Below are 57,671 nucleotides of genomic sequence, written 5' to 3' on the forward strand. Positions count from 1 at the left end.
CTGCGAGGCCGCGTAGGAGACGATGCGGTCGACCTCCGCCTGAACCAGGAAGCTCAGGAGATAGACGCCCCGCGTTGCCACCGTCGCGTCGGTGGAAAACGCGATGACGGGCTTGCCGGATTGCCGCGCCACCTGTCCGGCAGAACGCACTGAGCCGGCAAAGAGCGGCCCGATGATCAGGTCGGCGCCCTCGCCGACAGCCTCGCTGGCAGCGATCCGCGCACCGTCGGGCGTGCCCCGGTCGTCTTTCACCAGAACGGTGATCTCGGGATTGGAGATTTCGCTCAAGGCCAGTTCGGCGGCATTGCGCATGCTCTGCGCCGCAACGGCACCCTGTCCCTGCCCGCTCAAGGGCAGGATGAGGGCGACACGCACCGGTCCGGTGCCGATCGTCTCGCCGCTTGCGGGCTGCAAGCCGGGAGCAGGCTGCGGCAGCGGCTCGACTGGGGCCTGTCCGACCCGACCCGGCGGCATCATGCTTCCCGAACCGACGCAGCCTGCGAGAAGCAGCGTCATGCCGAGCGCGAGCCTCGGCCCGGTGGCTTTCAACAGCCGCGAAACGGGGAAAAATCGCATCATATCGAGCCCTTGGCGGAAGCCGTCATCTCCAGCAGGCCCTCATGCTAGAAAGAAAAGGTAAACATTGTTTCCAAACCGCGATCCGGCTTCCGCATCGCCCCGTCCGCATGCGAAACTGCCGTCGATGACACAGAGAATCGACAACCGAACCCGTCGCCGCGATCCGTCCGCCCGCAACACCACCTTCACGGCCTTCGGCCTCGCGGCGGAGACGCAGCCCCTTCCCCCGGGCCTCTACGTGGTGGCGACGCCCATCGGCAACCTCAAAGACGTGTCCTTTCGCGGCCTCAGCACGCTCGCGGCGGCCGATGCGGTGCTGGCCGAAGACACGCGGGTGACCAAGACGCTGCTGGCGCATTACGGCATCACGACACCGTTGGTCGCCTATCATGAGCATTCGAACGACGCCGTTCGCGACCGCATGGTGCAGCGCATCCGCGAGGGGCAGGCGCTGGCCCTCGTCTCTGATGCCGGCACCCCGCTCGTCTCCGACCCCGGCTACAAGCTCGTGCAGGCGGCGATCCAGGAAGGCCTCCCGGTCACCCCGATTCCCGGACCCTCGGCGATCCTGACCGCGCTGGTGGTGTCCGGTCTTCCGACCGATCGTTTCTTTTTCGAGGGGTTCCTGCCGCCCAAGAGCGCCGCGCGGCGGGCGCGGCTTGCGGAGATCGGCTCGATCCCCGGGACCCTCATGCTGTTCGAGGGACCGCACCGGTTGCCCGAGATGCTCGCGGACGCGGCGGCGGTCCTCGGGGACCGTCAGGCCGTGGTGGCGCGCGAATTGACCAAGATGTTCGAAACCATCCGCCGCGGAACCCTGCCCGAACTCGCCGCCACCTTCGCCGAGGAGGGACCGCCGAAAGGCGAGATCGTCGTGCTGATCGGCGAGGCGACGAAAGCCATGCAGGCCGTCGAAGTCGATGCCGCTCTCGACAGCAAGCTCGAGGCGGCGCTGAAGAACCACTCGATCAAGGATGCGGCCGCCATCGTCGCCGACGAACTCGACATGCCGAAACGCGAGATCTACGCGCGGGCGCTCGCCCTCGCCAGGAAGGATGCATGAAGAGCGCGATCGAGCGCCGGCGCGTCACATTCCTGCGCGGGCATCGCGCGGAATGGATCGCGCTGCTCTTCCTGATCTGCAAAGGCTACCGCCCGCTCGCGCGGCGTTACGCGGCGGCGGGTGGCGAGATCGATCTCATCGTCGCGCGTGGCGACACGATCGCGTTCATCGAGGTGAAGGCGCGCGGCCTCATGGACGATGCGCTCACTGCCATCACGCCAATGAAACGACGCCGGTTCTCCCGCGCCGCGCGAGCCTGGCTCTCCCGCAATGCCTGGGCTTCGGCGAAAACCTGGCGGGCGGATGCGGTGTTCGTGGCGCGGCGGCGCTGGCCCCGCCATCTCGTGGCGGCCTTCGAGATGGACATCCACTGAAGGTCCACCGGGGGGTTACGCCGCCATCCGATGACGTTCGACGATCGAGTCGCGGATATAGCGCGCCAGTTCGCGGGCAATCTCGGTGCCGCCATCCCTCGGCAAATAGAGATTGACCGTAAATGGCGGCAATTTCGGCAGGCCGCTTTCGGGGCCGAGAATCTCCAGCGAACTCGGCACGGTGGCGGCCATGAAGGCCGTGACCGCGATATCGGCCGCCGTGGTCGCGACCTGCGCATCCGCGTTGGTGATTTCAGACACGGATCTCCATTCGATGCCGGCCGCCTGCAGGACCTCCCGGATGGGGGCGCGGAACGCGCAATCGCTGCAGCCGATGGAGACCGGGAGCGGGCGTTGGAAAGCCGCCTCTCCACCGCGCGCCCCGACCCAAACCAACCGGTCGATGGCCAGCGTCTCCCCGCCAGGGCCCGTTTTCTCCTCGGTGGTGACGATGAGATCGAGCTTTCCACCGCCGAGCAGGTCGAGCAATTCGGCGCTCGACGAACACAGCAGGGTGACCTGAACCTTGGGATAGGTTTGCGCGAAGTTCTTCAGGAAGGCCGGCAAGTAGGTGTTGACGATATCCGCCGGAATGCCGAGGCGGATCTCGCCCTCGTACAGCGGCGTGGTCATCTCCGTCCAGATTTCGTCGTTGAGCACCAGAAGACGCTTGGCGCGGCCAAACAGACGCTCACCCGCGGAGGTCAGCCGCATCGCCTTGCGCTCACGYGTCACCAGCACGGCGCCCAGCATCTCCTCGAGCCGTTTGAGCTGCTGGCTGATCGCGGCTTGCGTCAGGTTGAGGCGGGCCCCGGCGGCGGTCATCCCGCCCGCGTCGACGACCGCCACGAAAGCCCTCAGGAGGGAAACGTCGAGATTGCGGGACATGCCATCCTCAATAACAGATCATTATTCTCGACATAATGAACATTCGTTTCACTTATGCAAGGCCTGACGCCATTCTCCTTTCATCGACACAAGGAGATCGTCATGTCATTCCATTCCCTGTCCTCCACCTGGGCTCCAGCCGTCCCTGCGCGACGCGATTCGCTGGCCCTTCGTCTGTTCAGGGCGCTTGGTCAGGAAATTCGCATCCGGCGCGCAATCCGGGAGGTCAATTTGCTGGATGAGCGGACCCTCATCGATATCGGCATGATGCCGGGCAGCACCGAGCATGCGGTTCGTCGCGGGCGGTGCCGCTGATGATGGCAGGGGTCGGGTCCGCAACAATGCGTCCGGTTCAACTCGCCGGAGTTGAGCCGGCCGGATCCGGCGAAAACACGATCACTGCGCCGCGTCGCATGGAAAATCGGGCCGGTGTCGTGGTGACGATTTCGCCGTCGGCATTGACGGGACGCGGGCGTCGCGTCCGGATTTCGAACTCGGTTGCGCGGATCGCCCGCACTTCGTCCCAGGCCCCATGCTCGCCATAGCGAAACGACCGCGCCATCAGGGCGAGCTTCCAGGCCCGCTGCAGTTCGAGGCTGTAGAGGTCGAGATGGCCGTCATCGATGGCGGCATTCTTTTCCACCGCATTGCCGCCGCCATAATAGCGCCCATTGCCGACGGCGATCTGCAGCGTGCGGACGCGCACGGCCTCGTCCTCGCTCAGGATCGTGGCGCGGAACGGACGTGCGTGCGACAGGACGTTCATGGCGGCGAACGCATAGGCGAGACGCCCGAAGCGCCGCTTGACCTCGCTCGTGAGCCGGCGCGCGAGATCCGCCGAGAGGCCGATGCTCGCCACGTTGAAAAAAGGCTCGCCATTCACCAGACCCAGATCGATCCTGCGGGTGCGGCCCGCCGCGATGATGCGGGATGCGGCGGCGATGTCCGGCGGGATGCCGAGAGTCCGCGCCAGGTCGTTCGCCGTTCCCATGGGCAGCACGCCGAGCGGCAGCCCGGCCTCGATGACCCCCAGAGCGGCCGCGTTGATCGTCCCGTCTCCGCCCCCGACCGCCACCAGGTCGACCTTGTCGGCCCAGGACACGATGAGCGGAGACACATCCTCCCGTTTCTCGCATTCCACGTGGATCGGCGTGATCCCGTTTGCCAGCAGGCTGTCCTTGGCGGTTTCACAACCCTCGGCGCCGATTCGGCTGTTGGTATTGACGATCAGAAGGGCGCGGCGGGTCATGCGGTTCAAATGGATGGGCTCCAGCTTGCCCGCAAGAGGCGCGGCAAGGGACAACACCTGACCATGGCGGGGGTTCAGACCGGTTGCTATTCTGCGGTTTCGGCTCGATAACCCGCGCCACATTGGAGAGACGATTCATGACCCTCACCGTTGCGGTTCAGATGGACCCGATCCAGCGCATCAAGATTACGGGCGATTCGACCTTCGCGATGCTGCTGGAGGCGCAACGGCGCGGATATCAGCTTCTCCACTACACACCCGACCGGCTGTCGATGCGCGACAGCACCGTGACCGCATGGGCGGAACCGATCGAGGTGCGGGACGTCGAGGGAGCCCATGTGACCATGGGCGAGGCGCAAAAGGTCGATCTCTCGGAGGTCGACGTGGTGCTGCTGCGGCAGGACCCGCCCTTCGACATGGCCTATATCACCACCACCCACATGCTCGACCGCATCCACCCGAAAACACTCGTGGTGAACGACCCGACCCATGTGAGAAACGCGCCCGAAAAGCTCTTCGTGCTGGAATATCCGCACCTGATGCCGCCGACCCTGATTTCGCGCGACAAAGGCGAGATCGAGGAATTCCGGCGCGAGCACGGCGACGTGGTGATGAAGCCGCTCTATGGCAATGGCGGCGCGGCGGTGTTCAAGGTCTCCCGCGAGGACCCGAATTTCGGCTCGCTCTTCGACCTCTTCGCCGTGACCTTTCGCGAGCCGTGGGTGATCCAGCGCTTCCTGCCGAAGATCACCGAGGGCGACAAGCGCATCATCCTCATCGACGGCGTTGCCGCGGGCGCGATCAACCGCGTTCCGGCCGTCAACGACATCCGGTCCAACATGGTCCGTGGCGGCGCCGCGAAACCCACCGATCTGACGCCCCGCGAGATGGAAATCTGCGAGACCATCGGGCCTAAGCTCAAGGAAATGGGCCAGATCTTCGTCGGCATCGACGTGATCGACGGCAACCTCACGGAGATCAACGTGACGTCGCCGACGGGCCTGCGGGTGATCAAGCGCCTCGGCGGACCGGACATCACCGTGACGCTGTGGGACGCGATCGAGTCGAAGTTGAGCCGCTAGGCGGCAAGTTCCGCGATCACCGAATTCAGCACCGGGAAACCCTCGCGGGTGACCGTCAGGCGCGAATCGGCGCGGCGAACGATGAGGCCATGCTCTTCAAGCGTCCTGATCCGCTGCTCGTTGAGCGTGCGGCCGGTGAATTTCGTGTAGCGGCGCGGGTCGATGCCCTCCTTGAGGCGCAGGCCCATGAGCAGGAACTCGTCGCCTTCCGCCTCCGAGGTGAGCACCTCCTCGTCGATGATTCCGTGACCGTCGCGCTCGACCCGCTCCAGCCAGGTCTCGGGATGCTTCTCGGTCGCAGTTGCCAGGCGTGCATTGCCGGTGACGAGGCGCCCGTGGGCGCCTGGCCCGATGCCCGCATATTCGCCGTAGCGCCAATAGACCAGATTGTGCCGCGATTCCGCGCCAGGCCGGGCATGGTTGGACACTTCATAGGCAGGCAAGCCCCGGGCCTCGCAGATTTCCTGCGTCAGGTCGAACAGCACCCGCGACGCGTCGTCATCCGGAACTGTGAGCTTGCCCGCCCGATGCAGCTTCTCGAACCACGTGCCGGGCTCGATGGTGAGCTGGTAGAGGGACAGGTGTTCGACCGCGTGGCTGATCGCGTATTCGAGTTCCTGTCGCCAGGCATCCGGAGTCTGGTCGGGGCGGGAATAGATCAGGTCGAACGAATAGCGTTCGAAGATGGTGGCGGCGATTTTGACCGCCGCCAGAGCCTCCTCGACGGAATGCATCCGCCCGAGCCGGCGCAGATCGGGATCATTGAGCGCCTGGACGCCCAGCGACACCCGATTGATTCCGGCCGTGCAATAGCCCCTGAAGCGCTCAGCCTCGACGCTGGTCGGATTGGCCTCGAGGGTGATTTCCGCGCCGGGATCGACGCTCCAGGCTCCCCCGATGGCATCGAGGATCGCACCGACGGTTTCGGGCTTCATCAACGAGGGCGTACCGCCCCCGAAGAAGATGCTGGTGACCGAGCGGCCCGGGATCCGCCCCGCGCTATGTGCGATCTCCCGGCGAAAGGCCGCGAGGTAACGCTCCTGGTCCACCGGCTGATGGCGGACATGGCTGTTGAAGTCGCAATAGGGGCATTTGGAGGCGCAGAACGGCCAGTGCACGTACACACCAAAACCGGCATCGCGCGTCGGATGTTCGATCATGCGGGGCTTATGGCAGGTTCGGAGCGACCCGTCACGCGGTGCGCCGACCCACGATTGCCGCACGGCCAACCGACGGGAGATGAACCTATGGCCGGTCGGGATGTTCATCTTAAAGCCCCGGACAGCCTAGGCGCGGCGGCAACCAGGGCCTAGGGTCAGGGCTTCGGAAGAAAGCAGGAAGACATCATGCGTCACTGGCGCGCCCCGTTCGACAGACAGGGTTATCACCACGGCAATCTGAAGGAAGCGCTCATCGAGGCGGCGCAACGCTTCATCGCCGAGCGGGGTCTCGGCGGCTTCACGCTGGCGGACGCCGCCAAGCTGGTGGGCGTCACTCCGGCCGCCCTCTACCGTCATTTTCGCGGGCGCGACGCGCTCGTGGCCGAGGTCGCCTTCCGGGGGTTCACGCAGCTCGCGGAACGGCTGGGCCGGGCCCTGGAGAGCGACGGCACGCCGCTGGAGCGTTTTACCCGCATGGGCGAGGTCTATCTCGCCTTCGCCGAGCAGGAGCCGGGATTCTACGCCGCGATGTTTGCGCCCCAGAACGCCGAGGCGAGTGTGCCGCCGGGAGGTGAAAAGCCGCCATCGCAGGGCAACGCCTTCGACTTTCTCGTGAAGGCGCTGTCCGACACCTTCCCRGAGGGGTTCACCAGCGTCGACGTCCGCTTCATCGCCATCGAGGTCTGGGCTCTTTCGCACGGCATCGCCATGCTGGCTGCGGCGGGGCAGCTTCCCAAGGGCCCTCGCCTGCCCGACAAGTATGAGCTTCTTCGGGCGGGAGTTCTGGCGCTCGTCGAAGGCGCGCGCCGACAGGGCGCCTCGCCCGCCTTCCCCCAAAATCCCCCGGGGTGATGCGACGGCGGGACGGTCCCCGACCTCGCGGGCCCGGTCTCAATCCAAAATAAATCGCGCCGCTCTTGAAAGCGCCAGAATCGAACCGCATGTAAATGTTGTTATCATTAACATGCGGGAGCCGAGATGTCTGATTCTGCCTCTACTGCCTGGAATACGGGCGCTCACTCACGGTGCGGGAAACCGCCCCGCCGTGCCTTGGAAATCGCCGGCGTCGTGCTGGCCTTCATCTGGTTCTGGCCGCTTGCGCTGGCCTACCTGGTCTGGAAAGTCATGGGATATCCAAAATTCGACGAGGCCAAGGCCTTCATGCAGAACAATTTCGGCCGCAACGTGAATGACTTCTTCGCGTCGCGCTGCGCGCCGACTGGCGGTTTCACCTCCGGCACCGGCAATGCAGCCTTCGAGGAATATCGCCGCAACGAGCTGGCGCGCCTCGAGGAAGAGCGCCGGAAACTCGATGAGGAAGCCCGTGCGTTCCGCGGCTTCGTCGAGGAGCYGAAGCGCGCCAAGGACCGCGAGGAATTCGACGCCTTCATGGCAAAGCGTCGCAACGACCAATCCGGCCCGACCGACATCTAGGCCGGATCGTCGCAAACCTGACGAACGGGGCGCTCAGGCGCCCCGTTTCGCGTTCAGGCGCCGCGCAGGCAACCGGCGGCGAGCCTCAGGAATGCCCGCGCACGATGCGACAGCGCCTCGGGCAGGCGTTTCGACCAGTCGATCCCATGCTTCTCGTCGGCGCTTAGTTCGCCGAACGTTCGTTCGAAACCATCGGGCTGGAAGATCGGGTCGTAGCCGAAGCCCTTATCTCCACGGGGCGGCCAGACCACATTTCCGAAAACCCGCCCTTCGAACAGCTCCTCGTGCCCATCGGGCCAGGCGACGATCAGGGCGGACACGAAATGTGCGCGGCGATTGCCATCCGTCTCTCCGTCGCGTTTCTGCAATTCCCGCTCCACCCGCGCCATGGCAGCCGGAAAATCCTTCGACGGGCCCGCCCAATCCGCCGTGAACAGGCCCGGCGCACCGTCGAGCGCATCGACGCAGAGGCCGGAATCGTCCGAGATCGCCGGAAGTCCGGTGGCGCGCGCGGCCGCGCGGGCCTTGATGGCAGCGTTTTCCGCGAACATGTGCCCGGTCTCGTCCGGCACGGGCAAGTCGAGTTCGCCCGCCGACACCGCCTCGACGCCGAAGGGCGCCAGAAGCTCGCGCATCTCGCGCAGCTTGCCCGCATTGTGGGTTGCGATGACGACCTTGCCGGTAAGGGGGCGATGCATCGTGAACTCCTTCAGGCCGCGACCGTCTTCTTCTGGAGGTCGACCAGTTGGGAGACGCCGTCCTTGGCGAGGCGAAGCAGGCTCAGGAACTCATCCTCGGAAAAGGGCTTGCCCTCGGCGGTGCCTTGCACCTCGACGATGCCGCCGGAACCCGTGATGACGAAGTTCGCATCGGTCTCGGCCGTCGAATCCTCGGCATAATCCAGGTCGAGCACCGGCTTGCCCTGATAGATCCCGCACGAGACCGCCGCCACCGGCTCCCGCAGGGGGTTGATCGAGATGATCGACCGGCTTTGCATCCAGGTGAAGCATTCGTGCAGCGCGACCCACGCGCCGGTGATGGAAGCGGTCCTCGTCCCGCCATCGGCCTGGATCACGTCGCAATCGAGCACGATCTGGCGCTCGCCGATCGCCGGAAGATTGACCACGGCGCGCAGCGACCGGCCGATGAGGCGCTGGATTTCCTGCGTGCGTCCGGACGGCTTGCCCGACGTCACCTCACGGCGCGTGCGCTCATGGGTGGCCCGGGGCAGCATCGAATATTCGGCCGTGACCCAGCCCTTGCCGGTGCCGCGCAGCCAGGGCGGGCCTTTTTCCTCGAGCGACGCGGTGCAGAGCACCCGCGTGTTGCCGAAGGACACGAGGCACGATCCTTCCGCGTAGCGCGCGACGCCGCGTTCGAGCGTGATCGGGCGCAGCTCATTGAGGGCGCGGTTGGACGGGCGCATCGGCAATCTCCTAAAGGTCGGATCAGTGCAGCGTCTTAGAAGGTAGGGTGTGGGGCTGCAAGCGCGGGCTTGCGTTATGGGCGCGGCACCAGCACATATAACTGAGTTTCCTCGATGGCCTCGCAAGGGTTGAATGACGATCGAATGCACAGACCGGGTCATTTCTCCAGCCAATCCGACATCCGCGCCATCGCGGAACTGAACGACCGTTCCCGCGAGATCTTCCGTCAGATCGTTGAGAGCTACCTGGTGACGGGCGAGCCGGTCGGCTCCCGCAATCTCGCTCGCATCCTGCCGATGGCCCTGTCGCCGGCTTCGATCCGCAACGTCATGTCGGATCTCGAGACCGCGGGCCTGATCTTCGCGCCGCATACCAGCGCCGGCCGCCTGCCGACGGAATCCGGCCTGCGGTTCTTCGTCGACGCCATGATGGAAATCGGCGATGTGGGCCGGGAGGAAGGGGCGCGCATCGAGGCGCAGATGAAGGCTGCCGCCTCGGGCCACACGCTGGAGACTGCCCTGGCGGAAGCCTCGTCCCTGCTGTCGGGGGTGTCGCGGGGCGCCGGCGTCGTCGTGACGTCCAAATCCAATCCCAGCCTCAAGCATATCGAGTTCGTCCGGCTCGACCCCAGCCGCGCGCTGGTCGTGCTCGTCGGAGAGGACGGATCGGTGGAAAACCGTGTCCTCGACCTTCCCCCCGGTCTTCCCGCCGGCGCGCTCGTGGAGGCGGGCAATTTTCTGAACGCCCATATTCGCGGCAAGACACTCGCCGACCTCAAGCGTGAAGTCGCCAAGGGCCGCGAAAACATGGAGCAGCAGCTCGATGCGCTGACCGCGAGGCTCGTGGAAGCGGGCCTTGCCACCACCGTGGGACCGGCGGATTCGCGCCAATTGATCATCAGGGGTCAGGCCAATCTTCTGGAAGACCTGAAGGCGGCCGAGGATCTCGATCGCGTCAGGCTGTTATTCGCGGATCTCGAGACCCAGACGGATGTCATCGACCTGCTCACCCGCGCCGAGGGCGGCGAGGGCGTCCGGATCTTCATCGGGTCGGAGAACAAGCTGTTCTCCCTTTCGGGCTCGTCCATGATTGCCGCGCCCTTCCGCGACGCCACCCAGAAGATCGTCGGCGTGCTGGGCGTCATCGGGCCGACGCGCCTGAACTACGCCCGCATCGTCCCCATGGTCGATTACACCGCCAAGGTGATCTCGCGCATTCTCGATCAGGGCCGCTAGTCGAGGCAGGACGCCGCGCGCCGGCCTGGAGCCTCAGTGACCGCTGCGGTCCGCGCCGCGGCTGGCCTCGAACAGGAACCATGTCCGCCGTTCGGTCTCGTCGATCCAGTTCTCGATGAGGCTGGCTGTCGCGATATCGTCGTGCTTGTCGCAGAGGTCATGGGCCTCGCGAAGGTTCGCGGCGAAAGTCTTGTTGTCGCCCATCAGCTCCCGAAGCATCTCGACAGGCGGCACGAAATCCGCATCGTTATCCTCGACGCGCTGGAGAGCCGCGATCTGGCCGATGGACCGCAGGGTAGTGCCGCCGATCTTTCGCACGCGTTCGGCGATATCGTCCGTCGACGCATAGATCTGGGCGGCCTGCTCGTCGAGCAGCAGGTGATAATCGCGGAAATGCGGGCCGCTGACATGCCAGTGAAAATTCTTGGTCTTGAGATACAGCGCAAAGGTATCGGCCAGAAGCGCGTTGAGGGCCTTCGTGATGGCTTCGACGCCTTCGGGCTTGAGGTCCGTGGGGGTATCGAGAGGGATGATCTTCTTGCGCGGCTGGAGGGCGCGGACCTTGGCCATAATGCATCTCCTGTGGGACTTCGCTGCCGCCTTTCCGTCAGAGACCCTTACCGCTCGGAGAGGCAACTTTCCCAACAACGCGGGCGGCCGGGAAGCGTTGCCTTGGGCGGCGGGGTGTTTTCGGCGGCTCCGGGCGCGCCGTGCCGGCTCGCGCGACACCGCCTTCCCTTGGCATTGGCGGGCGAGACTGCTATTGCCGCCACAACAGGGTTTCACACCCGTCCGAGTGTTTGAATGACCGCGCGCACCTTTGACAACATCCGCAATTTTTCCATCGTGGCCCATATCGACCACGGGAAATCGACGCTGGCCGACCGCCTGATCCAGACCACCGGAACCCTCTCGGCGCGCGAGATGACCGAGCAGGTCCTCGACAGCATGGATATCGAGCGCGAGCGCGGGATCACCATCAAGGCGCAGACGGTGCGGCTCGAATACCTTGCCGAGGACGGCAAGACCTACATCCTGAACCTCATGGACACCCCCGGCCACGTGGACTTCGCCTACGAGGTCTCGCGGTCGCTTGCGGCCTGTGAAGGATCGCTGCTCGTGGTCGACGCCTCGCAGGGCGTCGAGGCGCAGACGCTCGCCAACGTCTATCAGGCCATCGACGCGAACCACGAGATCGTCCCGGTCCTCAACAAGATCGACCTCCCGGCTGCCGATCCAGACCGGATCAAGGAGCAGATCGAGGAGGTGATCGGCATCGATGCCTCGGATGCGGTGCCGATCTCGGCCAAGACGGGCCTGAATATCGAGGCGGTGCTCGAAGCGATCGTCAAGAAACTGCCCCCGCCGAAGGGCGACGAGACCGCGCCGCTGAAGGCGCTGCTGGTCGATTCCTGGTACGACGCGTATCTCGGCGTGGTCGTGCTGGTGCGGGTGATCGATGGCGTCCTGAAAAAGGGCATGACCATCAAGATGATGGGCACCAACGCCTCTCATGGCGTCGACAAGGTGGGCGTGTTCACGCCCAAGATGCGCGATATCGGCTCGCTCGGACCGGGCGAGGTCGGGTTCTTCACCGGCTCGATCAAGGAAGTGGCCGATACACGCGTCGGCGATACCATCACGGATGACCGCAAGCCCACGGCGAACGCGCTTCCGGGCTTCAAGCCGGTGCAGCCGGTGGTGTTCTGCGGCCTGTTTCCGGTCGACGCGGCGGAGTTCGAAAACCTTCGCGCCGCCATGGGCCGGCTTCGGCTGAACGACGCGAGCTTCTCCTACGAGATGGAGACGTCCGCGGCCCTCGGTTTCGGCTTCCGTTGCGGCTTCCTCGGTCTGCTCCACCTCGAGATCATTCAGGAGCGGCTGGAGCGCGAGTTCAATCTCGACCTGATTTCGACCGCGCCGAGCGTCGTCTATCACCTCAAGATGACCGACGGCACGATCAAGGAATTGCATAATCCGGCGGACATGCCGGACGTCATGAAGATCGAAGCCATCGATGAGCCGTGGATCCGCGCCACCATCCTCACGCCCGACGAGTATCTCGGCGCGGTTCTCAAGCTGTGCCAGGATCGGCGCGGCGTGCAGATCGACCTGAACTATGTCGGCAAGCGCGCCATGGTGGTCTACGACCTGCCGCTGAATGAGGTGGTGTTCGATTTCTACGACCGGCTGAAATCGATCTCGAAGGGCTATGCCTCGTTCGACTACCACATCTCCGATTACCGCGAGGGCGATCTCGTGAAGATGTCGGTCCTGGTGAATGCCGAGCCTGTCGATGCGCTGTCGATGCTGGTCCATCGCGGCCGGGCCGAAAGCCGTGGTCGCGCCATGTGCGAGAAGCTGAAGGATCTGATCCCCCCGCACATGTTCCAGATACCCGTCCAGGCGGCGATCGGCGGCAAGATTATTGCGCGCGAAACCATCCGCGCTCTGCGCAAGGACGTGACCGCCAAGTGCTACGGCGGCGACGCCTCGCGCAAGCGCAAGCTCCTCGACAAGCAGAAAGAGGGCAAGAAGCGGATGCGCCAGTTCGGCAAGGTCGACATCCCGCAGGAAGCCTTCATCGCCGCCCTCAAGATGGATTCCTGATCACGGGAGCGGGACACGAGTCCGGTTCGGGCGTTCGCGCCAGTTCCAGGTGATCATACGAGCAGCGATTGCCCGCCATCGATCCAAACCGGGGTTCCGGTGATGTGGCGCGAACGATCCGAGGCGAGAAACAGCACCAGGTCCGCGACCTCGTCGCTGGTCCCGGCCTTTCCGCCCGTGAGCGGAATGTCGCCATCCGGATAATCGGCGCGCACGCCGGATTCCTCTCTGCGCCGGATCTCCGTGCTGTCCGGAATATTGGTTTCGATCATTCCGGGGCAGATCGCGTTGACGCGGATTCGGTGTTTGGCAAGCTCCAGGGCCAGCATCTGGGTCATGGCCAGTTGCGCGGCCTTCGTGCACGAATAGGCCGTCGCGCCCGGGCTGGTGAAGGTTCGGGTGCCGTTGATCGACGAGGTGATGATGATAGAGCCGCCCTTGGCTTTCTTGAGGTGCGGCACGGCGTAATGCAGGGTGAGGTAGGTGCCCCGCAGGTTCACGTCCATCGTGCGATCCCACTCGTGAGGCTCGATCTCGTCGATCGGCGCCCAGACGCCGTTGATCCCCGCATTGGCGAACACGATGTCCAACCGGCCATAGGCCTCGACGAGGCTTTCAACGGCCGTTCTCGTCTGCGCCGCATCGGAGATATCGGCCATCAGCGGAACCGCCTTGCCGCCTGCTCTGACGATCTCGGCGACGGTGAGGTCGATCTCACTCTGCGTCCGGCTGAGGATTCCGACGCTCGCCCCTTCCTGAGCGAGCCTGAGCGCCGCCGCTTTGCCGAGGCCCGAGCCAGCGCCGGTGACAAGCGCCACCATTCCATCAAGCTGCATCGATTTCCTCACATCTATTGGGTCGGTTGTACCGGATCAGCTCGTCCGGGCGCAGGGCGCGGAACCGAGAGTCCGGATATTAGACAGGACTTGCGCCACCAACTTGTCATAAGCGCCGCGGTTGTCGATATCTGTCACGGACACTTCCAACAGCCATTCGCGCGATGCGGGCACGATGAAGGTCTCGACCGTGATGCTGTGGGACGGCGCCGGAAGGCTGGCGTCGATCCAGGTCGCGGTCCAGCGGGTTGCGCCCTCCATCGTCTCGACCGCGCTCGCCTGCGCCTTGCGTCCGAGGATTTCCTCGTGATCGTGCTGGAGCAACGCGGCATCGCGGGCCGAGACATTCCCTTGAGGCAGATCGTTGAGTTCGCGAATGGAGCGCGAGGCGATTTCGATCTCGCCCTCCCCCGTCGAAGAAACCAGGCGCAACCCTCCGGCCGCCGCATCGTCTCGCCGCCACTCGTCAGGCACCGAGAACGCCACGCAGAGCCCCGGATTCAGTCGGGCCATGATCTGGGTTTCGCCGAAAGCCGGCCGGTAGATGATTGCGGGAACGTCGTTGGCGGCGGAATCAGGCAGAGCACTGGCAGCAAGGCCCGTGGGAAGGCAGAGCAAGCCCAAGAGGAGGATGGCTTTCTTCGCCATCCTGGAGCCGCCCGCGCCCATTGCCATCACGCCCATCGCCTCTCCAATCGTCAACAAACTCTTAACGAAACGCTTATGAAGTCATGAAGTTGCCCAATGATAGGCTTGAGTTGTGGCGCCACGGCCCTACCTCGGCTGTAGGTTAATTTGGCTGGGAGATATTTCATGTCCGGACGTTTGCGCATTTTATCGATTCTGACGGGTCTTCTGGTCGCGTCGCAGGCGCAGGCACTCACCTGTCGCGACCCCGCAGGCTTCGAGAAGTGGCTCGGAGACGTCCGTCAGGAAGCGATCGCACAAGGGATCGCTCCCCAGGCGGTCGATGCGGGCCTCGCGGGCGTGACGTTCGACCCGGGAATTCTGAAGCGCGACCGCGGACAGGGCGTGTTCAAACAGAGCTTCGAGCAATTCGCAGGCCGCATGGTGTCGGCCGGGAGATTGAGGATAGGCGCTTCGCAGCTCAAGAAACACGCGGGAGCGCTCGCGCGTATCGAACAGCAATACGGCGTTCCGGGTCCGGTTCTGGTGGCGATCTGGGGTCTTGAAACGGATTTCGGAGCCGTGAGAGGCAATCTGCCCGTCATTCGCTCCGTCGCGACCCTAGCCTATGATTGCCGCCGGACCGAGATGTTCCAGGCTCATCTCTTCGATGCCCTCCGGATCGTCCAGCACGGGGATCTTTCGCCCGGCGAGATGCGCGGCGCCTGGGCCGGTGAAATGGGCCAGACCCAGTTCATGCCCTCATCCTACGTGAAATACGCCGTCGATTTCGATGGTGACGGGCGCGCGGATCTTCTGCGCAGCCCCACGGACGTCCTCGCCTCGACGGCGAACTATCTCAAGGGGCACGGCTGGGTCCGCGGCGGCGATTGGGAGCCCGGGAGCGCCAATTTCGAAGCATTGCGCCAGTGGAACAAGTCGCAAGTTTATTCTCGCACCGTCGGCTTCTTCGCGACGAAACTGGCCAACGGAGAGACGGCCGCGAACGTGAGCAACTAGGATCAAGCGGCGGCATCCGCATCTTGCCTGCGCGCCGCCGCTCCGGACGTTCTGAATGCGTTGCCTGCTGGGGAAGCGCCCCTCCCCGAGGTATCAGAAGACGAGTTCGCCGGCGCCCCAGGCCAACAGGATGAGGAGGATGAACAGGGCGAGAAACAGCCCGAACAGGATCTTCGAAATGGATTTCGCACCCGACGCGACGCCGGTGAAGCCAAGCGCGCCCGCGACGAGGGAGACGACGAGGAAGATGAGGGCCCATTTGAGCATAGTCGAAACCTTTCGGGCGAATGTTCACTGACTAGCATAAAGATTGTGAACGGCTAAGGTTCCGCGTTTGCGCTCAGCTCGGGCCAAGTGCCGTCTCGATGGTGTCGAGAACGGCCGCGACACGGAACGGTTTTCTGAGAAATATTTGATAGCCCGAGCAGCGCTCCCGGATGGTTTCCTCGGGCAACGAGCTCATGATGACCACCGGGATGTCGGCGGTTTTCGCGTCCTCCCTGACAGCTTCCAGCGTCGCCTTTCCGTCCATGACCGGCATCATGAAATCTAGCATGATGAGATCGGGCGGCCATTCCGCCAGACGTTCGAGGGCCTGTTTTCCGTTATTGGCGATGATGACCCGATAGCCCTCGTCGCTGAGCAGCGACTCGAGCACTTCGGCGATCGCCCATTCATCATCCACCACGAGAATGGTTCTCACGTAGCGTCTCCGTCAGCCGAGGCGAGGCCGAACGGCGCGGGAATGAGTCCTGTCTGGCGAATGAGTTCGGACAGCACGACCTCTGCCTGCACCGCGTCAGGCTCGATGTCGAGGCCGCGAGGGCCGATGTCGTAGCGGCGGAACTGAAGCGCGAAGGCGCTGTCGCGAGCCTTCAGGACGACGATGAGGCGATGAACTTCCGCACCGAGCGCCGCGAGGCGCATCAGGATGATATTTTCTGCAATGGGCGAAAATCCGATGATGGGAAGGCCCGCGAGGGGCTGGCCGGGCACCACTCCGTTGAAGTCGAGTTCGAGGGTCGCGAGGGTGGTGGCCCCGAGAGCCCGGAATTCGTTGGTGAGGGCCGTCAACGCCTGGGACATGCGACTTTCTTCGCCCGTGGTTCGGACGAAATCGGGAAACCCGTCGATGAAGACACGCTGAATCTTACCCTCGCGCACACGCTTGAGAATTGCGGCGCATGCCTCGTCGAACACGCCCTCTGTCGCGGGGCGCCACATGACCTCGACGGTCCCCTCCTCGAGCAATCGCGCCACAGGGAGCTGCAATGTCTTCGCCTTGAGACGGATCGCCGATTCCGACTCATTGAAGCTGACATAGATGCCGCGCTCGTCGCCGCCCGCGCCAAGGAAATGGAGACCGGCCGTGCTCTTGCCGCTGCCGGCAGGGCCCATGATGATCGAGCTCGAACGCCGCATCGGTCCGCCGCCGAGGATCTCGTCCAGCCTCTTCACACCGGTGGAAATCTTCGGCCCATCGACCTTGATCGGGCGGCTCGGTTCGCTCAGCAGGGCCTCGATCCGCGGCTGCACGACGATCCCGTTATCACCGACCTGGAACGAGTGGGTTCCGCGGAGAAAACCGCTGCCGCGCATCTTGTGCACGACCAGGTTCCGCTCCGACCGACGTCCGCGCGCCCGCACCTGCAACTCGATGAGCCCGTCTACCATCGTGTGCTCGGCGGATGCGAAAATCGGGTCCGCCGGCGTGCTGGTGAGCAGCATCATGGTGCAATCGGCCAGATCGGCCTGGATTTGCAATTCGTGGATGAATTTCTTGAATTCCCGCGGCGTTCCCGCCGACTCCTCGGCCGAGACGAGACCGTCGAGGACCAGGAAATCGACCTTGCGCGCGCGGATCTCGCGCCGCAGCGCATCTGTCAGCCCTTTCAGGCCTTCGGTTTCAAGAATTCGAAAGGCGCTGAGATAGGACACGCCGTCCGGAACGAGCGTCTCGTCGAAAAAGCCGAGCGGGCCGATATGTCCGAGCATCCGACCATGCGTCTCCGCCAGGAGGGTCACGTAGAGCGCCCGGCCACCCCGTGCGGCATGGTTGAAGCAGAGCTGGTTGCCAAGGATGGTCTTGCCCGCTCCCGGCGTGCCCATGATGATGTAGATCCCGCCTCGCAGCACACCACCCTGCAGAATGGTATCGAAGCCGGCAATGCCGGTGGGAAACTTGTTGATGCGCCTGTCTTCGCTCACCGAGCCAATCCCGCCATATGTGTCATGTCTGTTCCGTCCTGTATCGGAAGGCGAAGCGTGAAGGTTGTTCCTTCGCCCACCTTGCTGTCGATGGAAATCTCGGCCGACATGGCCTCGACCAGTTGGCCCACCACCCACAGGCCCACGCCGAATCCGCCAATGGCCGAGCCTTGCGCGACTGCGCGCTCGAAGCGCTGGAAAATCCGCGCCTGATCTGCCGGAGAAATGCCGCTCCCGCGATCCTTGACGCTGATCGTCGCGAGCGAGTCGGTGACTGTCAGCGTCAAAGAGATCGGATATCCGCCGCCATATTTGACGGCGTTGGAGATGAGATTATCGAGAATCTGCTCGACCGCCAGACGGTCCAGAAACACCTCGACGCGATCCGGCGCCTCGACCGCGAGCGTCGAGCCCACATAGCGCGCGGCGGGCAGAAGCGCCTCGGCGGTTTCGCGCAGTTGCTCTGCAAGGTCGAAATGCTCGGGGTGGAGGCTAAACTTCCCGGTGGTCATGCGGGACACTTCCAGCAACGAGGTCGCACGCCGGACATAATGCTCCACGAGCTTCTCAAGCCGCTTCAGCCCCCGGGCGATCTCGGTGTCGCCCGCGGTCGCGGCAATCCGGCTCAATCGCTGGACATGGGCAAGGATCGGCGTCATCGGATTGCGCAGCTCATGGGCCGCCACCGCCAGGAAAGCATCTCGCGCGGCGACCGCCTCGGTCAACTCGTTGATCCGTTCCTCCAGTGCGCCAGGGCGAGAGACAGCGGAATCGTCGCGACCGCTATTGTCGAGGTCATCTTCCAACGCGACACCTCCGCCGGCGGGCGTACATCCGGGATCTGTAAACATGATGCCTAGGGATAGGGCGCTGCGCCCGGGACTTCAACTCGGAAACGTCCCAGCGGCCATTATGTTCGCTTTCCGCCCCTAGAGGACAACCGTGACCTTTTCGGCCGCGCGGGTCAGCGCCGTATAGAGCCAGCGGCTCCGGTGCTCACGGAACGCATAGGATTCGTCGAACAGCACCAGATCGTCCCATTGCGACCCCTGCGCCTTGTGAACCGTAAGCGCGTAGCCGTATGTGAACTCGTCGGATTCCCGCCTGATCGCGAAAGGCACGTCCTCCTCGGCGCCTTCGAAGAACGCCTTATGCACCGACACCTCAACGGACTTGCCGCGCACTTCGCCGTCCGGCAGCACATCCATCCGGATGAAATCGTTGCGGATGCCGTGAAGCGTCTGGATGCTCCAGGTTCCGCCGTTCAGCAGCCCCTTGGTCTTGTCGTTGCGCAGGCAGACGAGTTTCTCGCCGGCAGCCGGCATCGGATCGCGGTAACCCTGCAATTCCCGCAAACGGGTATTGTAGAGGCGGCGTGACTTGTTGAGACCGACCAGAACCTGATCCGCCGCCATTACGATCGCGGAGTTGATCTCGCTCCTGCGGATGACCCTGCTGTCGCCATAGGTGCCGTGGTCGAGCCGCCCTCCCTCGCGAACCGTCAGCGACATCTGGATGATGGGATTGTCCCTGGCCTGGCGATGGACCTCGGTCAGCATGACATCCGGTTCCGCCTCGGTGAAGAACCCGCCGCCCTTCACCGGCGGCAATTGGGCGGGATCGCCGAGCACCAGAACGGGTTGGCCGAACGACAGCAGATCGCGGCCGAGTTCCTCGTCCACCATCGARCACTCGTCGATGATGATCAGGTCGGCCTTTGCCGCTGCGCTTTGGCGGTTGAGCACGAATTGCGGGCCCCCCTCATCCGATTCCCGGGAGCGGTAGATCATCGAGTGGATGGTGGACGCGTCGGCGCAACCCTTCGAGCGAAGCACGAGAGCAGCCTTGCCCGTGTAAGCGCCGAATGCGACGTCGCCATCGACGCCTTCGGCGATATGGCGCGCCAGCGTCGTCTTTCCCGTGCCGGCATATCCGAACAGCCGGAAGAGTGGCGTCTCGCCCCGGCGAAGCCAATCGGCGACGGCCTTCAAGGCAGCGTCCTGTTGTGGTGACCAGGTCATGGATTCCTTGCCTCCCGACGCAGACTGTAGATGAGCCCGGCGACGATGCAGGCGCTTCCCACGAACACGTAAGGATCGAGCGCCTCGCCGTAAAGCCTCCAACCGACGATGGCGATCAGCGGGATACGCAGAAAATCGAGCGGCACCACCATGCTGGCGTCCCCGTGGCGGTAGGCGTTTGTCAGGCAGTAATGAGACAGCAGCCCACCGAGGCTGACCCCGGCGATTGCGAGTGCGTGCGACCCGTCGATCCTGTTCCAGAATGCCCCGCTGACGCCGAGGAGATTGAGGGGAAGCTGGATGACATTCATCATCAGGACGATCGAGAACGTGCTCTCGGTCATGGTCAGCCGCTTGGTGACGATCGCCACCAGCGCAAACGCGAAGGCCACCGCCAGAACCAGAAAGCTGGCGGGCTGAAAAGCGTCCATGCCCGGGCGAAGAATGATCAGGACGCCGGCGAAACCTGCGACGATCGCCACGAGACGACCGCGCGTCAGCGCTTCCTTGAGGAACGGAACGGCGAGAAGCGCCACCCAGGCGGGCGATGTGAACTCGAGGGCAAAAACCGTCGCGAGCGGCAGGATGGTGAGGGCGTAGGCCCAACCGTCGGTGCCGGCGAAATGCAGAACGTTGCGCAGGAGGTGCAGCTTGATCCGTCGCGGCCTCAGGTTGGCGCGCAGTTTGGGTTTTACGAGCGCAAGCGCGAGAAGGATCGCAAGCCCCACCGCATTGCGGATGGACAGGATCTCGAACACCGAAAAGGCGGGCGACAGGCCGCGCACCGCGACGGCGGTCGCGGAGAACGACACGAGCGCTCCGGTCATCCAGAAAACGACCGTCAGGATTTTGGAGAGTGGCACGCTTGGGACCGGCGAGTTTGAGGCCAACACCGCTTAGCGCGCCGCGGCCGCCGCGTGAAGCGTTCCAACATGCATGAAGCCTCTTACCGTCCCGATCGGTTCGGAGCCGCGCCCCTGTCGATACGGCAGGCGCAAGTTGCAAGTGATTCTCTCGCCGGCTTTGCGCCCAAAACCACTCGCGGGAGGTTCCGCACACAGTTTTTTTCACATTCCGCCGAAAGTTTTTTTGAGCGCTGACGAAAGTCTGATTTGCTGGCGCGCGGCTTGACGAAAGTGTCGCCCAAACGGTGCCGGCGAGCCTTGCGAAAATCCGCCCTCAAAGAAAAACGCGACCGATGCCCGGGGCCTAAATCCCTGCGATTGCAACGGTTTCAGGGTGTCGTCTTTGGCTTGACCTGCGAGTTCTTCGAACGCATCGCAGAGTCCCAAGCAACCATTGTGGGACTCGCTCGGAGCGGCCAACATCTCCCCTCTGGCGCGCAAGTTCATGGCCATGTGTGGCCGAAGTATCCACAGAAATCGTCCACGATCTACTTTCTACACTTTCCGTTAATCGGAACCCGCTTGGTATAACGACGTTGCCTTGCAAGCGTGACGGTTGCACGCGAAGGCCCTTGAAGGAGGCGGCTATGCCGATAGACGAGAAGTCAAACCCGCTGACGATGCTGTTCACGGGTGACACCGGTGCGACCAGCACCAGGAAATCCACCGCCAAGAAGAGCAGCGCTCGCCGCGGCTCGACCGGCGCCAAGAAGAAGACCGGCGCCGCAAAGAGCGGAGCCAAGAAGACCACTGCCAAGAAGGCGACCGCGAAGAAAACGGCCGCCAAGAAGTCTGCTGCGAAGTCGACCGCGCGGTCGGCGACGAAGAAGTCCGCCGTGAAGGCGGGCGCCAAGAAGACCGCTACGAAGAAGACCGCTACGAAGAAGACCGCCGCCAAGAAGACGGCTGCGAAGAAGACCGCAACGAAGAAGACCACGGCCAGAAAGTCGGCCGCGAAGAAGACCGTTGCGCGCAAGGCCCCTGCCAAGAAGACAGCAGCCAAGAAGTCCGCCGCTCGCAAGACGACGGCTCGCAAGGCTCCTGCCAAACGGGCAACGACCGCCAAGCGGACATCCGCCAAGACAGCCACGCGTTCGGCGACCAAGAAGGCCACGGCCGGTCGCAAGACCGTCGCTCGCAAGACCTCCGCACGCGGAACCAAGGCGGCTTCGAAGTCGTCCGCACGTTCCGCCACGCGCGGTGGTGCAAAGACCGCGGCCAAATCCCGTGGAGCCGCCAAGACGAAGCGCGCCGCAGCTGCGACCAGCCGCACCTCCGCTACCAAGCGGTCGAAGGCTGTCGGAGCAAAGCGCACGACCTCGGCCCGCAAGGGCGCGCGGAAGACGAAGCGCTAAACGTCTGCCGGTTGGTGCACAGGCCGCTCCGGCGGCTTCGTGCATGGACAAAAAAATCGCCCGGCTTCGACCGGGCGATTTTCTTTTGCCTCCTCAAAAAGACCGACTATCGCCGTATCTGATCGCTCTCACCCCAATAAGGCGTTGCGTTGTAGTACCGGTGGACATGCTCCTCCCACTCCCGATCGAATGAGGCGTCGTGCCCCTCCGCCGTGCGGCGCGGAGCCCCCCGCAACTGGTCCTCGTTGAGATTGAGCTCATAGGCATCGAGTTCGGGGCTGAACGACAGGACACCCCAGGGGAGCGTGTAATACTCCTCGCCGAGGCCCATGAAGCCGCCGAAGCTCATGACCGCATAGGCGACCTTCCCCGACCGCTTGTCGATCATCACCCGCTCGATCGTGCCGACCTTGTCGCCGCTGGTGCGGCGCACGGGTGTGCCTTCAACCTTGTCGCTTGCAATCAGGCTGTGGGTCTCACGGACGTCGCCGCTCTGAACCGTCTGCATGGCGTCTCTCCATCCTATGCCGCGATGTCCAGTGAACGCCGCAGGCGAAACAGCGGTTCCGGCGCACCCCGGGGCCGGGGATTCGGCGGGACGGAATGGCGGCGGCGCTGCGGCGATCGGAACCGGTTCACCTTGCGCGCCCATCACGCTAGCCTGACGGCATGAACCCGATTCGAACACTCGCCGCCTTTTGTCTGATGGCGCTTGCCGCTCCCGCTTTGGCGCAAGACAAGGGGACGGTAAGCCCCAAACAACTCCCCCCTCTCTCAAACCCGGATGACCCTGCGCTGCCCGCGAAGGAGTTGTTCGGACGCAGCACCGAACCAGCGTCCTTGCGCGCGCGATCCATCGGCAGCTATGCGCGCGGATGCGTCGCCGGCGCCGCCGCGGTCCCGATCGATGGAGCCACATGGCAGGTCATGCGGCTGTCGCGCAACCGCAACTGGGGGCATCCCGATCTCGTCCAGTTGCTGCAACGGCTTGCAGGCCGCGTGCCGCAACTCAACGGCTGGCCCGGCCTGCTCGTCGGGGACATTTCCCAACCGCGCGGCGGTCCGATGATCACCGGCCACGCTTCACATCAGGTCGGCCTCGATGCGGATGTGTGGTTGACTCCGATGCCGGATCGTCGGCTCAGCCGTCTTGAGCGGGAGGAACTGTCGGCCACCGACATGGTCCGGTCCGACCTTCTCGATGTCGACCCGTCAGTATGGACGCCCCAGCATACGGCTCTTGTCAAAGCGGCCGCGAAAGAGCCTGCCGTCGCCCGGATCTTCGTCAATGCGGCCATCAAGAAAGCCTTGTGCCGCGAAGCCGGGGCGGACCGGAACTGGCTGTCGAAGGTGAGACCGATGTTCGGCCACAACTACCATTTCCATATCCGCATCGCCTGTCCGTCGGGCGATGGCGCCTGCGACGACCAGGCCCCGCCCCCCGGCGGCGACGGTTGCGGATCCGAACTCGCGGCGTGGTTCACGCCTCAGATGCTCCACCCGAAGCCTGGCAAGCCGCGGCCGCCTCTGACCATGGCGCAATTGCCCGCCGAGTGCAGGCAGGTCCTGCGGGCGCCCTGAAGCAGCTCCCGCAGGACATCGCCGATCAATGGGCGGCGACGCCCGTGCCGATCTGACAGGCCACGCCCGTTCCGCCGAGGCCGCAATAGCCGCCCGGGTTCTTGGCGAGATATTGCTGGTGGTAGTCCTCGGCGTAGAAGAACGGACCCGCGTCACGAATTTCGGTCGTGATCGCCGGCAGCCCCTTGGCCGCGAGAGCATCGCCATAGACGCGCTTCGAGCTTTCGGCCGCGCGGCGCTGGTTTTCGTCGAACACATAGATGCCCGACCGGTACTGCGTGCCGATGTCGTTACCCTGGCGCATGCCCTGGGTCGGGTTGTGGTTTTCCCAGAATGCTTTCAGCAAAGCTTCGTAGGAAATTTTCTGCGGGTCGAACACCACGAGGACCACTTCCGTATGCCCGGTTCGTCCGCTGCAGACTTCCTCATAGGTGGGGTTGGGCGTCGAGCCGCCGGCATAGCCCACAGCGGTCGTCCAGATGCCCTCGCCCATCTCCCAGAATTTGCGCTCGGCTCCCCAGAAGCAGCCAAGGCCGAACAGCGCCGTTTCCAGCCCGGCCGGGAACGGCGGGTGAAGGGGACGGCCGTTGACGAAGTGATGGGTCGCGGTGGGAATCGCCGCCGGGCGCCCCGGCAGAGCTTCCGCGGGCGTGGGAATATCGATCGGCTTGCTGACATTGAACATCGGATTTCTCTCGGTTGGCTCGCCCTATGTAATGGCTATCGGGCGAAACGGGAGGGTGGGGGAGCGCCCGATGCGCGCAATCGCGGTCCCCGATCTACCGCCCTGCGAGGTATCCGATGGGCTCAAGGGGCTTCTGGCCAAGCCAGAGCAGGAAGGACCCGAGCAGAAAGGCCGTGACGGAGGCGGGCAGGTGCATCAGGGAAAGCAATACGGGATCCCACAGAACAGCCGGCGCGTGCGCCGTGACGCGCTCCTGCAAGCCCGTGACGCCCCCGGTGAGGAACATGTTGATGATCCCCTCGACGGAGACGAACGACAGGGCATTGTTGACGATCGACCGCGTCCCATCGATCACCAGACCGACAAACCCGGCCGCGACCAGAATGAGGCCGAAGAAGCGCGCCAAAAATTTCAAGAAAGACCCCTGCCTGAACGGAGGGTTGAATATTAATCGGTTTCACCCCGCAAGCCAAGCGTTCCTGCGGTTTTTGCGTTCCGGGAAGTTCGACCTTGCCTTGGAGCGGCATTTGGCGATACACGACCCTCCTCCGCACACCGTGCGGACGGAACGCCAGCCGATCTCCCCGTGGGATCCGCCGGCCCCGGAGCTAAAAGCTCGAAAACGGAGGGGTGGCCGAGTGGTTGAAGGCGCACGCCTGGAAAGTGTGTATACGGGAAACCGTATCGAGGGTTCGAATCCCTCTCCCTCCGCCACCGTCTAACTCTCTGTTATCATTGCATAATTTTTGACACCATGCTTCCCGCAAGGCTCGGAACTTGCGGGGTCTTTCGCACTATCCCGTTCTCTGTGGCGGTCGGTAGCGTCGCAAAGAGTATGGATTTTCAGTCGCTTCCTTGGCCGTTTCTCTGAGGTCATTTGCGGCAGGCCGGTTGATTCAATTGCTGCGGATCGGAAGCGTTGCATGCGAGCGCTGGCGAGCGGTGAGTCGCCTGCGAACTAATCTCCGCATTTCACGACGGAGATTGCTGAGACGAAATATGGGCGTGTTCTCAAAGACTTAGGTCCGCATCAGTTTGTCAACCGTATCGGCAGTTCGAATTCCTCCCGCTCCGCCACCGTCTAAGTCTCTGTTATTGCTGCGGTTTTTTTGAGGCACGCTCGCCCCCAAGCCTCGGAACTCTCGGTGAATTCCCCGAAGAAATATTCTCTAAGGCAGTCTGGAAAGACGTAAGACCAAGCCATTCCGAGCCGCGTCTTCCCCCCAATTCTCCGCTCCCTATCAGGCCAGTCCGGTTGCCTGGAACGCTGCGAATGTTTGCACCGGTGGTTCGAGCCGCCGGTTGGCTGCGAGTCGCCTGCCAATTGTTACCTTCCGCTGGAACGGCCTAGAGAGCATCCGTCGATTTCCTCCAGGCCTCCCGGTTGTGGACAAGATGATCGGATGGCGGCTCGTCTCCGAAAATGGAGCGGCCGCCGTAAGAATTAGATTTTGTCCTCTCCTGTCCGAGCAGTTCGTCAAAGGATGCATCTGCGGCGCGTCGCTCAAGCAGGCGAGCCTGGTCATCAAGGCGCCTCAAGGCGAAGAGTTCGTCCTGCTGTCCCAGCTTCGCCTTGTGCACGGCGGATTTCAAAACCCTGATCGTCTCGTCGTAGACCTTGAGAGGCACTGGAAACGGGTGCCGGTCTTTTCCGCCGTGGGCGTAGGAAAAGCGAGCAGGATCAGTGAACCGGCACGGCGTCCCGTGAAGCACTTCCGCAACCTGGGCGAGAGCCCTGACGGTTCGGGCGCCGATTCCAGGCACCAGAAGAAGCTCGGGAAAATCGACCGGACCTCGATCGGCTGCCGCGGCGAGGGCTCCCTGAAGTCGGCGCATGACGACATTTTCCGCGCGAACCTCGTGGTGATCCGGCATGATCAAGTGCGGCAGAAACATCTGGCGTGCTTCTTCGACTGGGGCAGCCTTGTTTTCAATAGCGGCGAGCTCGCGCGTAATGCCGTCGGGCCCGAGATTTGCAAGGAGCTCGAGCTGCGCGCGGCGCGAAGCCTCGGCGCGTCGGTCGGTCAGATTGATGATCTGCCCCTGCCCTATCCCGTCGATGCCGGAATGCGGCTCGTCGACGAAACTTTTGAGGTCTTCCGATTGCCAATGATACCGCCGAGCCTTTTTAAGGTCGCCGTTCATCCCCTGCTGTACCACGACCCATTGCCCATCATCGGTGACGATGAAACCGTGGAGGTAGAGGTCGAAGCCATCCTGGATCGCAGCCGTGTCGACCTTGGCAACGAGCCGGCTGGCATCTGCGAGTGCAAGGCCATCAAAGCCGACCCGATTTCCAATGGAGACAAGCTCGTGCGGTGTTTGTTTCGAATGTTTACCTCGGCCACCGCATACGTGGATCCCGAGCTCGTTAGACAGCGGCGTGAGTCCACGCTTGAGGGCTCCAATGACACTGGTGGTGATCCCGGAGGAATGCCAGTCTATGCCCATGACGGCGCCGAAGGATTGAAACCAGAAGGGATGCGCCAGCCGACGGAGAAGCTCCTCGCGGCCGTAATGGTGCACGATCGCTTCGCTCATGACAGCTCCCAGACGGGTCATCCGCTCGGCGAGCCATTTCGGGACGTGGCCGCTGTGCAACGGTAGATCGGCTCTTCCAGCTCGGCGTGCCATGATGCGAGGTCCGTCAGGTTAGGGGTTAGGCTAATTGGTTCGAACGCCTTGAGCGAGTTGCATATATGAACTCAGGAATGACGCCGCAATCAGCATCGGTCCGGCGGAATCCATCGCACGGTGGTCCCCACTATTTTTTGAGACTTCAGTCCCGATTAGATCTCCAGCCGTTTCAGCAATTCGGATTCCTTCGCTCCGCCGGGTAGGATACCTCTGCCGGAATAATCGAAAAATATGCGCCACATCCCCTCCACCTCTATCAGCGAACCAGCGTGGAAATGGCCGGATTTGGGCCGGAAGCTGTCAGTCCGCTATCGGGCTGGGTTTAGCAGATAGCTGCCGTTCAGTTGCCGACTTCATCCCGGTTGTCCGCAACGGGTGAACGAACGCCAAGAGCCGTCGTGGGGCTTTCCCAGTCACAGCCATTCCAAAGAGTATGGGCGCCCAATAGCGGATGACCCAAAATGCGGATGCCGAAGTTAAAGGTTGTTGAACTAGCCTCGTATCGAACTTCTCTAGGTCTACTCGCCCTGCTCGGAGGACAGTGCCTTCGGGCCGAAGAACAATCCAGAGACAGTTCTCAAGGGTGTCGTCCTCCGTGACCGGCTACGCCGCATTATCATCGTTCGCGGAAACGGCAGTCCCAATGAAGCGCCTGACGTTCTCAATGATTGCGCCAGCCATGAAAGGTCGCGCTTCCGCTTGGAAATCCAGATCTGCGTAGCGAGGCCGGACAAGCCCCTCGAACATAACGAGCGCCCAGATAGCAGCCACGAACCCGGGCGCGCCTACCAAGCGGTGGCGCCGTTGAAGATCAAAGATGCGGAAAACAAACTCCGCAACGAAGAACTCTCCGACTGTTCGTTCATGGTAGTATCTCACAAGGTCCGCCACCTCGCTGGCCAAGGAGGATTGATTCAACCTCGGAGGCACAGACGTAGCCGAATTGACAATAGCTCGGTAGCAGGCCTTGGCATCGTTCGTTGCGAGTCCAAGGAAGAAGTCGCGAAACGACCGCCTATCCTCTTCTCGCAGGATAGCGACCAGCCCTGCGTCCAGAAGGGCCGCAGTTCCGTCTCGAAGGACGAGAACATTTCCCGGATGCATGTCGCAATGAACGAAGCCCACCTGGAACATCATCTTGTAGAGAGCCCGGAGAACGCGGAGCGCCGTGTCCCGGAAGACTGCCTCGGGCACCTCGGGTGAGATCAAAGGAACGGCATCTGCGATGTAGTCCATGACAAGGATTTCGCGGGTGGTCAGCTCAAAGTAGGGTGCAGGTACGATCAGTTTAGGCTGGCTCGCTAGGACCTCTCGGAGCTTCTGTAGGTTGCCCGCTTCCTTGATCATATCAGTCTGGGCAGCCACCATCTCTGCAATCAGATCGTACGTCTGCATAAGGGGTATGCCTCGCATTCTAGGTCGGCCAGCCAGGATGCGGACAATCCAGTGAAGGCACTCTAGATCTATAGCTATCCAGCGCGACACGCCTGCCCGCACCACCTTCACCGCGACCGCGGCGCCATCGAGAGTAGTTGCTTGATGGACCGTTGCGATGCTACCCGCTGCAATCTCAGTCTCCTGAAAGCTTTGAATCGACGCGCCCAGGGCGGATCTCAACGACGCTCTGATGACAGATAGCGATCGTTCTTGCGTCGTGACCCGAACATGATTCTGAAGACGTGAGAGTGGTTGAAGAAATTCTCGCGGCAGCAGATCGAGTCTATAACTGAAGATCTGCGCAACCTTGACGTACACTGGACCGAGCGCCTCGGCGGCCTCAGCACAACTCTCGCCTAAGGACAGGAGAAGGCGCCGTCGATCGCGAACCGCCGCGGCAGCGATGACAGTAGGCAGGTTCCGGCCAGCGACGCCAACTAATATTACGAGGCAGCGAGCCAATCTCCTGATAAGTTTTACGCGCCTTCCGAAGTCAAGTTCGCGAAAAGCGAGCACGCTTGCAATCGACATAACTGGCTCGGTCAGTACGTTCTGCTTGGATCGTAATCTTCAAAGATGGGCCCACCTCCGCCGGCGCCCATAAGTTGCATCCCTCCGGGAGCAAGAGGAACAGTCCGCCAGTAGCGAGCGAAATTGGAACCGTCGCGAAACTCTTGTTCAGTGATTTGTTCCATCCCAGTACAACTACCTGCGGCGAATTCTAGGTAGTTATTCAGAACAAGCCCAGCTTGCGGTTTTTCGAACGCAACTTTCACGTCACGCGGAGGGATCTGATCGACACCAACCGCGATGGCGATTCCTGACTGATCATCGACGAAGCGCTCATTGTTGACAAAAATATCGTAGTTGGCCGCATAGGTGATCCTCGCCGGAAAATCTGCAGAGTCGATCGGATAACCCGGCTCCGGCGCCTGATCCGCAGTTCCCAAGCTCTTTGGCGGATCAACGATGTGAATCCATCCAGTAATCTTGTCCCGCGTGGAACCTGATATCTTCCGACTGACAAGGTCGTTGACATCCCCGGGGGCCTTGAAGGCCGGATTGAGAGCAAACCGAATTTCGAGAGGCTGCCGCGCCCGATAAAACGAGGAAAGAATTGAATTGCCTGGCAACTGGACGAGGTTGCTGGTAAACCCACGGACCGGTAGCGTCGCCGTAGCTATGAGTCGATCGTCACCGCGCTGCTTCAAAGTTCCGCTGGTACGTAGCGTGGAGACAGCGAGAAGATAGCGCGCGCGATCCTGCGCGCTTGCAAGGTCAAAGTCGTCACTCTCGCCCGGTATCCCCGGGGCCTTCTTGTGGAAGACAATCAGAGGTTCTTCTTTTGCCACCGCGGATCCGCTCATTAATTCCATCGCCTGCGACAGGAAGGCGAGATTCATTTTCTCGCGCGTCTGCGGAGGGATCACCTGCCAATAGATCTTATTGTTGCGGTAGCTGTAGAAGTTGGGGGATTGCTCGCGTTGCGGAACTGATGTCCAAACACGGAGATGGTGGCTCGTAAGATTTCGTATCTCGATGTCCCTAGGGTTGCTGAAGATCTCTAGCGGGTCAATTCCCTGTCCCGGGTCTGCTTCGATGTGGTAATTTTGTGAGACCCTAAAGCTAACAGCAGGCGGGACGTAGTCTGCGAAACCGGTTGCCATGTCTTCTACAAAGAGACCTCGCGGATCGTTGTAGAAGAGCTGGGTCAGCATTTCACTCTTACCGTAGAGCTCCCAGTCCCGGATGATGAACTGGAATTCCCTCGTCCCAAGTTCGTTCACGTACGGAGGAAACACCTCGAGACGCATGAAGGCCTTGAGCTGCACTGCCTCTTCGATCCAAGGATCACTTGGGGTGCGCCTTCCTTTCATTGGGATCGTGATGGTAGATCCCTCAAACTCAATGAAGGTCTGCCCGGGACTTAGTGCTCGAAATGTTCGATAAGGCCCGGAGACGATTGGCTTCACCATGACAAGCTCCTTCTGCTAAACCCGATTCTCGGGCACCTCTAACACGGTCTCACTCGCATAAGAGTGAGAAGATTGGCACGGACTGTTGCCGCGAAAACCCTTGAGGGCGTTGAGGAGACCTTCGGGTAATGCGTATGGCACAAGTCCCTCGGACGTTGCTCGCATACAGCCAATCTCTTGAAAGCCGCGGGCAACTTCAGCGCGTCCTCGATGGGCTGGACGAGCGTATTCAAAATCGAGGCCGATCCGATGAGCGTGCAAGTGAGCCAAGCGCATACTGATATCGATCTCGTCGAAGGCGTGGAGTTCCTCGAAGTAAGCACAGGACAATCTTAGGGTGACTAGCCGGAGATCTCTTGCGATTTGGTCAATAACTTCCGGCGCATGCTCCTTTAGAAACATCTCCCGGCACCGCCCCTGCCAGGCCACATGACGCACATAGTAAACGTTGCCGACTACATTGGTTTCTTCAAAGGAAACGACGTGCCGGTATATGAAGGCGGGTTGGTCCATATGTTCCGTCCAGCGTAGAATCACCTGCTGGTTCATAGCGTTCCTCCATTGGCAAGGCCGCTGAGAGCGACGGTCAGCATACCGGAGCTGTCCGGCAGATCGAGGGTGAGCAAAGTGATGCCGTCGATGTGCACCGCCCTGCCGCAGGGAAGGTCGCCGGTTGCGTCGAAAACCACACGTCGCCCGAGCTTCCGGCATGCCTCGAGCGCCCCGAGGCGGCGACCAAAAGCACCCCCGTCCGATGCCACGATATCGCAGCCAATGCGGCCCTTCGCAGCTACCGCTAGCGTAATTCCCTCACAATGAGAGATCGAAATCGACCCAGTACCGTCGCCTTTGACCGGAGCTCCGTCGACGCGCCGATCGACACTACTTTCGAGATCCAGTAGCGCCAATGCAGTGCGGCGCCGCGTTTCACGCGCACTCTGTCGGTCCCTGACGAGCGCAACAGCGATGCTGTCATCATTAAACGCCTCCCGCGCCGCTCTCTCCAGATATGGCACTGCGAGCGCCGGCTCACAGGAAAGCGCTGCCATGGCGTCGACATCGCCAACAGCCCGAAATGTCGCGCGATGCCAGCGCTGGACGCACCGGCCCTCGGCATCGTCGACAGTAATGTCGAAGACGTAGTTGCCGTCCCGTGCTTCACGCTCGACAGCGCGGACATGGGCTGGTTTTCCGCCCGCGACAACCTCAATTCGTGTGACTGAGACGGGTAACACCCGTCGATGCGGCACCGTGACCTGCAATGCGTGCAGGCAGGCATCTGTGGCCCCGGGGTCCCACAGCAGGAGCTTCGATGGCTCATACGAGCCGAACCATCGTGAATTGGTCCTTGAAGAAAGACTAGCGATAACCTGACGCGAAGTCGCGACCGCAAAATGGTCGAGGCGGCTGAAACTGCCAGCGTTGAAGAGCAACGGTCCGTAGAGGCGGTCCGCTTGGAAGCTGGAAACCTGGGCCTGTAAGGGCTGGTGCAACTCCGATGCGATCTCGACGCGATTGGATGGTGCGAACCGAGCGCGAATGGCCGGCACGGCAAATCCGTCGTCGCAGGCAAAGATTGCCGCGTCAACTCCAGATTCTGATAGCAGACAGGCGATGCGGAGTTGCGTTACACCTGTAGTATCGAGACTGACGACCCGCTCGAAGACTACGTCCTCCAATACCGTGACAGCGCCGAAAACGGAAAGGCAGGAGACCGCCTGTGCCATGGCTTCGAGTGCCATAACGCCCGGAAAGATGCGACTCCCGTTGACGATATGATCGTCCAAATAGCGATCACGGCCGCGGGAAAGAGTGGTCTCTAGGACGATCTCCTTGTTCGGAAAATGGACTAGCGGCCGATCAAGAAAACGGAGCGAGGGAAGCTCGGGCTTTCCAAGATCGAGGTCGGGCGGAGGCCCGAATCGGCTTGTAACCGTGACGGTGCCGCATGCACAACACTGAACGAGTCGGTCGAATGCATCGAGGGCATCGTCTACTGAAATCGCATCAACACCGGATGAGGCAAGGCGTTCTATGGTTCCCAATCGCTCACCCATGCCGAGACCGCCCCATACCGACCACTCAAGCGCAAGCGCTGAGCGTCCCGATTTGGCGCGGGCCCATGCCTCGGTCGCCGCGCTCTGTGCGGCGTTCGCAAGCGCGTAATGCGCCTCGCCTTCAAGCCCGATGCGACCGATAAGCGAACCAAAAGTAATGATTCTGCGTAGCGCCGGCCCACAGGATGCGATAGCGTTCGCAAAGGCGTCCATCTTTGGCACGAGGCTGCGGAGTGCTGTATGTGAATCAACTGCCGATATGAGCATCGGCTCATTCACCGCCGCGGCATGGACGAGCAGCGTCGGCGGGCCAAAGACATCTATCGAGGGAGCTAGCGCCGCAGTCAGCCGTGGTCCATCGGAAGCATCGACACATACATACATGCATCGTGTGCCGGCCTTTGATGCCCGCGCCAAAGTCTCAGCTACCGCAGGCGTGTCGGGCGGGCTGCGTCCGACAAGGATCAATGTTGCCCCGCTCCGCCCAAGCCGCAAGGCGCATTCTGCGACAATTCCTCGCCCACCGCCGACTACGACCGCGACATCGTCGGCCGTGATTGCCGCAATTGGATCATGAGCCGGATGCGTGGGCGCGAATACCGGAGTTTCCAGAGCACCGCCGAGACCGAGGCGACTTTCCGAGTAACGACCCACGTTCCGATCTAGCACCAGCGCGAGGTCGGTAAGAGCCGTACTCTCACGAACGCCTCCCACTACACGAACAGTGCGGAACGAGCCTTCGCGCGCTAACGAACGCGCAAACCCCGAAACTGGTGCATCGTTATGTACGATCATGAAATGGGGGACGCCGTTACGCGCAGCTTCGGCGGCAATCGTGATTAGCGCTTCAGCAACGGGACGGGTGAATGGCGCCGAAAGCCGGATGAGCCGTCCGGACTGTCCTGTACACGAAGCAACTTCCTCCCCTGGGCCTCCAATAGTCACGGTTGACCATTCGATCGGGTCGATCTGCGCCGGCCAGGGCGCAGCGGGGATCCAGCGCACCGCGTAGGTTGCAACCCACGGCCTGACCCCGGCGACGCGGGCTGAATGGGACCCTTCGTCATCAAGTTCTCCGAGTTCTTGCAGCGCGTCCAACAGAATGCGAGGCGTGGCGTTCGCGAATTCGGTTGGCGCTGATGGTCCGCGGACCCCCAGCGATCGGGCGGCGACAGCCACGATCCTTGTGACGGAGAGCGAGTTCAGATGCAGAGTATCGAGGAAGCGATCGTCCGGCCCGAAACTTCCCTCCGGCAGTCCGGTCTGAGCGGCAACGACGGCCAGTATGGTGGCGAGACGATCGTCAGTCGGCACCACAATCGGTTCGTGCGCTTTGTGGGGGGGCGGCAGTGCGACCTCCACAACAGCGGGAGACGGGGAGCGCCGCCCGCACGGGCTCTCAATAAATGCCGGCTTTGAAAGTTCAAATGGACGGACTGGCCTATCGGCGAAAAGATCTTCAATCTGCAGGTCGCAGCCACGAACGTGCAGCTCACCCAGCGTCGAGAGCAGCGGTGCAAGCGAGGATCCGAATGCGTCGATAGAAAGCGCCGCAGCACCGCGTCCTCGAACGAGCCGCGTCAATCCGTGACCGGGACCTACTTCTACAAAAAGGTCTGCGCGCCGCATCGCCTCTTCCATTGCTGCATCAAAGAGGACCCGCACAGTGATCTGTCTTGCGAGCAGTTCAGACAGGGCGTTTTGCCCCTCGATGACCGAGCCAGTTACGGTTGACACGATCGTCCCTGTGCATGGTCTCCAGGCAATATCGGACAGGAGAGTTCGCAGCGCCGGAACTGCAGCAGCCATATCGGGGCTGTGGAAAGCGTGGGACACGGACATCCGCGTCGTCTCGATCCGCCGGCTCTCCAACAGCGCTGCTATGCCCTCAATGGCTGCGCGCCGCCCTGCGAACACCGTCTCGGTAGGACCATTCTCGCATGCGATCACTGCGCCGGCGGCGCTGGCGATCGGCTCTGCCTCAACGGCAGACAGGGCGACTCGTAGCATCGCGCCACCGGCTCGAGCCTCACGTGCCATGATCTCTCCGCGCATCCGCGCGAACTCAAGCGCGTCGTCCGCGGTCAGTGCACCACCCCAGGCGAGTGCTGCGATCTCGCCGAGGCTGTGACCCACGCCAACCACAGCTCGAACACCGAGTTGCCCCAAAACCGTTAGGCCTGTGAGACTCGCAGCCATGATGGCGGGCTGCGCAATCTCGGTCGCGACGCTATCAGTATCTGCATAGAACGGGAGCGACCGAGTCAACTCGGTGGCCTTCGAGAAGCAGCGGGACCACAACCCTCCGCCGGGCCTTGACGGCGCAGCCTGGCCAGGAAACACGAACCCGATGCGGGGAACTCTTGTGGCCTGTCCAACAAAAATCCCGGCCTCCATAGCGCTGACGTGCTCGCCTGCTGATACGGCCGACTTCGCGCGTGCAAGGCAATCGATGAGCTTACCTCCGTGCGGCGCGACAACAGCGACCCGAATCGGACCGCGCCCCGATTTCCGGGCCACGTCAGCGGCCGCATCTGTGAGCTCCGACATCGACAGAGAGAGCGCACGATGCTCAAGTGTCTCAACCTGGCGTAGCACCTCGTCTGCGGTAGCGCCCGCAAAGAGGAAAAGTTCAGCATCGTGAGCCTTCGGGGTACGAGACGTTACTCTGAGCGGCGTTCTCGCTCCCGCCCGCTCAAGCACGATGTGAGCGTTGACGCCGCCGAATCCGAAGCTAGACACACCAGCGAGGGGTGTTTTGCTTTTCAAACGCTCTGGGACCACGGGTGGGCGGAGACGGTGGTCCACCTCTGCAAACACCTGATGGGGCATGCTACAGCCAACGTGAGGGGGAACAATCCCGCGTCTCAATGACTCGACCGCCTTGATGAGCCCGGCAAAACCAGCTGCTGCCTTCGTGTGGCCGATGTTGGCCTTTATTGAGCCTACTGGGAGTGAACACTTAGCACCATCGCGCAAAGTCGCGAGAGCGCGAATCTCGATTGGATCCCCCACGGCTGTTCCAGTACCATGGGCTTCAACAAACGCCAGGTCGGTTGGATCGACCCGCGCTCCTTCATAGGCCCGTCGATAGGCAGTGAGCTGGCCCGTGCTCGACGGCCTCGTCAGCCCGCCTGCGCCGTCGGTCGACAACCCCCAACCGCGGACGATAGCAACCCGCGGTAGTTCGGCGCGCCGGGCATCATCGTCCCGCATCAGCACTGCGAAGGCGCCGCCCTCGCCCGGCCAGAATCCGTTTGAGCGAGCGTCAAACACTCGCATCTCGTCCGTGGCCAAAGCGCCATTGCGGGAGAACCCAACAAGTTCGAACGGATCGATACTAAGGTCGACCGCTCCCACAACCACGGCGTCGACTTGGTCAGTAGCGAGCAGGGTGGCCGCATCGGCTACAGCAACGAGCGAAGAGGCACAGGCAGCATCAACAGTGTAGGCACCGCCGTTCAGGTCGAAATGGTTGGCGATTCGTCCGGCGATGGTGTTGGCGAGGCCGCCCGCCAGACTATCCTCGTTCGGATCTGGGAAGTGGCGTCGCAGCTCCAAAGTGAAGCTGCGACGTAGACACTTACTTGCATCCGGCGTGAGCCCCTCGCTCTCGGCTGCTCGCGCCAGCAGGTCGTCGAGAAAGGGCGCACGAAGGCGAAGCAGGGACGCGCGGCTGAACTCACCAGTGAGCGTGTTGGCGACAACGACAGCCGTCCGTGCACGGTTAAGTCGCTCCACGCCGCCGATCGAATTGATCGCCTCTGCCGCAAGCTCTAGCGCTAGCCAGTGCGTCAAATCAGTGGATTCGAACGTCACCTTCGGGATCTTGTACCGTGCTCGATTGAAGCTCCAGTTAGTCAGGAGGCCCGCGCGAATCGGCGATATCGAGTCCGACTCACCGAGAACATTGGCACGGTACTGTGTTAAGTCGAGCCGCTCAGGTGGTAATTCACGGAAAGACCTCCGTCCTTCGAGAACATTAGCCCACAACTCTGCGGAAGAATCCGCATCCGGGAACCGACATGCCAGCGATAGAAGAGCCATGTTCGGCTGCATTGGCACCTCCTATCACTCCGCAGCGCGAAGAGCGACGGCCGGCTCGGCTATCCCAGCTCTGGACTGCCAAGCACGCCTTGCATCGCAGATCGCGATCCAAGCACCCCTGCCCGCAGTCACGATCGTCAGCGCATAAAAGAGTCCGAATACGATGTGCAGCTCCATGAAGAGCGCATAACCAGCCGCAACGGCGGCCGCGAAAGCGATCTGGTTCCGCGTCTTGGCCGGCGTCGTTGCCGGGTCCGTGATCATGTAGAAAGTGAAGAGGATAAATGAGAAACCTGTCATTGGCATCAGACCAGCCGCGATCGGGGCATCGTGGACCGTTGCCCGCGCGGCAGCCTGGGCCACAAAAGCAGCAGCCCACGCCAGGATGAGCGGAATTCGTCCGGTCGCCTTAGTATTGAGATAACTTCCCGTCCCGATGACCACGAGCGGAAGGAGCCAATCCACAATGCCAGATGTATTCTCTGTGAACTGGTAGGGAGGTGCTATCCCAACGGTGGGGAAGAGGAGAAGCGTTACTGTGATTCCAAAGTTGGACGGATTGAGCACGTGCCGAAGGACAGGCCGACCGTCCTTCCCGAGAGTCATGGTGACCCGAAACAGGTACTTGGAAGCCATCGCGACTGAAGCGGCGAAGGCGACAGCAGCCAAGTTGTGAGCCGTGTAAAGCAGCATGCCGATGGCGACCCCGCTTATGTGAGCGGGCAGCAGGAACTTTACGAGACTGAGAAACCCGCCTCTGTAACGCGCGGTTCTCTCCGCGCAACTAGCTTCGATGCTTTCGCCTAAAAGATCGGTCAAATAAGAGGCGCCCACTGCGACGAACGGCGTCAGCCAGGATTGCTCGAAACCCAGAAAGGCGTGCCCGAGCACATTGAGGAGAGTGATCGCGAACGCAAAGCGAGACAGGCCTCCGAGCCGCTTTTCGGAGTACCACCGCTCGGCCACGGCTCGGTGCCTACCTACTGATTGCGGTGCTTGAGCATTGGTTAAATTGATCGCCATCATCGCCTCCAATCGGCTGGGGCGTCGCGCGGGGTAAGCTCAGAGAAATCACGAGCGCCGAGGACGATGTGATGCCGCCCCGGAGTGAGAGCGATGGTCTGAATGTGCCCCCCCGCGCCGTCCCGCCATCTGAACTCGACATCGAAGGTTCGGTGGGCTGGGACGGGCCCGAGGCCCAGGTGGATCTCGGGAGCGCGCTTGCCTCCGTGTCCGGAGCCTCCATCGATCATGGATGTGACGGTACGGCCGTTCGGCAGGACTACGCGAGCCTCTGCCCCGATCGCCGCGCGTGTGCCTGCGACAGCACCCGGAACGCGCAGATCTACGACGATCGCACGTCCAACATCTGCCGAGACGTTCCGAAGGAATAGAGACGCGCTCCACTGGCGCGCGATGGCAACAGAGAGCCGACCGTCGCCGAACACGTCTGCAGTAGCAATCCCGCGCGAAATCGTGTCTGTGTCGAGCCCGAGAGAAGACCAGACGTCATAGTACTGGCCTCGCGACGTCGGTATGAAGAGACGGTCGTGGTCACGGCCCGATAGTTCGTCACCGGCCGAGAAGCGCGGCCAGGCGTTCGGGTATCGGAGGAGCTCGTCGTTGCCCATCGCGAGCTCCTGAAGCTCAGGCCACCGGCTTCGCTCGCCTTTAATGAACCCGACCGCTTGGAGGATCGCAGGTTCCCCCCTGTTGAGGAGGTCAGCGAATTTGATATCCCACGCCCAGCCGCTCATCCAGGTACCACGCGGGCCGCTCTCGTCGCGGTAAGGCGCCTCGCCCCGGGCCCACGCGCCGTAGTCTCCCGTATGCACGAACAGAAAGTGGCTTTCGAGAAGGGCGTATGGTGAAGAAATGTTGCTGACCGCAATCGCAGGCCGACCATCTCCAGTGACGTCCCCGAAATCGACTCCCATTCCCTTGAAGGAATCGCGGCCGAGCACCTTCGAGCGCGGGGTCGTTAGATTGCGTTTCCCCTCCACGCTCACGAAGCGAGGGTTCCCCGGCAGCGATCGATTGAGGAGTAACCGATCCGAGCCGAAGTCATTCGCAACGTAGATTTCGGGCAAGTACCGAAATTTCTGAAGGTCTTCGCCTGCGCTTTTAATGAACTCGTCATCAAGATCGCGAGCGGCCAGCGCCAGTGTCCACCCATTCGCCATCTCTGGTGTGAAGGCACTGCTCGCATCGAGATAGGAGATTGATGTACTGGTAGCGCCTTGCCAGAGCAGAAGCCGGTTTCGACCACCGTTCTCCGCACGCGACATCGAGTGCTGCATCTCAATGCTATCAGTCGCTCTGGGATCGAGGACGCGGTCGCCAACTCGGAAGTAGTTGCCGAAGATAAGGTCCGGGTGACCGTCCCCGTCAACATCAGCCAAAATGGCGGCGTTCGTGTTCCAGATCTCACGCTCGGCGATGATCTCAAAGGGCGTGAAAGCGGAAGGCGAGAGCTCGGGTTCCTCGTTTCGCATAAATGCGACCGGTGTGCGGCCCCAGTAGTAAACCACCAGATCCATCCACCCATCTTCGTTTACGTCGGCGGGGAGACACCCCATAGGCGCGATCGTGCGCCGATCGTATCCATCGGAGGGAACCGGCAAGGCAAACGTACGGTAGCGATCGCCGGTTCCTGGCGCTGACATGATGGAGACGCTATCGTTGCGGGGGTCGACGAGGCAGATGTCCGCCGGCCGGCCTGATTCTGCGATGTCCGCCAAGGCAATGCTCGCACCCACAGATGAGATCCACGCATTGATACGTCGGACCGACGGATTGACCGATCGGATGTTGCGTTTCGGCAGCCCGTTCTCGGCAGGCTCCAGGTAGGTTGATATGAACTGTATGGGCGCAGCGAGAGCGCTTTTATCTTCAGCCGAGATCTGGGGCGGCCTCGCAAGCATATAGAGCGCAAATACAACCGAGGAAGCCACAATCTTCGCCGCGTGGCGACGGATCAGGGCGCTCATGGGTGCTCCTCCATCCTGCGCGATACGGCACTTGAGACGGAGCGCCGCCAGATTTCATATCGGGGCTGATCACGCTCTGACTCTGGGAGCTCCTCACGCATTTCGCAAACGAGATTCGCGAGAGTATGTGCATCGAAGCCGATCGCGCGCGCGGCCATCTGGGTATGCAGGGGAACGTGACCAGCTCGGGCGCGAGCCGCGCAAGCAAAGGCGATTCCTTGCGCGAAACACGAGCGCTCAGTGCCGGCGAATTCGAGCGCGCGTGCGAAGTCGCTCTCATTCGACTGGCCGGCATAGGCCATGGCAAGGCCTAGACCGGACCAGAGATCGATCCAGTGTTCAGGCGCTAGCTTGCGGATTGCCGCTTGAGCCTGATGAACTGAGCCACCGCAGACGAACCATAGCGCTCTCCCGACCCCTTGTTCGTAACACCTAGCGGCGTATCCAAACCGTTCGCGTCGCCAGCCAGCAAGTAGCGTTAGGTGATTAAAGTAACAATCGTGAAATCCGAGGCCGTCGAGAGCGAGCCAGCGATGGATCGGGTCTAACGTTGCTAGAATTTGATGTCGGCGCCAAGGCACTCGCGCGAGCGCCCAGCCGGCACCGACATGCACCAGATAGGTGAAGCGGCTCTCGAATAAACTGATAAGCTGCGGGAGGCGCGCCTGCCGAAATGGCAGCGCGTCCGCAATGGCTGTTCCCATGGCAGCGCCTTCAGCGGCAAAGCCGCGAAGGTCGCTTCGGACGTTATCTACATAGGATATAAGGTCAGAGGAATCTTCTGCTTGGAGTGCAGCGTTGTAGCCGGCGATGAAAGTCTTTCCGATCGTCTCGAATGCTTGCCGGCGGATTGGATCACATGGGGTGAAACCTCTAACTTCGAAGCTTGCCGCCGTCGGCGACAGCGCGAGTAGGTGACAAATGCTAAAAATGGCGCTCCGAGAAACCAACGTAACATGTTCGGAACTCACAGCTCTGCCGCTCATCGGCTCCTCCTACTGAGGATGCGCTGAAAGAATCGCATGATGCCTGCCCAAAAGGTACGCGCTAGAGAGGGTGACGGAGCGTGAGAATTTCCGCTCTGGTCGAGATCGGCAACGAAAGACTGACTTGATGATTCGGACGGGGCAGCATCGGTGAGCGCGCGGCGCACAATTTCGAACGCCTCTTCAGGTCCGTCCACTGGTCGATGGGCGCGTTCGGGGTCTTGCTGGTGCCAGATCGTCCCACGCCAATGACTCGACACTACTTGGCTCGGTTCGTACCAGAACCGGAGCAAAAACCCCTGCGAGTCTTCCCGATGGAATTGGTCCATGTGATTGGTCCGTGGCAGCAAAGCGTAGCGTAGGCGGCACTGAGCGCGGTAAAATCGCAGGACTGTGTCGGTTGAATGTCGGGGGAGTACGCCAACTGATTACGGAGGGATCACGGGGATACAGAGCTGATTGGATAGCGCTCAAATGTTACTGCATTTGTCGGAGCTTGCTATCCTAGGGCTACGTGAGAATTTGGAGCGATATCCTAAAAATGCTCACTCATGGTGTGCCCTACGCTCTCTCTCTCTCTCTCTCTCTCTCTCTCTCTCGCTCGAAGGGGCACGCTTTGGGTCAGCTTCTCCGCGCCAGCGCCACACGCTCCATCCAGTTCGTAATTCAGGCTCGTGGAGAATGCGTCCTTGGCTAGGCATCAGCCCGCCACCGCGCAGAAATGGCGTAAGAGCTCGACCATCATCGACGCACTCATTGCGCCCAAGTAGGCTCGCTCCACTGTCCTTGAGCGGCTTTCAGTCGGGATCGGGTCTTGTGGTTCCGTGATGTGGAGAGAATTGCTGTAAATGCTCCTCCCTGTGCAGCTGTCTCAAAACCTGCGCGATCGGATCGTACGCGCTGTTGGGAACAAGAGCTCGATCCTGCAAGTCGCCACCCACTTTAAGGCGGCGTCAGCGGCGATCAACCTAATGCGCCGGGTCTAGGGGACCAGCACCGCGGCCACGGCTCGGTTTGGTGCGCTCCGCCATCCAGTCTTGGAGCCCCGTGACACCCTGCTGCGGTCGCGGGTTGATTCGGCGGCTTAAACGGACATTCGCGTGTGCACGTATGCGGTGACAGAAAGGTTGTAGAGCGACTACACATCCGCCGTGACGGCCTTCTGACGCCAGTATTCCATGAGTCCGGTCATGGCAAACGGCACCGGCAGCAGATTCATGGCGAAATGCCACGTGACTCGGCATCCCACCGCAAACTCGCGGTCGCCGATGACGCTCACGCCGCCGAACAGCGTGCTCATGCCGATCGGCTTGCCGACAAAATATGCAGTCGCTGTGAGCATGATGTGCTCATAGAGGTGGAAAGCCTCGATGTAGAAGGCCCAGCGAATCCACTTGGAGGGCACGCAGAAGTACAGGCAGGCGAGGCTTGCTAGGAAGATGCTGTTGCCGATGAGGTGCAACACCTCCATGCCAAGCATCATGCGCCGCGATGCGTCCGCCGTAGGAAATAGCAGGACGCCGATTTGGCGCACGAGCTCGGTCGCCCACGGGGACATCCAAGGGGTGTCCCGGCCGCAGATGTTGGATAGGTCTCCGAGGATCCACACCGCAAACTGGAACGCGTGCTCCGCGAAGTGACCGACCTGAAACAAGAGGCCGAGCGCGGCAACAATTACCAAGGCCATCCGTAAGTTCAGCGTTGTGTGATGGTCATGCTCACGAAGCATCATCACGTCCGGCACGGGCACCGTGATATCCCGGTCGAATGGGGAACACACCGTGCGCCCCGACAGTCGCGAACGGATTGGCCAGTGAGTTGATATCCTCGGGTTCGACACCATACCAGCCATCTCCAGTACTCAGTTGATCGGTATGTAGAACTTGTGGCTCATATCTCGTACAGGTCGGGATATTACAGTACGGAGCTGCTCCGCAGGTCACGGTAGAATCTCGGTGCGCTCCGTTTCGGATCGGCCGTTTGGTCGGACCCACCTAAGCGAAAAAGCTCTAATGCTGGAATAGGAGGCGGTCATCGTGGCTTTCCGGCGCCACAAACTCCTCCTAGTGGACGATCGTTTCTAAGCGCTGCAGCCCATCATTCCTCATCGCACCCGCTCTTCGCTTCAACGCGGATACAGCGGCATGAGTCAATGTGTCGCTCAAGGCAGCCGGAGACAGCGAGTTCAACGTCAATCCGATCCACTACTTCCACGTCGACGTCATTGAGACTTACACGGAAGAAGGCCGGCTCTATTTATTCATGGAGAGAGTTCGTACCCAAGTTCACGTTTGCCGGGTTGCTTGAGAAAGTCACCCAGAGCATTGCGGCGGACTTCCCGCGCGCTCAGATCGCTATCTTGCTTTTGGAGGTTGGTGAGCAATTCAGTTGCTCTCGCACCGATAATCTAGCTAGGCTGCATTCCGAAATGTATGGATTTGTAGCTGTTTAGGCGATCAAATATCTCACCCGAGAGTATTTGTTCGTGAAGGAGCTTAGTGTCCGGCATGGGATCGATACCGAGGTCGGACCTCAAAACACTCTTCAGATGTTGATAAGCGTGGACTGCATCCGCTCTTTGCCCATTGAGGATCAGCAGAAGCATAACATCGCGCTGAACGCTCTCCCGGAATGGATCCGTTGCTAGTATCCTTCGACCATGATCGAGAGCGCGTTCGTGTTGACCTCGCCGCGCTGCCGCGCGCATCAGCTCAAGGGAACTCCTGACAAACAGGCAGTGAAGGCGCTCGCGCTCCTGCAGGACCCAGTCACCTTCGTCCCCGGCCAAAAAGGGGCCTACATAGCCCTCAACTGCGGCACCGATCTCCTCTTCATCGATTTCCGTCAGGTCGGAAACTTGAAGGTGGTACTTTGTTCGCCTGGACGCGCTTTGTAGTACATGGGTGTCCACTTGGATAAAGCTGGAAGGCTCGAGGAGAACGCTGTTGCCCAGAGTGACTAGGCTGTGAGCTCCCCCTTTGATCCCGAGGTCGAGCATCTTGCGAATACGCCAAATAGCAGTATTAAATGCCAAACGAGCCTTCTCGGGCTCCAGTTCACCCCAGAAGAGGTCGGCGAGTTGCTCGCGGCGGTGCGCTCGGCCCGTGAATTCAAACAGGTAGCAAGCGAGAAGGCGTCCCGCCGGACCAAAGTCCAATCTTACCGCTGCGCCGTCGACAAAAAATTGCGACCCACCCAGCAAAGCAACATTGAGCATGGTAAGCCCCCATGCAGCACACCGTGTCAGCCGACGCTATTCAAAACTAACCAAGCGAAACTCACTTTGAGTAAGACGTCAACTTTATGAAACAGTCAATAGATCACGGCAGACTCGGCTCATTGATGACATGGGAGGTGCGCCACAATGAGTAGTAACGTGCCGGAGAGCCGCTATAGTAGTCAGATAGCTCCGTGATTTTTCCGTGTTTGACAGGTTGTAATTGAACTGCGCACGAACTGTGAACAGGCGATCACATGGCAATGTCTTTCGTAGAGCCTCCGGCGAGCTAGCCAAGTTGCAAAGAGGAGGAGAAGATGCTTCTCAGGCTCAAAGTAGCTCTCAAGACGGCGTGGAGAACATTTGAAATGTTCAGCGAGGCCCTGGACTGTAGCCCGTGGGAAGAGGCCCAAGAATACTCTCGTCATCTAGAAACTCGTGTTGCCGAATTAGAGCGGCGCTTGACGTCCGCAATTATCAACACCAGCGACGACGGGGGCATCCCGAGCCCGCCACCGCGGACGCCAAACTGACCTCGACACAGGGCCGCAAGCGCGGCAAGTCAGCTCCCGAACTTAGTAGTCAGCCCTCGTGAATCCCCACGAACTTAACGCGAGATCGGTCGGCTACGCGGGCGTTTGAAGGCGATAGTGGAAAGAACTACTTCCGGATAGCACATACCCCAAAACACAGGGTTCGATAACGGGAATAGCATTTCATTACCCGGTCGCCTCTGGTTCGGTGTCGTGGCGACGCATGCAGGCCAGTTCGAGACGGTCTTCCGGCGTCCCGTCATGCCGAGCGCGCGGGACAACTCAGTGTCCGCCGACTTCGCGCTCGCCTCTGCCTGATCGCCGGCTAAACCCTCATGAAATCAATTGACAGGCGCCGGGTCTCCGCTGTTCTCGCCTGGGCCAGCGCGGCCGCGGTCATGATCGTGCCAGTAGCGATCGCGCCTCCAGCCCGTACCTCGCGTCCCGCAACATACCGTACATCATGGGCGGGTTCGCCGGCATCGTCGTCCTGTCGCTTCTCTTTCTCCAACCACTCCTGCCCGCGGGCTACTTCGCCAGATAGGAAGGGCCGGCCGGACGGCGCTGGCACCGCTGGCTCGGCGCACAATCGTTGTGGCAGTGGTTCTCCATGTGTGCGGGCGTTACCTAGCTAGCCCACCTGACACGATCGATGCACTCCTGCTCATCTCGCCGACCCCGTTCTCGGTCTACGGCGTCACGGCAATGTGGGGTGTCCTGGCAACGGCGGCGCTGGTGCTCTTCCGTCGCAGGCTGGGGCTACGCCATTCGGACTGGCGGCTGATCAACAACGGTCTGGCGGCGATCGTCGTTGTGGCGACCGTGATCCACTCGTTACAGATCGAGGGCGCTATGGAGCCGGTCTCCAAGTGGATGCTGTGCATAGCCGTCGTGGCCACGACTGCCGTGGCGCTTCTGGACCTGCGGGTCGTGAGGCCGTTTCGTGCGTGGCGCGAACGCGGCTCGAAACGGGGCGCCAAGGCGTGGCTGTCAGAGCCCGGCGTCGGTTGAAAGGCCACACCGACGAAGGGAGTCTCTTTCAACAGTCCGTCGGGCGTCTGGCCCGCGTCATCCTTACCGGATCCGGCCGCTCTCCGGACCCGGAGGCGAACACCCTAACTGCAAAAATGGGGCGCGTTCCTGTCCAGCGGCTATTGGGCCGGGAGCGGACCGACTGCTGCTGGTCCCACACGCGAGAAAGCAGACACCCAAAATCAGATGCCAACGCCTAGCCGGTGGCAGCGAGAGCGGGGAGTCCACTACGAGTGGAGGCCCTCGGTTGTTGCGGAAGTGTAAGGCCGAAAACCTGCCGCTTTCAAGAACTTAGCTTATTATCGACCTTTTGGGGCATGGACGCCTGTAGTTCCTCTAGGAGATTAAATTCGAAGGGGTGTAGGGCCTCACCATCTAAAATCAGTGTCGAAATCAGATTAAGCGCCTTATCGAGACTGTCTATCCCCGGGTGGCGACGGCCGAGGCGGTATGCAGTCTGCGGCGGCACGCCGTATTCGTCTAACGCGAAAAGACCGCTTTCGAAGAACAAGTTTTCTGCTTTTGCGGCATACAGGGAGTAATCAGCCGTTACCGCAAAACCCGATCGCCTCCCAACGTCTCTGTACACTGCGTTGATTGCGTTCAGCTGGCGAGGGAAAGTGTACACGACGTAGGATCGCAGAAATCTAAGAGCACTGTCGACAGCTTCGCTGACACTCTGCTCTTCTCGACGACGGCTGACGCGTTCGGCGATGAATTCCTTGAGCGTCGATCCACCAAGATTGGACAGGCGCGCCGCCAATTGGGCTCCATTGAAGATCTGGTAAGCCTTCAACGATCTACCCTCATCAATGAAATCGTAGATGAGTTCACAAGCGGCCGCGAGCTCTTTGCCGTTCGGCATCCCGTGCCAGTTCAGGGTCTCACGATAAACGAGATCGTCTCGGATACTGTCGGCGATAGCTCGCTGGGCGTCTACCGAGATGTGACGGTTGGCGCGGAGTGTCTCCAGCGTAAGCGAAGAGTCCTCGACCGCGGCCTCGATCCGGGCCAGGGAAGCCTCGCTTAGGTCGTTGTCGGGCAGATCCAGCAGCAAGGACATAGGCGTGTTCTCGTCCTGCTCCTCGATCGGCAGTTTTACTGTCGTCTCCTCATCCTCAATGGGTGCCTCCAGCACGAAAACCTTACCGACGAACCACTGGCCCATCCTGCCGGCCCTTCCAGCTATGTTGCGAAATGTAAAAGAGTCGATCGTTGAGGTATTCAGGCGTCGGTCGTAGACGACGACGTTTTCTGCCACCGTGTTCACGCCCTCGATAATCGTGGAGGTGCAAATAAGGAAGCGAATGATGCCGTCCTCGAAGCATCGAACCATGTAATGTTGCAGCGCCCTGGGAACATTGCCATGGTGGATGCCGATACCGCGTCTCAGAGCCTCGATGACCACCCACTCTGCCGGAAATTCCTGCAACAGCCAGTCGACCGCCGCTTCAGTCTCGGCAACCTCCGGAAAGCCTTCCGAGTCGATCAGGATTCTGGCGACTTCGCCGCATTTCCCAGGCGATTGACAGTAGATCAACGTCGGGTTTTCCAGTTGCCCCACGAGTTGTAGCAGCTTGAATTCGCGCTCGCCGGAGTTCGGGCTGAGGTGAAAGTGCTCTATGTCTAGAGCAACGGTCGAGAACCTGGACGGGACGAAGATGTGCTGGTATCGGGTGGCGATGCCGCGAACTTCGCTGATGTTCGRCCCGATCAGGTAAAACTGGGCTCCTGAAGTTGCCAACCGATGGAACGCCAAGTTCAAGTCGACGGCGCGGGTGTCAGCACGATCGAGATCGAGTTTGTAGAACTCGTCGACCACGAAAAAATTGACGTCGTCCAAGTCGTCCCGGGCCAGCACCCGCTCCTGTGTCAGCACATACACAGTTGGTTTGGTACCGTCCGTATGTTGGGACGGATGCGTGATGATCGAGTGAGTGTCACCGAACGTCCCGGATATTCGACGACGAGCCTCGTCGATCAATGCGATCGTAGGTACAATCACCACTATTTTCCTGAAACATCCCGACGCAATGACAGCGTCTACAATGACGCTCTTGCCGACGCTCGTCGTCGCGCTCAGGACCACGTTCTTTCCATTCATGAGCAGCCGGAACACCTGAAGCTGCAGCGAATGAAAGACCCAATCGCCTTTCAGGCGGGGAACGGCGTGCGCCTCCCGCAGCACGGCGTCCACGAGGGTCTGAGGCTTTCCGGCATAGGGAAGAAGCCCGGCGGTTCTCACAAGGTCGTCGATCAGTTCGTAGTGGTATTCCGGGATGTGGACCTTTTTCGCCAAGAGACGTATCAGGAATTCCCGGCCTTGATCATGGGTGGCGACGTCATTGATCCACGCAGCAATCGTGGCGACCACCGCATCCCCCTCGGCGTCGGTGAAGGTTTCGCCTGCGAGCGTTTTTCGAAGATCCTCCTCAGATAGCATCATAGACGTCCCCTCAAGCGCTCTCCAAACTCTACAACCAATTCCGAGGGATTTTCGACCGGGATGAGGAACACGTGAACCTGCACCTCCGCCAGGGCAGGCGTCAGTTTGGACTTCACGTCCTCGTACTGCGTGAGGACCTCCTCGCGCAAACCAACGAGGTATTCCTCCGAGTACCCGGTGCCGATGACTGTGCTGTCGTAGGCAACGAGGATGGGGAAATGCAGGCAGCGCCGAAGGTCCTCGATCTTCCCCCTCGGTGACAACACTGTGTCCAACGAAGTCGCCCGCATATGGCGTGGTTCGCGCAGTGTCATTATGAGGGTGCGCTCCTCACGCAGAAGGTTGCTGAGCAACGCACCCTCCATCTCGCCGACGACAGCGTCGATTATCGCTCCATGGGATCCGGCCGTGGTGATGCGGGCCCTGCCTATCCAAAGTTGATCGCCGCCGCCTTCAGTGACGATGTGCGCACTGGTGCTGGTGCGGGCGGGCCCTAAGCCATGGTAGATCTTGCAGGCGATTGGCTCGCTGTCAAAGTAGTGACGCAACACCGCATGGAGCATCAACTCGGCGAAAACCGCGTCATTGGCAATGGCGCGGTTCTGCTCGATACTGGCAGCTGCCCGGCGCGTCAGCTCTCGCGCCTGCAAATGGTCGAACTCGGCCAACACCTTTGCGGGGAGCGAAATCTCCGGTAGCCACCCTAGCAGGTATTCGATGAGCTCGGCCTTCCGCCACTGGCCGTCGTCGAACTCGACGTCGTACGCGCAGAGCGATCGCAGAATGTCTAGATCGTCCACCCGGTGCAGGTCAGCGAAGAAGGCCTCTGTCGACACCCGGTAGACCCGTACGTTATGACGGTTCGACCGTCTGATTTCGTTCACCCGTTCTCGCCACCACGCGATGCCGACCTCTCGGCTGATAGCCTTTGCATCCGGATCCGAAACCCTCGAAGCGTCTCCAGCCTGCTGAACCCAGGTCATCAGCCGATCATAGATGTCACGCGCGACGGAATACGACGGAACTTCGCCTGAACCCTCCGACAGCTGTATGATGCGATTGATGTTATCGTTCTCGATGGAGGACTGCTTGCCGGCTACAACCCAGAAGAGGTTGCTCGCCCAGTCTGTCGTGCTCCTTCCACTCTTCGACCTCGCCGTTTTGAATTTTTTACCGATACTCCTGACCGCGGCGTCGATCTTTGGCTGGACTATCCTGCGCTTGTCTCGGTGAACCAGGAAGGGTCGCAACGAGACACCGACGTCTCGCCGACTGACAAACCTAAACAACGCTGGACCTGCATTCACGTCGAGGGATAGCGATTTCTCGATAAGCGAAGACCCCACTCGCCCCTTATCGCGGGTTGAGATCTCCTTTATCGACCATTTGGCATCGGCTTCAGTGGTTTTTACCTGAACGTATTCGTTGGCTTGGCGCGCGTCGATACTCCAACGAAGGGTAACGTCATCGGCCGTCTCGAACTCCACCTGTGCCAAGGTGCTGTCTCGCAGCATATCGATAACGAAGCCCGCACCAACATGATCCTGGTAGCGAAATCCCACGCGACCGGCCACCCCTCCGGCGTCCGAGGCTTCGTCCGGATCGATGAGTGTTTCCAAGTTTGCAGACACAATTGTTGCCGCCTATGAAGTAACGGCAATGACCAAAGCGAAGAGCTGGCCTTTCCCGCAGCACGGACTGTTCCGGCTGAAGATCACAGGAGCAAATTCCACGCTGTCCCRCAAGGCGCGACAGCCCGATACCTTCCCGAGCATTGGGCCACGCACAAAGCCGCTCCATGGCAGACGGTCATTTGCAAGGTGCTATAGATAGGCCGAGCTAGCGGCAATCGATGCTGTTAGCTCGATCCTTATCGGCATATAGCGCTTTTTTGCCAGTAGCGACCGCGGCTGAAATATGTCCCTCGAGATTGAGAGACACCCAAGTTCGACAGGGGAGAGCAATATTGCGGACTGGCAGATTTCGGGATTTCTTTCCGCAGTTGTCAACGTCCGAATAGCGGCGCATAGCCGACATTCGGCAACAAGTCTGGGAAATGCCGCTATTCACCATATTCAGGAGGGCCATGGGTAGCCGCTCGTAAGCGCCAGCGACCAGGATCTCGACGCCCAGCTTGCAAGGCTCAGGGCAGACGGATCAGCGGCGCCGAGAAGTGGCAGCGTCGTCTGCCAGCGATTCTGCGATAGGTGGGGAGACCTTGCCGTTGCTGGGGCAATCACAGCGTAGTCATCCCAACCTTGGGAGCCTCCGTGGAACTCCCTCGCCATTCCATGGCCGCGAGGGGGGCCACATCACCGATGAGTTGACGTTGTTGTGAAAATGGGGCCCCGCGAGCCTCGTAGGCCCTCCCGCTCAGCGGACTCCGCGCACATCATCCGCGGACTTTATGCCACTGATTTGAAGCGCTGTCCTGAGAGTTCCTGGAGCTCAGGAAACGGGACGATGTCCCGCGCCTTGGGTCGGATCATCGCCCTCGAAATCCCAGCGAAGCAGCTCGCGATCACCGTCCATCAGGTCTCGTCGGGGCTCAGATTGATTCCTTGAGCTCCTTGGCGGCGCGGAAGGCGATTTTCTTTGACGCCTTCACTTTCACCGGCTCACCCGTTTGCGGGTTGCGGGCCATACGAGCCGGGCGGTTGCGCACCTGGAGAATGCCAAGACCACTCAGGCGGACCTTGTCGCCCTTTTTGAGACTCCTGGTGATGATTTCGACGACCTGCCCGATCATCTCGTTGGCCTGACGCTTGGTCAATTCATGCACCTCGGAGATCGTCTCGGCGATTTGGCGCAGTGTCAGAACGGCGCCCGACGTGGACGCAGCCGTCTTCGGCGTCTTCCTGGCGACGGTCTTGACCAGTGCCTTCCTTGCTGCGGCTGGCACCTTCGCGACCGACTTCTTCGTCGCCGTCTTCTTTACAGCAGCCGTGGCGGCGGATGCTCTTGTGGAGCTGGCTCTTGCGGCTGTGGCCTTGCGAGCAGGCGATTTCTTCGCGGAAGCCTTCGCGGGAGTTCTGGCCATATGCATATCTTTCCTGAATACTCGGTCCGAAATCTGTGTCAGATAATTGACTCTCATCCAAGCCTCAAATGCAAGGCGGCCACCTCAAGCAAGTGGCCAGGCCAGCCATGGTTGATCGTTCTTCAGAAACGAATGCAGGGTGAAGTTCGGAGGGTGCGTGCCGTCCAGAATCTGCTGCGTTAGCGTTGTTGGCAGGAAAACCAGCATGACAATGCGGGCGACGTAACGTTCGTCGGTCTGGTAGGCTTGGGCGATTTCGCGCATCGTTGCGTAACGCTGTGCGAGAAGGTCCTTCCACCAGCGATGGGCCTGCGCAAGGCCTTTGATCAGGACGGGGTCCGGCTCAGGTTCACGCGCGGCGTTGCCCTCGAGAATTAGACGAGTTTCGGCGCCGCGGCGCGCCAGAGCGAACGGGCATGTCTCAATGATCGGAGCCTCTCTGCTGCCGGCAAACTCTGTGAACAGATCTGTCTTGATCGTCAGYGATATCTCCGCATCAGTCAGCATCACCTGCTCGAGCAACCCCAGCACGAATGTCCCGCGCGCAACCGGATCGGACGATTGCAGGTGTGCGGCAAATGTCTCGGCGCGGGCAAGGGCAGCCTGTCGAACCGCAATGGCTGATTCCTGCGCCACCATGTGAGCAAGCACCCAGCCCTCGTTCCGAAGCAGACCTGTCAGGATGCGAATGACGCCGCCATCGATCTCGCCGGCAGGGATCCGCCAGCCATCCCGGACCGATTTCCCATTGATGCTTGCGTAGGGCTCATTGTTGGACGTTGGCCGTTTCATAAGGCGGACGCTGACATAGTACCGGTAGCGGCGACCGCGCTTGACCGCATGCGAGGCGAGGAGCGGCTGGCCCGACGCATCTACCAGCAACCCGGTCAGCAAACTCGGATTCCTGGCCCGCACCTTGAGCCGTTCGCCCTGGCAGTTCTCGCTCAGGAGATCCTGGACCTGCTGCCAGAGATGTGGGTCGATGATCGCCGGATGCTGGCCATCGTACACCTGGCCCTTATGGCTGATCCGTCCGGCATAAAGCGGGTTCTGCAGGATCCTGTAGAGATGCCCGCGCGAGAAGGATTTGCCACCGCTCACGCCGCCCTTCCCCACCCTGCTTTTCGTTTGCAGCCCGCGTTCTGCGAGAGCTACCGCGACAGCGTCAACGGATTTCAGCTCAAGATAGAGGTCGTAGATCAGGCGAATGGTCTTGGCCTCGTTATCGTTGATGGAAAGCGTGCGGCCGTCGGCCTCATAGCCGATCGGGACGAAGCCACCCATCCACAGGCCCTTCTTCTTCGAGGCTGCGATCTTGTCGCGAATGCGCTCGCCGGTCACCTCCCGCTCGAACTGGGCGAACGAGAGCAGCACATTGAGCGTCAGCCGTCCCATGCTGCTCGTAGTGTTGAAGGACTGCGTCACCGAGACGAAGCTGACGCTCTTCTGGTCAAAGACATCGACGATGCGGGCAAAGTCGGTAAGGGAGCGGGTCAGACGATCAACCTTGTAGACGACGACAACGTCGATCAGCCCGGAAGCGATGTCAGCCAGAAGCTGTGCCAGACCGGGCCGCTCCATGGTCCCACCGGAATAGCCACCATCATCGTAGAGGGCTGGAATTGCTTTCCAGCCCTCATGCTTCTGCGAGATGACGTACGCCTCACAGGCCTCGCGCTGGGCATGGAGCGAGTTGAAATCCTGCTCAAGTCCCTCCTCGGACGATTTGCGGGTGTAGATGGCGCAGCGCAAGTTTCGCGGCGACTCACGCATGGGTGGCTACCTCCGGTATGGTGGTCGCTGCGTGCTGAAGACATTCGAGCCTCGCAACGCGCGTGCGGTGTGCCTTGACCTTTGCTGGCACGGCCCTGCCCTCGCCGCTTCTCTTGAGGCCAAAAAACACCCATCCGTTCCAGCGTGTGCCGGTAATCAACCGGGCAATCTCGGACAGGGATCGATAGCGCTCTTCGTTCCACAGGAAGCTGTCACCATCGACCGTGACCTCATGCACCTTGCACTGCCATTCCCGGACAAGTCGGGTTCCGCTGCGGATCTTTTTGTTCGGCTTCGGCGGTGGAGCCTCCCCGGCTGGCACGATTTGACCGACCAGTCGGTCGAGTCGCTTTCGGGTCGCAGGATCGAGCCCCCCGTGGACACTCTCCCACCTGGCGTGAGCCACCGCCCGGCGCATCAGGGTACCGCGGATGAACTTCGGCAGCGGCATGCCAGTCAGTTGAAGAAACAGCGCTTTGAGGTCGTTAGAGGAGAGTTCGTCGAGATGAGTGTTCTGTTCATCGGAATGATCCGGGTTTGGGGTGGGGTCCGCCACGGCTATGCCTCCGCACTGACAGGGGCGGCGACGCGATAGAGTGAGCGGCCATCCGGCCCTTTCGTGCGCTCGATCATAACGCCGTCGTGACGCAATCCTGTAAGGGCTGCCCGGGCGGTATGTGGCAGCCAACCGGTGGCGTGAACGAGATCATCCAGCTCTGCGCCCTCCTTCCGCTGGAGCAGCGAAAGCACCAGCGCCTTCTTCGACCCCGGACGCCGGGATACAGGAGCGATTGGCTCTGCGTTTCGCGGGCTCACCTTCGGGCCGTTTGCTTCGGATCCAGTCCCCTCAGCCCGCTCGTAGCAAACGGGCGGTTCAGTGACGGCGATCACGGCAAGCCCCGCCGGAGTGACCTTAAGCCCGATGGGGCCTTGCCCTGGATCATCACGCCAGTGCAGCTCCTCGTGGAGGACAACGACCTCTTCAACCAGACCGGCGGCGAGCAGGCTACCTGCTACGCGGACGGCCGCTCCACCTCGCAGCCGCGCTGGCGAGAGCAGATTGTCCTCGCGCTGCGAAGCCGCGGAGAGAAGCACGAGCTGGGTATCGGTGAGGGTCGCGGAGTTTGCCATGGGACGGCTCCGAAAGGTCAAACGGCAGGATTGCCGTCACCATGGATGCGTCCTTCCGGGCCGAAGTCGAGCAACCTGTGTGTCAGGAAAGTGCGTTGTTGCTGCCGATTTTGTCCTGTTGTGATCAGGCCGTTGTGCTGGTTCTCCAGACTCGAAACCCGACCTGGGATTGTGCGGAACGTCACGCTCATCCATCTTCCGCTGCGCAAGGAGATGGACGTGGCGATCGCATCAATTGAAGGAACTCAAGAACTGCTTTTCCGGCTTCGGCGTGACGACACTGTATGTGAAGCATCTCGCGACGAACCAGGACAACGAGAAAAACCAGATCTATCTAGGCAAGGGTCTGGACGGCGTTCTGAACCTGTTTCCAGCAGAGATCGCCGAGCGTTCGGCCAGTGAAAGCACGGGCAAACGACGGTCAGCCGCCGGTGTGAGCAAGCTGGAGGCGACCGTCCGGCTCGCGTGGGTACGGGATGATGGCCAGTTGTATCCAGCGCCCAATACCCGGATTATCGACTATTTCCAGTATCCCGAGATCCGGATGTCCGGGTTTCTCAAGGGATGCGAGACGCCTCCTGACGCCTTGCGGCGCGAGCGTCAGGATCTCTACGGCAAACGCATCTTGGTGCTGGGCCTGTCGCCAGACGGTACCGTTGCCGGCAAGGTTCTGACCGAGCGCGACGATCCGCTGGTGGCGAGTTTCCCGGAGCTGCCTGAGCTGCCTGCGGCGAGGATCCTGCGCGTCCTCACAGTCGACGGCGCTCCCGGCGTCACGCCGCTCGACATGATCAGGACCGAGCTGACGGCCATTGTCGCTGCCGGCTGGCATCCCTCCATGATGGTGAAATCGGGCGGCGGCCGGCCGGTACCCTTTCCTGGCGCGCAGGGAGCGGGTTACACGCTGGAGGCACTTCTGGGTGTAAAGGCCAACGCCGACAAGGCACCGGACCGGCACGGCTATGAGGTCAAGTCGTTTGGCGGCTCACGCATCAGTCTGATGACACCGACACCGGATGGCGGCTATCAGGGAGAACACAGCTTCCGGAGCTTCATGGAAAGGTTTGGCCTGCCCGGCGTCTCCGGCGACGGCAGCCTCCGGTTTACCGGCCTTCACAAATGCGGGGTCACGAACCCGAAATCGGGCCTTGTCCTGCGCGTCCGGGGCTACGACCCCGATACGGACAGTTTCGCGGACGCCGGCGAAGTCAGCGTAGACCTGTCGCACGCTCAAACCGGAGAGATCGCAGCCTCATGGTCGCTTGCACGACTCGCCAATTGCTGGAACAGGAAGCACGCCTCGGCCCTCTACATCACCTACGAGAGGCGGGAATCCGCACGACCCGCCCATGACTTCGAGTATCGCTATGCAGCCCGGATGCTTGTTGGCGAAGATACCGATTTGTGGCGGTTGCTGAGAGCAATCCATCGCGGGCTCGTCTTCTATGACCCGGCCGATTCAATCTATCCTGATGGAAAGCCGAAGGTCCGCTCCCAATGGCGATGCAATGCAGCCACCCTCGCAGCAACGATGAAGATCCTCTACGCTGATACCTCTACCGTTCATCTTCAGGGGGCTGCCTCAAGCGCGCGAGATCTCAAGGTTCGACACGTTCCCCCAGAGCAAGGTGCGGCAGTGATCGATAACCTCATCGAGCGGCAGGCGAGTTTTAACCTCGGGGATGCGTACCTGGATGATGGCAAGTGAATATTTAGCTGACATGGTGGGAGACGGCGCGAGGCGTCAGCGCCAGCCACCGGCTCGTTGCATGACTGATGTTCCTGAGCGGGTGACATAGGGGAACCGTTGATGCTGGCACCGGGAAGATCATAAACACGCTGAACAGGCCAGGAGTGATACATGCCCGAGCTGGAGCACGGCATTCGCGCCTATCGCGACAGACACCGCGGCGTGATGATGAGCTGAGCATCTGAAGCGTTCCGGCTGATCACCCGCGACGAATATACCGGCCTTGCCACGCGGCCCGACGAGGATCGCAAAACGCTCATCGGCTTGTCGCGAAATTGCCGATCCAAGCTTGCGGTGGAGATGTCCAAGGGCACGCAGTTCCAGCTGTCCTTGGCTTTGCGTCTTGCCGGATACCAGGAGTTCGCGGCGACCCGGCCTTCCGTCCCCTTTATCCCTGACGACATCATGGAAACCTTCGACGAGCCTCGGCTCGCGGCCGACCTCGCAGCGTTCGTCAACGACTATCTGGGCGAGCTGATCCGTTCCGAGACCGATCAGCTGCATGAGATCGACGCGAGACTCGGCACGGTCGTGACGGACCATCACTAGTATCTGGCGCATTCAGATCTCGGCAGCGCAATAGCCGGCTGCCTTAAGGCTGTTCGCATCGACATGGCAAAGGGGAACGGTGACTATACGAGCATCAGGAAATCCTGAAGCAAAGGCTGTCTTTCCAACGCCGTGTTCCTAGGGGCTGGGCCTCCGCCAATAGTGCTCGCTTCGGGGATCAAAAATTTTCCTGTTCTTAGCTACTGACTCGGCGATTTCGCCTGGCACGCCCCCCAAGCAGACGGGCAATGTCATCAAGCGAAGACACCGCATCAATGTCCTCGCCCGAGATCTTTACCGCGGGTAGCCAGTCACCGTCACTCTGCCAATCTCTTTCCTTGCCGACAAGCTGTTGTACAGCCCGGGTGGCTGGCAACCCGTCTTTTCCATCGGTCGCTAGGACCGGATCGGCCTCGCTTTCCCACATCGATCCTGTATCCAGCCTAATTCCAAGCCCTTTACCAAGCAGCGTGCGCTCGTCATCGTCGAGATCCAGAGCCGCGAATGCGGCACCCGGTTCAACTTCGATCCCGAACAACCATGCAATGCGGGCTGCTGCTAATCCAGAACCGGGGGCCATCAGAACAAGCGTTGAACCATCGTGCCTCTTACCGATAAGCAGAATATCGCCTTCGCGTGCCATCGCGGTCACCGCGTTGCCGTAATAGTAGAGCCTGTACTCGGATCGCGTTGGATGCCGAGCCCGGGCATCGTACCAAGTGAGCATACCGGATTCAGCCAAGACACCGCCGTCGTCAGACATCCTGATAAAGTCTGTTGGTATTCTTTGCGGATGTTCCTTCCCGAACAGTCCGATCAGCGGCTTTGACCCGTTGAACTCGTGTTGGTTAGAGCGCGTGATGTCTGTCTCGACTGCGCTCAATCGCTTGAACACAGCACCATTGAACGACCGTGAGAGCACACCACCACCCGTCATTGGTGACTACGCAAAATTTCTGGCATGTCGGCGGGAAGTGGCGGCAACGACGATGCTTTCAGGCTGTCCCAGCACTCGTCCTTTTTGGCCCATTCCGATACCTGCCGGGCGCCGGCATCGTCCCTAAGGATATCATTCACCTTCACAGCCAGATTGCTGATGTAGCCGGAAAGCTGCGAGGACAGTCCCTGCTTCTGCCATATGGCATCCAGAGATAACCTGTTGCCGGCGATTTCAGATAATGCCGCAACTGTGTAGGCGGTGATGTTTGCTTGATACGCCGGAAATCCACCGACCCGAACAATCTTCTGGACCGTTCTAAACAGGATCGTCTGCGCGACTATGTGTTTGTAACGGATGATGTCAGGAATAACCGAGGTGACCGTGTCGTCATCCGACATGAAGCGATCAAAGCTCTTCTGGTTGCCGAGCGAGACGACCTGTGGTTTTCCGCCCCACGCCTGAACGTACTTCGCCAGATCGGTTTTTGTGATCTTTCTGCCGGGCGGAAGAGCTTCCTTGAGCTGTCGCAGCCTGGCAGGCGTTGTGCCCTCACGGGCAAGCATTACGTTGTAGCTTCCGGCTGCGCGCTCATAAAACCATCTGCTGGTGCCATCCGGGCAGTAGGTCGAGAGCGCGAGTTTCTCCAGTTCGACATGAAACGGCTTGTTTGCCGAAAGGTCCGAGACTTTGACCGCGTTCTGGCTGTTTGCATATCGGGAGATATCGCTGATTAGCAGTTCCTCGGCGTCAGGGTTGCGGGAATGCAGGACGATGACTTTTGCAGGCACGCG

The 57,671-nt window shown here is 61.1% G+C and carries 49 protein-coding genes, 1 tRNA gene and 1 pseudogene (1 of these 51 running past the window's edge); 15 read left to right on the forward strand and 36 right to left on the reverse strand.

The window, feature by feature from the left end; translation table 11 throughout:
- A partial coding sequence (locus AC1DVM_RS06650; RefSeq protein WP_477253058.1) for an ABC transporter substrate-binding protein occupies window positions 1-579 on the reverse strand: 579 nt, incomplete at its 3' end.
- Window positions 580-703: 124 nt separating this feature from the next.
- On the opposite strand from AC1DVM_RS06650, the gene rsmI reads away from it, so the two are divergent.
- Both rsmI and AC1DVM_RS06660 read left to right on the forward strand, forming a co-directional pair.
- Window positions 704-1,642 carry a 16S rRNA (cytidine(1402)-2'-O)-methyltransferase gene (gene rsmI, locus AC1DVM_RS06655; protein WP_477253060.1) on the forward strand — a complete coding sequence of 313 codons (939 nt, stop codon included), beginning with the start codon at window positions 704-706 and terminating at the stop codon, window positions 1,640-1,642.
- Entirely contained in the window at window positions 1,639-2,016 is a 378-nt protein-coding gene (locus AC1DVM_RS06660; protein ID WP_477253061.1) for a YraN family protein, read from the forward strand. Before rsmI ends, AC1DVM_RS06660 begins: the two co-directional genes overlap by 4 nt.
- Window positions 2,017-2,031: 15 nt before the next feature.
- On the opposite strand, the gene AC1DVM_RS06665 is transcribed toward AC1DVM_RS06660, so the two are convergent.
- Window positions 2,032-2,904 (reverse strand): LysR substrate-binding domain-containing protein, encoded by an 873-nt coding sequence (locus AC1DVM_RS06665; protein WP_477253062.1) that lies wholly within the window; start codon window positions 2,902-2,904, stop codon window positions 2,032-2,034.
- Window positions 2,905-3,006: 102 nt separating this feature from the next.
- Between AC1DVM_RS06665 and AC1DVM_RS06670 the strand changes: the two genes are divergently transcribed.
- Entirely contained in the window at window positions 3,007-3,219 is a 213-nt protein-coding gene (locus AC1DVM_RS06670) for a hypothetical protein (protein ID WP_477253064.1), read from the forward strand.
- Window positions 3,220-3,256: 37 nt separating this feature from the next.
- On the opposite strand, the gene AC1DVM_RS06675 is transcribed toward AC1DVM_RS06670, so the two are convergent.
- Window positions 3,257-4,153, reverse strand: coding sequence for a lipid kinase (locus AC1DVM_RS06675; RefSeq protein WP_477253135.1), 897 nt, complete (start codon window positions 4,151-4,153; stop codon window positions 3,257-3,259).
- Between the two features lie 137 nt (window positions 4,154-4,290).
- Here AC1DVM_RS06675 and gshB point away from each other — a divergent pair, with 137 nt between their 5' ends.
- Window positions 4,291-5,235, forward strand: coding sequence for a glutathione synthase (gshB, locus tag AC1DVM_RS06680; protein WP_477253066.1), 945 nt, complete (start codon window positions 4,291-4,293; stop codon window positions 5,233-5,235).
- Here gshB and hemW read toward each other — a convergent pair.
- Window positions 5,232-6,395 (reverse strand): radical SAM family heme chaperone HemW, encoded by a 1,164-nt coding sequence (hemW, locus tag AC1DVM_RS06685; RefSeq protein ID WP_477253068.1) that lies wholly within the window; start codon window positions 6,393-6,395, stop codon window positions 5,232-5,234. The two genes, gshB and hemW, sit on opposite strands and share 4 nt — an antisense overlap.
- A gap of 186 nt (window positions 6,396-6,581) precedes the next feature.
- On the opposite strand from hemW, the gene AC1DVM_RS06690 reads away from it, so the two are divergent.
- Window positions 6,582-7,247: a TetR/AcrR family transcriptional regulator gene (locus AC1DVM_RS06690; protein WP_477253070.1), complete on the forward strand. Its 666-nt coding sequence runs from the start codon at window positions 6,582-6,584 to the stop codon at window positions 7,245-7,247.
- Window positions 7,248-7,373: 126 nt separating this feature from the next.
- Window positions 7,374-7,829, forward strand: a complete 456-nt coding sequence (locus AC1DVM_RS06695) for a DUF2852 domain-containing protein (RefSeq protein WP_477253071.1) — start codon at window positions 7,374-7,376, stop codon at window positions 7,827-7,829.
- Window positions 7,830-7,882: 53 nt separating this feature from the next.
- On the opposite strand, the gene rdgB is transcribed toward AC1DVM_RS06695, so the two are convergent.
- Together rdgB and rph are read right to left on the reverse strand one after the other, a co-directional pair.
- A complete protein-coding gene (gene rdgB / locus AC1DVM_RS06700) occupies window positions 7,883-8,527 on the reverse strand; it encodes an RdgB/HAM1 family non-canonical purine NTP pyrophosphatase (protein ID WP_477253072.1) in 645 nt (214 codons plus the stop codon).
- An 11-nt stretch (window positions 8,528-8,538) separates the two neighbouring features.
- Window positions 8,539-9,255, reverse strand: coding sequence for a ribonuclease PH (rph, locus tag AC1DVM_RS06705; protein WP_477253074.1), 717 nt, complete (start codon window positions 9,253-9,255; stop codon window positions 8,539-8,541).
- Between the two features lie 144 nt (window positions 9,256-9,399).
- Between rph and hrcA the strand changes: the two genes are divergently transcribed.
- Window positions 9,400-10,491: a heat-inducible transcriptional repressor HrcA gene (hrcA, locus tag AC1DVM_RS06710; RefSeq protein WP_477253076.1), complete on the forward strand. Its 1,092-nt coding sequence runs from the start codon at window positions 9,400-9,402 to the stop codon at window positions 10,489-10,491.
- 33 nt (window positions 10,492-10,524) lie between these two features.
- On the opposite strand, the gene AC1DVM_RS06715 is transcribed toward hrcA, so the two are convergent.
- Window positions 10,525-11,061 (reverse strand): Dps family protein, encoded by a 537-nt coding sequence (locus AC1DVM_RS06715; protein ID WP_477253078.1) that lies wholly within the window; start codon window positions 11,059-11,061, stop codon window positions 10,525-10,527.
- A gap of 234 nt (window positions 11,062-11,295) precedes the next feature.
- Here AC1DVM_RS06715 and lepA point away from each other — a divergent pair, with 234 nt between their 5' ends.
- Window positions 11,296-13,101, forward strand: a complete 1,806-nt coding sequence (gene lepA, locus AC1DVM_RS06720; protein ID WP_477253079.1) for a translation elongation factor 4 — start codon at window positions 11,296-11,298, stop codon at window positions 13,099-13,101.
- Window positions 13,102-13,154: 53 nt separating this feature from the next.
- Here lepA and AC1DVM_RS06725 read toward each other — a convergent pair whose 3' ends face one another.
- Both AC1DVM_RS06725 and AC1DVM_RS06730 read right to left on the reverse strand, forming a co-directional pair.
- Window positions 13,155-13,937, reverse strand: a complete 783-nt coding sequence (locus AC1DVM_RS06725; RefSeq protein WP_477253081.1) for an SDR family oxidoreductase — start codon at window positions 13,935-13,937, stop codon at window positions 13,155-13,157.
- Between the two features lie 36 nt (window positions 13,938-13,973).
- Window positions 13,974-14,621 carry a hypothetical protein gene (locus tag AC1DVM_RS06730; RefSeq protein ID WP_477253083.1) on the reverse strand — a complete coding sequence of 216 codons (648 nt, stop codon included), beginning with the start codon at window positions 14,619-14,621 and terminating at the stop codon, window positions 13,974-13,976.
- Between the two features lie 129 nt (window positions 14,622-14,750).
- Between AC1DVM_RS06730 and AC1DVM_RS06735 the strand changes: the two genes are divergently transcribed.
- Window positions 14,751-15,584, forward strand: a complete 834-nt coding sequence (locus AC1DVM_RS06735) for a lytic murein transglycosylase (protein ID WP_477253085.1) — start codon at window positions 14,751-14,753, stop codon at window positions 15,582-15,584.
- 93 nt (window positions 15,585-15,677) lie between these two features.
- Here AC1DVM_RS06735 and AC1DVM_RS06740 read toward each other — a convergent pair whose 3' ends face one another.
- From AC1DVM_RS06740 to AC1DVM_RS06765, 6 genes are all read right to left on the reverse strand, one after another.
- Window positions 15,678-15,851 carry a DUF1328 domain-containing protein gene (locus tag AC1DVM_RS06740; RefSeq protein ID WP_477253087.1) on the reverse strand — a complete coding sequence of 58 codons (174 nt, stop codon included), beginning with the start codon at window positions 15,849-15,851 and terminating at the stop codon, window positions 15,678-15,680.
- Window positions 15,852-15,924: 73 nt separating this feature from the next.
- Window positions 15,925-16,287, reverse strand: coding sequence for a response regulator (locus AC1DVM_RS06745; protein WP_477253088.1), 363 nt, complete (start codon window positions 16,285-16,287; stop codon window positions 15,925-15,927).
- Window positions 16,284-17,792, reverse strand: a complete 1,509-nt coding sequence (locus AC1DVM_RS06750; protein WP_477253090.1) for an RAD55 family ATPase — start codon at window positions 17,790-17,792, stop codon at window positions 16,284-16,286. The genes AC1DVM_RS06745 and AC1DVM_RS06750 overlap by 4 nt, the downstream gene beginning before the upstream one ends.
- Complete coding sequence (locus AC1DVM_RS06755; protein WP_477253092.1) at window positions 17,789-18,598, reverse strand: sensor histidine kinase; 810 nt, start codon at window positions 18,596-18,598, stop codon at window positions 17,789-17,791. Before AC1DVM_RS06755 ends, AC1DVM_RS06750 begins: the two co-directional genes overlap by 4 nt.
- A 123-nt stretch (window positions 18,599-18,721) precedes the next feature.
- Complete coding sequence (locus AC1DVM_RS06760) at window positions 18,722-19,813, reverse strand: ATP-dependent DNA helicase (RefSeq protein WP_477253094.1); 1,092 nt, start codon at window positions 19,811-19,813, stop codon at window positions 18,722-18,724.
- Window positions 19,810-20,676 (reverse strand): DMT family transporter, encoded by an 867-nt coding sequence (locus AC1DVM_RS06765; protein WP_477253095.1) that lies wholly within the window; start codon window positions 20,674-20,676, stop codon window positions 19,810-19,812. Before AC1DVM_RS06765 ends, AC1DVM_RS06760 begins: the two co-directional genes overlap by 4 nt.
- Before the next feature lie 629 nt (window positions 20,677-21,305).
- On the opposite strand from AC1DVM_RS06765, the gene AC1DVM_RS06770 reads away from it, so the two are divergent.
- The gene (locus AC1DVM_RS06770) at window positions 21,306-22,073 is read left to right on the forward strand and encodes a hypothetical protein (RefSeq protein WP_477253097.1); all 768 of its coding nucleotides are present in this window, start codon (window positions 21,306-21,308) and stop codon (window positions 22,071-22,073) included.
- A 106-nt stretch (window positions 22,074-22,179) separates the two neighbouring features.
- Here the strand turns inward: AC1DVM_RS06770 and AC1DVM_RS06775 are convergent, their stop codons facing one another.
- Window positions 22,180-22,581, reverse strand: coding sequence for a PRC-barrel domain-containing protein (locus AC1DVM_RS06775; RefSeq protein ID WP_477253098.1), 402 nt, complete (start codon window positions 22,579-22,581; stop codon window positions 22,180-22,182).
- A 161-nt stretch (window positions 22,582-22,742) separates the two neighbouring features.
- On the opposite strand from AC1DVM_RS06775, the gene mepA reads away from it, so the two are divergent.
- Window positions 22,743-23,654 (forward strand): penicillin-insensitive murein endopeptidase, encoded by a 912-nt coding sequence (gene mepA, locus AC1DVM_RS06780; protein WP_477253100.1) that lies wholly within the window; start codon window positions 22,743-22,745, stop codon window positions 23,652-23,654.
- Between the two features lie 25 nt (window positions 23,655-23,679).
- Here the strand turns inward: mepA and msrA are convergent, their stop codons facing one another.
- Together msrA and AC1DVM_RS06790 are read right to left on the reverse strand one after the other, a co-directional pair.
- Window positions 23,680-24,339 carry a peptide-methionine (S)-S-oxide reductase MsrA gene (gene msrA / locus AC1DVM_RS06785; protein ID WP_477253102.1) on the reverse strand — a complete coding sequence of 220 codons (660 nt, stop codon included), beginning with the start codon at window positions 24,337-24,339 and terminating at the stop codon, window positions 23,680-23,682.
- A 94-nt stretch (window positions 24,340-24,433) separates the two neighbouring features.
- Window positions 24,434-24,754 (reverse strand): PetM family of cytochrome b6f complex subunit 7, encoded by a 321-nt coding sequence (locus AC1DVM_RS06790; RefSeq protein WP_477253103.1) that lies wholly within the window; start codon window positions 24,752-24,754, stop codon window positions 24,434-24,436.
- Window positions 24,755-24,963: 209 nt separating this feature from the next.
- Here AC1DVM_RS06790 and AC1DVM_RS06795 point away from each other — a divergent pair.
- Window positions 24,964-25,053: transfer RNA gene (locus AC1DVM_RS06795), tRNA-Ser, on the forward strand.
- A 633-nt stretch (window positions 25,054-25,686) separates the two neighbouring features.
- Here the strand turns inward: AC1DVM_RS06795 and AC1DVM_RS06800 are convergent.
- From AC1DVM_RS06800 to AC1DVM_RS06845, 10 genes are all read right to left on the reverse strand, one after another.
- Window positions 25,687-26,973 (reverse strand): DUF763 domain-containing protein, encoded by a 1,287-nt coding sequence (locus AC1DVM_RS06800; protein ID WP_477253104.1) that lies wholly within the window; start codon window positions 26,971-26,973, stop codon window positions 25,687-25,689.
- A gap of 606 nt (window positions 26,974-27,579) precedes the next feature.
- Complete coding sequence (locus AC1DVM_RS06805; RefSeq protein WP_477253105.1) at window positions 27,580-28,944, reverse strand: ABC1 kinase family protein; 1,365 nt, start codon at window positions 28,942-28,944, stop codon at window positions 27,580-27,582.
- An 11-nt stretch (window positions 28,945-28,955) separates the two neighbouring features.
- The gene (locus AC1DVM_RS06810; RefSeq protein ID WP_477253106.1) at window positions 28,956-30,389 is read right to left on the reverse strand and encodes a hypothetical protein; all 1,434 of its coding nucleotides are present in this window, start codon (window positions 30,387-30,389) and stop codon (window positions 28,956-28,958) included.
- Window positions 30,390-30,404: 15 nt separating this feature from the next.
- Entirely contained in the window at window positions 30,405-30,938 is a 534-nt protein-coding gene (locus AC1DVM_RS06815) for an acyl-CoA thioesterase (RefSeq protein ID WP_477253108.1), read from the reverse strand.
- The gene (locus AC1DVM_RS06820) at window positions 30,935-36,505 is read right to left on the reverse strand and encodes an SDR family NAD(P)-dependent oxidoreductase (protein WP_477253109.1); all 5,571 of its coding nucleotides are present in this window, start codon (window positions 36,503-36,505) and stop codon (window positions 30,935-30,937) included. Before AC1DVM_RS06820 ends, AC1DVM_RS06815 begins: the two co-directional genes overlap by 4 nt.
- A gap of 12 nt (window positions 36,506-36,517) precedes the next feature.
- Window positions 36,518-37,519 (reverse strand): hypothetical protein, encoded by a 1,002-nt coding sequence (locus tag AC1DVM_RS06825; RefSeq protein WP_477253111.1) that lies wholly within the window; start codon window positions 37,517-37,519, stop codon window positions 36,518-36,520.
- A complete protein-coding gene (locus tag AC1DVM_RS06830; protein WP_477253112.1) occupies window positions 37,516-39,483 on the reverse strand; it encodes a CRTAC1 family protein in 1,968 nt (655 codons plus the stop codon). The genes AC1DVM_RS06825 and AC1DVM_RS06830 overlap by 4 nt, the downstream gene beginning before the upstream one ends.
- On the reverse strand, window positions 39,480-40,469 hold the full coding sequence (locus AC1DVM_RS06835) for a DUF1702 family protein (RefSeq protein ID WP_477253113.1): 990 nt from the start codon (window positions 40,467-40,469) through the stop codon (window positions 39,480-39,482). The genes AC1DVM_RS06830 and AC1DVM_RS06835 overlap by 4 nt, the downstream gene beginning before the upstream one ends.
- A 1,138-nt stretch (window positions 40,470-41,607) precedes the next feature.
- Complete coding sequence (locus AC1DVM_RS06840) at window positions 41,608-42,219, reverse strand: DUF6008 family protein (RefSeq protein ID WP_477253114.1); 612 nt, start codon at window positions 42,217-42,219, stop codon at window positions 41,608-41,610.
- Between the two features lie 657 nt (window positions 42,220-42,876).
- Window positions 42,877-43,686, reverse strand: a complete 810-nt coding sequence (locus AC1DVM_RS06845) for an AfsR/SARP family transcriptional regulator (protein ID WP_477253116.1) — start codon at window positions 43,684-43,686, stop codon at window positions 42,877-42,879.
- A gap of 1,127 nt (window positions 43,687-44,813) precedes the next feature.
- Here AC1DVM_RS06845 and AC1DVM_RS06850 point away from each other — a divergent pair.
- A complete protein-coding gene (locus tag AC1DVM_RS06850; RefSeq protein WP_477253117.1) occupies window positions 44,814-45,230 on the forward strand; it encodes a hypothetical protein in 417 nt (138 codons plus the stop codon).
- Between the two features lie 304 nt (window positions 45,231-45,534).
- Here the strand turns inward: AC1DVM_RS06850 and AC1DVM_RS06855 are convergent, their stop codons facing one another.
- The 6 genes from AC1DVM_RS06855 to AC1DVM_RS06880 form a co-directional block, all read right to left on the reverse strand.
- Complete coding sequence (locus AC1DVM_RS06855) at window positions 45,535-47,697, reverse strand: DEAD/DEAH box helicase (protein WP_477253118.1); 2,163 nt, start codon at window positions 47,695-47,697, stop codon at window positions 45,535-45,537.
- Window positions 47,694-49,316: a HamA C-terminal domain-containing protein gene (locus AC1DVM_RS06860; protein ID WP_477253120.1), complete on the reverse strand. Its 1,623-nt coding sequence runs from the start codon at window positions 49,314-49,316 to the stop codon at window positions 47,694-47,696. The genes AC1DVM_RS06855 and AC1DVM_RS06860 overlap by 4 nt, the downstream gene beginning before the upstream one ends.
- Window positions 49,317-50,245: 929 nt before the next feature.
- Window positions 50,246-50,737 carry an HU family DNA-binding protein gene (locus AC1DVM_RS06865; protein WP_477253122.1) on the reverse strand — a complete coding sequence of 164 codons (492 nt, stop codon included), beginning with the start codon at window positions 50,735-50,737 and terminating at the stop codon, window positions 50,246-50,248.
- 84 nt (window positions 50,738-50,821) lie between these two features.
- The gene (locus AC1DVM_RS06870; RefSeq protein ID WP_477253124.1) at window positions 50,822-52,510 is read right to left on the reverse strand and encodes a recombinase family protein; all 1,689 of its coding nucleotides are present in this window, start codon (window positions 52,508-52,510) and stop codon (window positions 50,822-50,824) included.
- Window positions 52,503-53,066 (reverse strand): DUF2924 domain-containing protein, encoded by a 564-nt coding sequence (locus tag AC1DVM_RS06875; RefSeq protein ID WP_477253125.1) that lies wholly within the window; start codon window positions 53,064-53,066, stop codon window positions 52,503-52,505. Before AC1DVM_RS06875 ends, AC1DVM_RS06870 begins: the two co-directional genes overlap by 8 nt.
- A gap of 2 nt (window positions 53,067-53,068) precedes the next feature.
- The gene (locus tag AC1DVM_RS06880) at window positions 53,069-53,641 is read right to left on the reverse strand and encodes a DUF3489 domain-containing protein (RefSeq protein ID WP_477253127.1); all 573 of its coding nucleotides are present in this window, start codon (window positions 53,639-53,641) and stop codon (window positions 53,069-53,071) included.
- A gap of 235 nt (window positions 53,642-53,876) precedes the next feature.
- Here AC1DVM_RS06880 and AC1DVM_RS06885 point away from each other — a divergent pair, with 235 nt between their 5' ends.
- Together AC1DVM_RS06885 and AC1DVM_RS06890 are read left to right on the forward strand one after the other, a co-directional pair.
- Window positions 53,877-55,349 carry an MvaI/BcnI family restriction endonuclease gene (locus tag AC1DVM_RS06885; protein ID WP_477253129.1) on the forward strand — a complete coding sequence of 491 codons (1,473 nt, stop codon included), beginning with the start codon at window positions 53,877-53,879 and terminating at the stop codon, window positions 55,347-55,349.
- 183 nt (window positions 55,350-55,532) lie between these two features.
- A pseudogene (locus tag AC1DVM_RS06890) lies at window positions 55,533-55,820 on the forward strand (ATP-binding protein); the annotation flags it as partial.
- Window positions 55,821-56,136: 316 nt separating this feature from the next.
- On the opposite strand, the gene AC1DVM_RS06895 reads toward AC1DVM_RS06890, so the two are convergent.
- Window positions 56,137-56,877: a DNA binding protein gene (locus AC1DVM_RS06895; RefSeq protein WP_477253131.1), complete on the reverse strand. Its 741-nt coding sequence runs from the start codon at window positions 56,875-56,877 to the stop codon at window positions 56,137-56,139.
- Window positions 56,874-57,671: part of an AIPR family protein coding region (locus AC1DVM_RS06900; RefSeq protein WP_477253133.1), annotated on the reverse strand (this coding region is incomplete at its 5' end). 876 nt of the annotated region lie beyond the right edge of the window; the window shows 798 of its 1,674 annotated nt. The genes AC1DVM_RS06900 and AC1DVM_RS06895, both read right to left, overlap by 4 nt.

It is taken from the genome of Microvirga sp. P4_A5 (assembly GCF_056402495.1).

Excerpts from the sequence above, each read along its gene's own strand:
- rsmI (WP_477253060.1), top strand. The coding sequence starts at position 704 with ATGACACAGAGAATCGACAACCGAACCCGTCGCCGCGATCCGTCCGCC.
- AC1DVM_RS06660 (WP_477253061.1), top strand. The coding sequence starts at position 1,639 with ATGAAGAGCGCGATCGAGCGCCGGCGCGTCACATTCCTGCGCGGGCAT.
- AC1DVM_RS06670 (WP_477253064.1), top strand. The coding sequence starts at position 3,007 with ATGTCATTCCATTCCCTGTCCTCCACCTGGGCTCCAGCCGTCCCTGCG.
- AC1DVM_RS06675 (WP_477253135.1), bottom strand. The coding sequence starts at position 4,153 with ATGACCCGCCGCGCCCTTCTGATCGTCAATACCAACAGCCGAATCGGC.
- gshB (WP_477253066.1), top strand. The coding sequence starts at position 4,291 with ATGACCCTCACCGTTGCGGTTCAGATGGACCCGATCCAGCGCATCAAG.
- hemW (WP_477253068.1), bottom strand. The coding sequence starts at position 6,395 with ATGATCGAACATCCGACGCGCGATGCCGGTTTTGGTGTGTACGTGCAC.
- rdgB (WP_477253072.1), bottom strand. The coding sequence starts at position 8,527 with ATGCATCGCCCCCTTACCGGCAAGGTCGTCATCGCAACCCACAATGCG.
- rph (WP_477253074.1), bottom strand. The coding sequence starts at position 9,255 with ATGCGCCCGTCCAACCGCGCCCTCAATGAGCTGCGCCCGATCACGCTC.
- hrcA (WP_477253076.1), top strand. The coding sequence starts at position 9,400 with ATGCACAGACCGGGTCATTTCTCCAGCCAATCCGACATCCGCGCCATC.
- AC1DVM_RS06715 (WP_477253078.1), bottom strand. The coding sequence starts at position 11,061 with ATGGCCAAGGTCCGCGCCCTCCAGCCGCGCAAGAAGATCATCCCTCTC.
- lepA (WP_477253079.1), top strand. The coding sequence starts at position 11,296 with ATGACCGCGCGCACCTTTGACAACATCCGCAATTTTTCCATCGTGGCC.
- AC1DVM_RS06725 (WP_477253081.1), bottom strand. The coding sequence starts at position 13,937 with ATGCAGCTTGATGGAATGGTGGCGCTTGTCACCGGCGCTGGCTCGGGC.
- AC1DVM_RS06730 (WP_477253083.1), bottom strand. The coding sequence starts at position 14,621 with ATGGGCGTGATGGCAATGGGCGCGGGCGGCTCCAGGATGGCGAAGAAA.
- AC1DVM_RS06735 (WP_477253085.1), top strand. The coding sequence starts at position 14,751 with ATGTCCGGACGTTTGCGCATTTTATCGATTCTGACGGGTCTTCTGGTC.
- AC1DVM_RS06740 (WP_477253087.1), bottom strand. The coding sequence starts at position 15,851 with ATGCTCAAATGGGCCCTCATCTTCCTCGTCGTCTCCCTCGTCGCGGGC.
- AC1DVM_RS06770 (WP_477253097.1), top strand. The coding sequence starts at position 21,306 with ATGCCGATAGACGAGAAGTCAAACCCGCTGACGATGCTGTTCACGGGT.
- AC1DVM_RS06775 (WP_477253098.1), bottom strand. The coding sequence starts at position 22,581 with ATGCAGACGGTTCAGAGCGGCGACGTCCGTGAGACCCACAGCCTGATT.
- mepA (WP_477253100.1), top strand. The coding sequence starts at position 22,743 with ATGAACCCGATTCGAACACTCGCCGCCTTTTGTCTGATGGCGCTTGCC.
- msrA (WP_477253102.1), bottom strand. The coding sequence starts at position 24,339 with ATGTTCAATGTCAGCAAGCCGATCGATATTCCCACGCCCGCGGAAGCT.
- AC1DVM_RS06800 (WP_477253104.1), bottom strand. The coding sequence starts at position 26,973 with ATGGCACGCCGAGCTGGAAGAGCCGATCTACCGTTGCACAGCGGCCAC.
- AC1DVM_RS06805 (WP_477253105.1), bottom strand. The coding sequence starts at position 28,944 with ATGTCGATTGCAAGCGTGCTCGCTTTTCGCGAACTTGACTTCGGAAGG.
- AC1DVM_RS06810 (WP_477253106.1), bottom strand. The coding sequence starts at position 30,389 with ATGGTGAAGCCAATCGTCTCCGGGCCTTATCGAACATTTCGAGCACTA.
- AC1DVM_RS06815 (WP_477253108.1), bottom strand. The coding sequence starts at position 30,938 with ATGAACCAGCAGGTGATTCTACGCTGGACGGAACATATGGACCAACCC.
- AC1DVM_RS06820 (WP_477253109.1), bottom strand. The coding sequence starts at position 36,505 with ATGCAGCCGAACATGGCTCTTCTATCGCTGGCATGTCGGTTCCCGGAT.
- AC1DVM_RS06825 (WP_477253111.1), bottom strand. The coding sequence starts at position 37,519 with ATGATGGCGATCAATTTAACCAATGCTCAAGCACCGCAATCAGTAGGT.
- AC1DVM_RS06830 (WP_477253112.1), bottom strand. The coding sequence starts at position 39,483 with ATGAGCGCCCTGATCCGTCGCCACGCGGCGAAGATTGTGGCTTCCTCG.
- AC1DVM_RS06835 (WP_477253113.1), bottom strand. The coding sequence starts at position 40,469 with ATGAGCGGCAGAGCTGTGAGTTCCGAACATGTTACGTTGGTTTCTCGG.
- AC1DVM_RS06845 (WP_477253116.1), bottom strand. The coding sequence starts at position 43,686 with ATGCTCAATGTTGCTTTGCTGGGTGGGTCGCAATTTTTTGTCGACGGC.
- AC1DVM_RS06865 (WP_477253122.1), bottom strand. The coding sequence starts at position 50,737 with ATGGCCAGAACTCCCGCGAAGGCTTCCGCGAAGAAATCGCCTGCTCGC.
- AC1DVM_RS06880 (WP_477253127.1), bottom strand. The coding sequence starts at position 53,641 with ATGGCAAACTCCGCGACCCTCACCGATACCCAGCTCGTGCTTCTCTCC.
- AC1DVM_RS06895 (WP_477253131.1), bottom strand. The coding sequence starts at position 56,877 with ATGACGGGTGGTGGTGTGCTCTCACGGTCGTTCAATGGTGCTGTGTTC.